General features: G+C 34.3%; 50 protein-coding genes, 6 pseudogenes, 1 riboswitch and 2 other annotated features (1 of these 59 running past the window's edge). Of the genes and pseudogenes, 35 read left to right on the top strand and 21 right to left on the bottom strand.

The annotated features are described in order from the left end of the window. The 5 genes from KFD70_RS00280 to KFD70_RS00260 form a co-directional block, all read left to right on the top strand. A protein-coding gene (locus KFD70_RS00280; protein WP_336452500.1) for an amino acid adenylation domain-containing protein crosses the window boundary here: on the top strand, positions 1-1921 show its final stretch. It extends 5234 nt beyond the left edge of the window; only the last 1921 of its 7155 coding nucleotides appear in the window; its start codon lies off the left edge, out of view; it ends in the stop codon at positions 1919-1921. Next, entirely contained in the window at positions 1918-2139 is a 222-nt protein-coding gene (locus KFD70_RS00275; RefSeq protein ID WP_336452499.1) for an MbtH family protein, read from the top strand. The genes KFD70_RS00280 and KFD70_RS00275 overlap by 4 nt, the downstream gene beginning before the upstream one ends. 2 nt (positions 2140-2141) lie before the next feature. Continuing rightward, entirely contained in the window at positions 2142-3596 is a 1455-nt protein-coding gene (locus KFD70_RS00270; RefSeq protein WP_336452498.1) for an MDR family MFS transporter, read from the top strand. A 173-nt stretch (positions 3597-3769) separates the two neighbouring features. Further along, the gene (locus KFD70_RS00265) at positions 3770-4537 is read left to right on the top strand and encodes a 4'-phosphopantetheinyl transferase family protein (RefSeq protein WP_336452497.1); all 768 of its coding nucleotides are present in this window, start codon (positions 3770-3772) and stop codon (positions 4535-4537) included. Positions 4538-4678: 141 nt separating this feature from the next. Further along, positions 4679-5227: a cold-shock protein gene (locus KFD70_RS00260; RefSeq protein ID WP_336452496.1), complete on the top strand. Its 549-nt coding sequence runs from the start codon at positions 4679-4681 to the stop codon at positions 5225-5227. Between the two features lie 33 nt (positions 5228-5260). On the opposite strand, the gene KFD70_RS00255 is transcribed toward KFD70_RS00260, so the two are convergent. Then, positions 5261-5533, bottom strand: a complete 273-nt coding sequence (locus KFD70_RS00255) for an HU family DNA-binding protein (RefSeq protein WP_336452495.1) — start codon at positions 5531-5533, stop codon at positions 5261-5263. Between the two features lie 788 nt (positions 5534-6321). Beyond that, positions 6322-6549: a helix-turn-helix domain-containing protein gene (locus KFD70_RS00250; protein WP_336452494.1), complete on the bottom strand. Its 228-nt coding sequence runs from the start codon at positions 6547-6549 to the stop codon at positions 6322-6324. Positions 6550-7120: 571 nt separating this feature from the next. Here KFD70_RS00250 and KFD70_RS00245 point away from each other — a divergent pair. Genes KFD70_RS00245 through KFD70_RS00235 form a run of 3 tightly spaced genes read left to right on the top strand, consistent with a single transcriptional unit; the run spans position 7121 to position 16630 of the window. Continuing rightward, positions 7121-8098: a SagB/ThcOx family dehydrogenase gene (locus KFD70_RS00245; RefSeq protein ID WP_336452493.1), complete on the top strand. Its 978-nt coding sequence runs from the start codon at positions 7121-7123 to the stop codon at positions 8096-8098. 32 nt (positions 8099-8130) lie between these two features. Then, positions 8131-15120 (top strand): amino acid adenylation domain-containing protein, encoded by a 6990-nt coding sequence (locus KFD70_RS00240; RefSeq protein ID WP_336452492.1) that lies wholly within the window; start codon positions 8131-8133, stop codon positions 15118-15120. A gap of 55 nt (positions 15121-15175) precedes the next feature. Further along, entirely contained in the window at positions 15176-16630 is a 1455-nt protein-coding gene (locus tag KFD70_RS00235; protein ID WP_336452491.1) for a pyridoxal phosphate-dependent decarboxylase family protein, read from the top strand. A 112-nt stretch (positions 16631-16742) separates the two neighbouring features. On the opposite strand, the gene KFD70_RS00230 is transcribed toward KFD70_RS00235, so the two are convergent. Further along, the gene (locus KFD70_RS00230; RefSeq protein WP_336452490.1) at positions 16743-17699 is read right to left on the bottom strand and encodes an alpha/beta hydrolase; all 957 of its coding nucleotides are present in this window, start codon (positions 17697-17699) and stop codon (positions 16743-16745) included. Between the two features lie 205 nt (positions 17700-17904). Here KFD70_RS00230 and KFD70_RS00225 point away from each other — a divergent pair. The 5 genes and pseudogenes from KFD70_RS00225 to KFD70_RS00205 all read left to right on the top strand — a co-directional run. After that, positions 17905-18090: pseudogene (locus KFD70_RS00225) on the top strand (hypothetical protein); the annotation flags it as partial. Between the two features lie 31 nt (positions 18091-18121). Continuing rightward, positions 18122-18310: pseudogene (locus tag KFD70_RS00220) on the top strand (recombinase family protein); the annotation flags it as partial. Continuing rightward, positions 18293-18466, top strand: coding sequence for a helix-turn-helix domain-containing protein (locus KFD70_RS00215; protein ID WP_431612851.1), 174 nt, complete (start codon positions 18293-18295; stop codon positions 18464-18466). The pseudogene KFD70_RS00220 and the gene KFD70_RS00215, both read left to right, overlap by 18 nt. A 212-nt stretch (positions 18467-18678) precedes the next feature. Next, positions 18679-19443, top strand: a complete 765-nt coding sequence (locus tag KFD70_RS00210; RefSeq protein WP_336452489.1) for a DUF3891 family protein — start codon at positions 18679-18681, stop codon at positions 19441-19443. Between the two features lie 46 nt (positions 19444-19489). Beyond that, complete coding sequence (locus KFD70_RS00205) at positions 19490-20014, top strand: DinB family protein (protein ID WP_336452488.1); 525 nt, start codon at positions 19490-19492, stop codon at positions 20012-20014. A 161-nt stretch (positions 20015-20175) separates the two neighbouring features. Here the strand turns inward: KFD70_RS00205 and KFD70_RS00200 are convergent, their stop codons facing one another. After that, positions 20176-21543, bottom strand: a complete 1368-nt coding sequence (locus KFD70_RS00200; RefSeq protein ID WP_336452487.1) for an alanine/glycine:cation symporter family protein — start codon at positions 21541-21543, stop codon at positions 20176-20178. A 106-nt stretch (positions 21544-21649) separates the two neighbouring features. Next, a riboswitch (glycine riboswitch) is annotated at positions 21650-21772 on the bottom strand. Positions 21773-22048: 276 nt separating this feature from the next. Further along, a complete protein-coding gene (locus KFD70_RS00195; protein ID WP_336452486.1) occupies positions 22049-22633 on the bottom strand; it encodes a hypothetical protein in 585 nt (194 codons plus the stop codon). Positions 22634-22826: 193 nt separating this feature from the next. Between KFD70_RS00195 and KFD70_RS00190 the strand changes: the two genes are divergently transcribed. Continuing rightward, complete coding sequence (locus KFD70_RS00190; protein ID WP_336452485.1) at positions 22827-23135, top strand: hypothetical protein; 309 nt, start codon at positions 22827-22829, stop codon at positions 23133-23135. 64 nt (positions 23136-23199) lie between these two features. Here KFD70_RS00190 and KFD70_RS00185 read toward each other — a convergent pair whose 3' ends face one another. Then, entirely contained in the window at positions 23200-23745 is a 546-nt protein-coding gene (locus KFD70_RS00185; protein ID WP_336452484.1) for a hypothetical protein, read from the bottom strand. Then, positions 23711-23992, bottom strand: coding sequence for a hypothetical protein (locus tag KFD70_RS00180; protein WP_336452483.1), 282 nt, complete (start codon positions 23990-23992; stop codon positions 23711-23713). The genes KFD70_RS00185 and KFD70_RS00180 overlap by 35 nt, the downstream gene beginning before the upstream one ends. A 140-nt stretch (positions 23993-24132) precedes the next feature. Here KFD70_RS00180 and KFD70_RS00175 point away from each other — a divergent pair, with 140 nt between their 5' ends. The 5 genes from KFD70_RS00175 to thrS all read left to right on the top strand — a co-directional run bounded on the left by KFD70_RS00175 (position 24133) and on the right by thrS (position 30115). Continuing rightward, on the top strand, positions 24133-24954 hold the full coding sequence (locus KFD70_RS00175) for a nucleotidyltransferase family protein (RefSeq protein WP_420792357.1): 822 nt from the start codon (positions 24133-24135) through the stop codon (positions 24952-24954). Between the two features lie 53 nt (positions 24955-25007). After that, entirely contained in the window at positions 25008-25892 is an 885-nt protein-coding gene (locus KFD70_RS00170; RefSeq protein ID WP_336452481.1) for a PhzF family phenazine biosynthesis protein, read from the top strand. Between the two features lie 14 nt (positions 25893-25906). After that, the gene (locus KFD70_RS00165; RefSeq protein WP_336452480.1) at positions 25907-26527 is read left to right on the top strand and encodes a DUF4937 domain-containing protein; all 621 of its coding nucleotides are present in this window, start codon (positions 25907-25909) and stop codon (positions 26525-26527) included. Positions 26528-26808: 281 nt separating this feature from the next. Next, entirely contained in the window at positions 26809-27516 is a 708-nt protein-coding gene (gene rluF, locus KFD70_RS00160; protein ID WP_336452479.1) for a 23S rRNA pseudouridine(2604) synthase RluF, read from the top strand. 131 nt (positions 27517-27647) lie between these two features. Further along, positions 27648-27876: a binding site (T-box leader), on the top strand. 36 nt (positions 27877-27912) lie between these two features. After that, positions 27913-28141, top strand: a binding site (T-box leader). A 45-nt stretch (positions 28142-28186) separates the two neighbouring features. Then, entirely contained in the window at positions 28187-30115 is a 1929-nt protein-coding gene (gene thrS / locus KFD70_RS00155; protein WP_336452478.1) for a threonine--tRNA ligase, read from the top strand. Between the two features lie 63 nt (positions 30116-30178). On the opposite strand, the gene KFD70_RS00150 is transcribed toward thrS, so the two are convergent. Beyond that, positions 30179-30307: a hypothetical protein gene (locus KFD70_RS00150; RefSeq protein WP_336452477.1), complete on the bottom strand. Its 129-nt coding sequence runs from the start codon at positions 30305-30307 to the stop codon at positions 30179-30181. 287 nt (positions 30308-30594) lie between these two features. Between KFD70_RS00150 and KFD70_RS00145 the strand changes: the two genes are divergently transcribed. Both KFD70_RS00145 and KFD70_RS00140 read left to right on the top strand, forming a co-directional pair. Beyond that, entirely contained in the window at positions 30595-31362 is a 768-nt protein-coding gene (locus tag KFD70_RS00145; RefSeq protein ID WP_336452476.1) for an ABC transporter ATP-binding protein, read from the top strand. 11 nt (positions 31363-31373) lie between these two features. Then, positions 31374-33254 carry an FtsX-like permease family protein gene (locus KFD70_RS00140; protein ID WP_336452475.1) on the top strand — a complete coding sequence of 627 codons (1881 nt, stop codon included), beginning with the start codon at positions 31374-31376 and terminating at the stop codon, positions 33252-33254. A 336-nt stretch (positions 33255-33590) separates the two neighbouring features. Here the strand turns inward: KFD70_RS00140 and fabZ are convergent, their stop codons facing one another. After that, a complete protein-coding gene (fabZ, locus tag KFD70_RS00135; RefSeq protein WP_336452474.1) occupies positions 33591-34028 on the bottom strand; it encodes a 3-hydroxyacyl-ACP dehydratase FabZ in 438 nt (145 codons plus the stop codon). Positions 34029-34170: 142 nt separating this feature from the next. On the opposite strand from fabZ, the gene KFD70_RS00130 reads away from it, so the two are divergent. Continuing rightward, a complete protein-coding gene (locus KFD70_RS00130) occupies positions 34171-35181 on the top strand; it encodes a ketoacyl-ACP synthase III (RefSeq protein WP_336452473.1) in 1011 nt (336 codons plus the stop codon). 209 nt (positions 35182-35390) lie between these two features. Beyond that, the gene (locus KFD70_RS00125) at positions 35391-36047 is read left to right on the top strand and encodes an HAD family hydrolase (protein ID WP_336452644.1); all 657 of its coding nucleotides are present in this window, start codon (positions 35391-35393) and stop codon (positions 36045-36047) included. Positions 36048-36342: 295 nt separating this feature from the next. On the opposite strand, the gene KFD70_RS00120 is transcribed toward KFD70_RS00125, so the two are convergent. From KFD70_RS00120 to KFD70_RS00105, 4 genes and pseudogenes are all read right to left on the bottom strand, one after another. Beyond that, the gene (locus KFD70_RS00120) at positions 36343-36816 is read right to left on the bottom strand and encodes a hypothetical protein (protein ID WP_336452472.1); all 474 of its coding nucleotides are present in this window, start codon (positions 36814-36816) and stop codon (positions 36343-36345) included. Then, positions 36788-37731 (bottom strand): annotated as a pseudogene (locus tag KFD70_RS00115) (site-specific integrase); the annotation flags it as partial. The pseudogene KFD70_RS00115 and the gene KFD70_RS00120, both read right to left, overlap by 29 nt. A 121-nt stretch (positions 37732-37852) precedes the next feature. After that, complete coding sequence (locus tag KFD70_RS00110; RefSeq protein WP_336452471.1) at positions 37853-39208, bottom strand: tyrosine-type recombinase/integrase; 1356 nt, start codon at positions 39206-39208, stop codon at positions 37853-37855. A 34-nt stretch (positions 39209-39242) separates the two neighbouring features. Then, positions 39243-39794, bottom strand: coding sequence for a helix-turn-helix domain-containing protein (locus KFD70_RS00105; RefSeq protein ID WP_336452470.1), 552 nt, complete (start codon positions 39792-39794; stop codon positions 39243-39245). 440 nt (positions 39795-40234) lie between these two features. On the opposite strand from KFD70_RS00105, the pseudogene KFD70_RS00100 reads away from it, so the two are divergent. Further along, positions 40235-40815 (top strand): annotated as a pseudogene (locus KFD70_RS00100) (ABC transporter permease subunit); the annotation flags it as partial. 46 nt (positions 40816-40861) lie between these two features. Here the strand turns inward: KFD70_RS00100 and KFD70_RS00095 are convergent. After that, positions 40862-42562: a pyruvate oxidase gene (locus tag KFD70_RS00095; protein ID WP_336452469.1), complete on the bottom strand. Its 1701-nt coding sequence runs from the start codon at positions 42560-42562 to the stop codon at positions 40862-40864. Between the two features lie 78 nt (positions 42563-42640). Further along, the gene (locus KFD70_RS00090) at positions 42641-43378 is read right to left on the bottom strand and encodes a ZIP family metal transporter (protein WP_336452468.1); all 738 of its coding nucleotides are present in this window, start codon (positions 43376-43378) and stop codon (positions 42641-42643) included. A 648-nt stretch (positions 43379-44026) separates the two neighbouring features. On the opposite strand from KFD70_RS00090, the gene KFD70_RS00085 reads away from it, so the two are divergent. Beyond that, positions 44027-45244 (top strand): translocation protein TolB, encoded by a 1218-nt coding sequence (locus KFD70_RS00085; protein WP_336452467.1) that lies wholly within the window; start codon positions 44027-44029, stop codon positions 45242-45244. 261 nt (positions 45245-45505) lie between these two features. Here KFD70_RS00085 and KFD70_RS00080 read toward each other — a convergent pair whose 3' ends face one another. Continuing rightward, entirely contained in the window at positions 45506-46066 is a 561-nt protein-coding gene (locus KFD70_RS00080) for a helix-turn-helix domain-containing protein (RefSeq protein WP_174102021.1), read from the bottom strand. 167 nt (positions 46067-46233) lie between these two features. Between KFD70_RS00080 and KFD70_RS00075 the strand changes: the two genes are divergently transcribed. Both KFD70_RS00075 and KFD70_RS00070 read left to right on the top strand, forming a co-directional pair. Beyond that, entirely contained in the window at positions 46234-47109 is an 876-nt protein-coding gene (locus KFD70_RS00075; RefSeq protein WP_336452466.1) for a DMT family transporter, read from the top strand. 45 nt (positions 47110-47154) lie between these two features. After that, positions 47155-47580 (top strand): GNAT family N-acetyltransferase, encoded by a 426-nt coding sequence (locus KFD70_RS00070; RefSeq protein WP_336452465.1) that lies wholly within the window; start codon positions 47155-47157, stop codon positions 47578-47580. A 215-nt stretch (positions 47581-47795) separates the two neighbouring features. Here KFD70_RS00070 and KFD70_RS00065 read toward each other — a convergent pair whose 3' ends face one another. Next, entirely contained in the window at positions 47796-48371 is a 576-nt protein-coding gene (locus tag KFD70_RS00065; RefSeq protein WP_336452464.1) for a histidine phosphatase family protein, read from the bottom strand. Between the two features lie 183 nt (positions 48372-48554). Between KFD70_RS00065 and KFD70_RS00060 the strand changes: the two genes are divergently transcribed. The 4 genes and pseudogenes from KFD70_RS00060 (at position 48555) to KFD70_RS00045 (ending at position 51937) form a co-directional block, all read left to right on the top strand. Then, entirely contained in the window at positions 48555-49064 is a 510-nt protein-coding gene (locus KFD70_RS00060; RefSeq protein WP_336452463.1) for a GNAT family N-acetyltransferase, read from the top strand. 490 nt (positions 49065-49554) lie between these two features. After that, positions 49555-49707 carry an aspartyl-phosphate phosphatase Spo0E family protein gene (locus KFD70_RS00055; protein WP_174103696.1) on the top strand — a complete coding sequence of 51 codons (153 nt, stop codon included), beginning with the start codon at positions 49555-49557 and terminating at the stop codon, positions 49705-49707. A gap of 179 nt (positions 49708-49886) precedes the next feature. After that, positions 49887-50378 (top strand): annotated as a pseudogene (locus tag KFD70_RS00050) (RNA-guided endonuclease InsQ/TnpB family protein); the annotation flags it as partial. Positions 50379-50536: 158 nt separating this feature from the next. Beyond that, positions 50537-51937, top strand: coding sequence for a protoporphyrinogen oxidase (locus KFD70_RS00045; RefSeq protein WP_336453908.1), 1401 nt, complete (start codon positions 50537-50539; stop codon positions 51935-51937). A 78-nt stretch (positions 51938-52015) separates the two neighbouring features. Here KFD70_RS00045 and KFD70_RS00040 read toward each other — a convergent pair whose 3' ends face one another. After that, complete coding sequence (locus KFD70_RS00040; RefSeq protein ID WP_336453861.1) at positions 52016-52573, bottom strand: hypothetical protein; 558 nt, start codon at positions 52571-52573, stop codon at positions 52016-52018. A gap of 711 nt (positions 52574-53284) precedes the next feature. Between KFD70_RS00040 and KFD70_RS00035 the strand changes: the two genes are divergently transcribed. Then, positions 53285-53830 carry a GNAT family N-acetyltransferase gene (locus tag KFD70_RS00035; protein WP_336453862.1) on the top strand — a complete coding sequence of 182 codons (546 nt, stop codon included), beginning with the start codon at positions 53285-53287 and terminating at the stop codon, positions 53828-53830. A 67-nt stretch (positions 53831-53897) separates the two neighbouring features. On the opposite strand, the gene KFD70_RS00030 is transcribed toward KFD70_RS00035, so the two are convergent. Both KFD70_RS00030 and cspD read right to left on the bottom strand, forming a co-directional pair. Then, positions 53898-54083 carry a cold-shock protein gene (locus KFD70_RS00030; protein ID WP_000286200.1) on the bottom strand — a complete coding sequence of 62 codons (186 nt, stop codon included), beginning with the start codon at positions 54081-54083 and terminating at the stop codon, positions 53898-53900. A gap of 89 nt (positions 54084-54172) precedes the next feature. Further along, on the bottom strand, positions 54173-54376 hold the full coding sequence (gene cspD / locus KFD70_RS00025; protein WP_017149558.1) for a cold-shock protein CspD: 204 nt from the start codon (positions 54374-54376) through the stop codon (positions 54173-54175). Between the two features lie 461 nt (positions 54377-54837). Here cspD and KFD70_RS00020 point away from each other — a divergent pair, with 461 nt between their 5' ends. Next, positions 54838-55734 (top strand): CPBP family intramembrane glutamic endopeptidase, encoded by an 897-nt coding sequence (locus KFD70_RS00020; protein WP_336453863.1) that lies wholly within the window; start codon positions 54838-54840, stop codon positions 55732-55734. 110 nt (positions 55735-55844) lie between these two features. Here the strand turns inward: KFD70_RS00020 and KFD70_RS00015 are convergent. Then, positions 55845-56143: pseudogene (locus KFD70_RS00015) on the bottom strand (arginase family protein); the annotation flags it as partial. A 298-nt stretch (positions 56144-56441) separates the two neighbouring features. On the opposite strand from KFD70_RS00015, the gene KFD70_RS00010 reads away from it, so the two are divergent. Both KFD70_RS00010 and KFD70_RS00005 read left to right on the top strand, forming a co-directional pair. Next, complete coding sequence (locus tag KFD70_RS00010) at positions 56442-57047, top strand: PRK06770 family protein (RefSeq protein ID WP_336453864.1); 606 nt, start codon at positions 56442-56444, stop codon at positions 57045-57047. Positions 57048-57209: 162 nt separating this feature from the next. Next, complete coding sequence (locus KFD70_RS00005; protein ID WP_336453865.1) at positions 57210-57632, top strand: MarR family winged helix-turn-helix transcriptional regulator; 423 nt, start codon at positions 57210-57212, stop codon at positions 57630-57632. The last annotated feature ends 39 nt before the right edge of the window (positions 57633-57671 follow it).

Raw genomic sequence — 57671 nt, 5'->3', positions numbered from 1 at the left:
ACCTAGGGAGTTTTTAAATCTGCTTGTTCAGGAGAAGGTAACAGTTTTAAATCAGACACCATCAGCGTTTTACCAACTTATGCAGGCGGATCGTGAAAATGCCCAATTAGGGCAGAAGCTTTCTTTACGATATGTCGTTTTTGGCGGAGAGGCACTGGAATTAAGTCGCCTAGAAGATTGGTATAGTCGTCATCCAGAAAACGCACCTAAGCTTATTAATATGTATGGTATTACTGAAACAACTGTACATGTAAGCTATATCGAGCTAGATCAAAATATCGTATCTTTACGAGCAAATAGCTTAATTGGATGTAGTATACCAGATCTTAAAGTATACGTATTAGATAACTACTTACAACCTGTACCACCGGGAGTAGTGGGGGAAATGTATGTGGCAGGAGCAGGACTTGCCCGTGGATATTTGGGTCGTGCGGGTTTAACTGCAGAACGATTTATAGCAGATCCATATGGGAAACCTGGCACTCGAATGTATCGTACAGGAGATTTAGCACGTTGGCGTCAAGATGGCACGTTAGATTATATGGGACGTGCAGATCATCAAATTAAAATTCGTGGTTTCCGAATTGAACTTGGTGAAATTGAAGCGGTTATAATGCAGCATCCTCATGTTGAACAAGTTGCTGTCATTGTACGTGAAGATCAGCCTGGTGATAAGCGCTTAGTCGCCTATATTGTTCCGTCAGAACATGTACACATTGATACAGCTGAAATGCGCCAATACGCGGGACTTAGCCTACCTGATTATATGGTGCCGTATGCTTTCGTTATGATAAGTGAATTACCTTTAACTCCAAATGGTAAGTTAGATCGTAAAGCATTACCAGCACCTGAATTCACGGCATCTACTATAAGCCGAGGACCAAGAACACCAAAAGAGGAAATTTTATGTGAATTATTTACAGAAGTTTTGAATTTGCCTCGAATTGGTATTGATGATGGTTTCTTTGATCTTGGCGGTCATTCCTTACTTGCTGTGCAGTTAATGAGCCGGATCAGAGAAGCGCTAGGAATTGAGTTAAGTATTGGTAGCTTATTTGCGGCACCGACAGTTGCAGGGCTTGCCGAAAGACTTGAGATGGGGACAAGCCAAAGTGCACTAGATGTAATCTTGCCATTAAGAACAAGTGGTGGTGAGCTACCTATGTTTTGTGTACATCCAGCAGGTGGGCTTAGTTGGTGTTATGCAGGATTAATGAAGTCTTTAGGAAGCGATCATCCAATTTATGGTGTACAGGCACGCGGTATTGCAAAAAGCGAAGAACTTCCAAAATCATTAGACGAAATGGCTGCTGACTATCTTGAGCACATTCGTGAAATACAGCCACATGGACCGTACAGATTGTTAGGTTGGTCTCTCGGAGGAAATGTTGTTCATGCAATGGCAACTCATTTGCAAAATCAAGGAGAAGAAGTTGAATTACTTGTCATGCTGGATTCTTATCCTGGTCATTTTTTACCAAATACAGAATCACCTACTGAGGAAGAAGCGCTTATTGCACTACTTGCATTAGGAGGATATGATCCAGATAACATGGACGGGAAACCACTTGATATGGCAAATGCTATTGATATACTTCGCAGGGATGGCAGTGCATTAGCGAGCCTGGAAGAGGAAACCATTTTGAATTTGAAAGAAACATACGTAAATTCTGTTGGTCTTTTAGGAAAGTATGTTCCAAAACAATTCCATGGAAACATTGTATTCTTTAGATCAACAATCATACCAGAATGGTTTGATCCAATTTCTCCAGATACATGGTTTAACTATATCGATGGAGAAATTGAACAATATGATATTGATTGTCGACATAAAGATTTATGTCAGCCAGGACCATTAACAGAAATCGGACAAGTATTAGCTAATAGATTGCAAGAGATGAAAGGGGTAAGTAAAGTATGACGAATCCATTTGAAAACGATAATTTTATGTATAAAGTGTTAGTAAATAAGGAAGGCCAGCACTCTGTCTGGCCAGCCTTTCTCGATGTACCAGCGGGGTGGGATGTTGTTCATGAACAAGATAGTAGACAATCTTGTCTTGCATATATCGAATTACATTGGAGTGATATGCAGCCAAAAAGTCTTCGTTCACTTGAATGCGTTTCAGTAGGGAAGTAGTAATGAATTTGAAGGTGAATCCGAAAATTGTTGTGAGTGTTGTATATGTAACTGCGATGTTTATGGCTGCTATGGATGCAACGATTGTAAATGTAGCACTGCAAACGATTAGTCATGAGCTACAAGTTCCAGCTTCAGCAATGGGGACAGTCAATGTTGGATACTTAGTAAGTCTGGCTGTATTTTTACCGATTTCTGGATGGCTCGGAGATCGATTTGGTACAAAGCGGGTATTCCTAATTGCACTTTCTGTATTTACAGCAGCTTCTGCATTATGCGGATTTGCTGATAATATTACCGCCCTAAATATATTCCGCGTTATACAAGGTGCTGGCGGAGGATTATTGACTCCCGTAGGAATGGCAATGTTATTTCGAACATTCTCACCACAAGAAAGACCGAAGATTTCTAGGTTTATTGTTTTGCCTATTGCTGTTGCGCCAGCAATAGGGCCAATTGTTAGTGGATTCTTTGTAGATTATATGTCTTGGCGCTGGGCATTTTATATTAATTTACCGTTTGGAATAGTAGCTTTATTAATTGGTACGTTATTTTTAGTAGAGCATATTGAAAAAAATGCTGGGCGGTTAGATTTACCTGGTTTTATACTTTCCGCACCAGGATTTGCAATGTTGATATATGCAATGAGTCAAGGGCCATCAAAAGGCTGGGGTTCCTTAGAAATAATAGGGACAGGATTGGGTGGACTTTCGCTTATTATTTTCTTTGTGTTTGTTGAACTTCGTGTGAAGCAGCCAATGTTAGATTTACGTTTGCTACAAGATCGTTTATTTCGGAATATGAGTCTCATTTCATTATTTTCGGCTGCTGGATTACTGGGCATGTTATTTATATTCCCACTTATGTATCAAAATGTGTTACATGCATCAGCACTGGAAACAGGGCTCACTACATTTCCAGAAGCAATTGGACTTATGATTTCTTCACAAATAGTGCCTTGGTCGTATAAAAGGCTTGGACCACGTAAGCTAATCTCTCTTGGATTGTTGTGCTCAGCAATCATATTTGTTGTATTAAGCTTCGTGAATCAGGAGACAAACCCTTGGGTGATTCGAATGTTACTATTCGGCATAGGATTTTTCTTAGGTCATTCTGTAGGAGCTGTGCAATTTTCAGCTTTTAACAATATTCATCCATCTTCAATGGGGAGAGCGACAACCATTTTTAATGTGCAAAATCGTTTAGGTTCTGCCATCGGTGTTGCGATTCTTGCGAGTCTTCTAGCTGCTTTTGGAAATCATAATGTCAGTGAAGCTGGAAATGAGAGTGCTAGTATTGTAGCGTATCAAATCGCTCTAATTGGTGCAGCTATATTTCTATGCATTGCATTATTGTTTGCATTACGTATTCGTGATGCGGATGCAATAGCTACATCAAAGAAAAAAACGGCAGTCCAATCAAATGAATCTCATTCAAAAGCAGTCGCGGGTAAATAGCGGAGGTATAATCTGCCCAGGTGTAATGATAAAACTGGATAGAATTCTCTATTACAATAGCAATGATCAAAAGCTAAAAGGGAACTTGTTAGTGGAGATGTTTGTTGAAAGACCGGAATAGATTTCATACTTTTCTTAGTATGAGTATTGGATATGAAAAGGGGAGAATTTTTATGAAGGATTGGGAGATTGTAGATTCAGTACCAAAGCTAAGAAGCCATCATTGCCAAATATGGTGGGCTCGAATTTCAGACTTGCAACCTTGGCACTATGATTTACTAAATGACACCGAGCGTGAGAAAGCAAATTTGTTCCATCAGCCTGAGGACCGAGCAAGATTTATGATTGGATGTGCAATTAGTCGATTGGTACTGGGAAAACAACTCGCAATGTCCCCTCTTCAAGTACCCATCGATCGAACCTGTCCAGTTTGTAAGTTAGCACACGGACGCCCGCAATTACCTGTAGGTATGCCGCAATTATCTGTGTCACATTCAGGAGAACGAATTGCTGTTGCGTTTACAACGTCCGCAGCTGTCGGCATAGATGTGGAACAAATAAATTCTAATATTGATGTGCTTAAAATGGCAGTAGGAGTATTAACAGATATAGAAATTGCTCAGCTAGAAAAACTGCCGATTGAAAGTAAAGTTGAAGGGTTTTTAACATATTGGACGCGGAAAGAAGCGATACTCAAGGCGACTGGAGAAGGATTAATGATATCACCTTCTAATCTGACTGTATCAACTCCAGATTATTTACCAGAACTACTTGTTTTTCAGGATAAGCCAGAGTTTGTTGGAACTACAAATTTGATGGATTTGCGACCTGGTTCAGGCTATGTTGCTTCAATAGCTTTATTAAACAAAGATGTAACAGAAATAAGGCAGTTTGATGCAGGGACACTTTTGCAAAGTAGTAGATTTCTTACACATAAATGAGCAGTAACTGATTAGTTGATGGAAGTTTGTAACGATAATAGAATCGATACCTACCATAGTCGTTTTCATATGAGGTAACTTTAAGAATATGTTCCGTCTGAGTTAATACTAGATTATATAAATATAGAAGAGGTGTTAGTCATGTTAGTAGTGGAAAATAAAAAAAGAGAATTGGCTGATGCTGCAGCAGGAAAAGTGGTTAAAGATCTATTGTTTTCTAAAGAAACGCTATCTATCGCATCTTTAGAAAATATTGTGAAAGATACAGTCCAGTTCAATATTGTGGAACAAGAAATGCTAGATCGAAAATATATTCCCAAGGAAGCGAAAAGCTTTTTTGATAAAAATGGAGCATTTCTTTACAGAGTTTCGTCTGTTAGTTATAAGGAGAAGGTGTTATCTGAAAATCTAATTTTTGCCGATACTTCACTTTTACCAATTGAAATGGTTAAAGAATTAGAAACTGGAGACGTACCAATTGAAAAACTAATTGAGGAAATGGACATAAGAAAAAATATGTTATATCAAGGGTATCAACCTTCTGGAAACATTATTGAACTGTTTGATGGTTGCTTATTACAATCTAGTATATATCCTACGAGAAAATATCAAATCGTAAGTAACTGTAGGTGTTTATTTTATATTTGTGAAGTATATCATGCAGATAATATATACGCGGTTATGAAATAAAATAAGAAACCAGCCTAATTGGCTGGTTTCTTATTATTTTACAGCTTCTTTTAATTCTTTTCCTGCTTTAAAGGCTGGAACCTTCCCGGCTGCAATTTGAATTTCTTCACCTGTTTGAGGATTGCGACCTGTACGCGCAGCTCTTTCGCGTACCTCAAATGTTCCAAAACCAATAAGTTGTACTTTGTCACCAGTCTGTAAAGCGTTTGTAATTGCATCAAATACAGATTGAACAGCTAATGAAGCCTCTTTTTGTGAGATATCGGCTGTTTGAGCCACATTTTTAATTAATTCAGTTTTGTTCATTTTTTTCACCTCATATAAATATTTTTGTCTAGGTTTGTTTTTGTAATAAGTGATAGCATGTAGCAATATTGTTGAAAGCATTGATAGAATCACATTGTTATCTTAAGTTCGGTGAAAGAAGCGGAATCCCTGCAAAGTATTGATGAATTTATTTTTATCCCGTAAAAGCCCGATTGGTGAGGATTGATAATCAGTAGGGGATGAAGAAAACCCCCACTGATTAAAGTTTCACTTTATTGCCTCTTTAGAAAGAAGGGTTTATATAGAAAATAATAAATTTACTTTATAAAATAGAAGAAAGGAGGAATACAATTATGTTATCTTTAGTGATTATTGTCTAAAAAGAAATATGTAGTAAAAGTATGAATAATAGCAGTATTACCAAGTAATAGAGGGAAGAATACAGTAAGTAGTTATAGAGGGCGAAACAGCTAGTCTTAGAAGCCCTCTTCTCGCAAGGCAATTGTCATACGAAGATAGCCATATTTTTTGTATTTTATGTGAATCGCTTGAATTTGTTCACGCAATGTATCATCCTGTGAAAAACGTAATTTTCTTTGCGTACGTGTTGAACGCCTCTTATAGTAGCTAGAACAATTTAACTGAGCAATGACGACAAGCCAGATTACCTTGTATCGAGAACGTAGTTCTTCAATAATCTCGTACTTAGTCGTTTGAGCAAGGACACCTCCTACAGATTTGGATACTGTTTTTTTAGTACGCCACCTGTGCCTTGTAGTATTCCAATTCTTCTTCCATACTATCGAATTTCGTACGAGGATGACCTTTCAAGGGGTTTTTGAAGTCCCCCTATTACCACTACTTTTCCCCCGTGAGTCTGAAATACCGCCTGTTTCTTGATATTTCCTAACCCAATCTATTAGTTGCGTTCTACTTTTAAGTCCATATTTCTTCGCTATAGCTGATTGACTATCCTCACCATTTAAAAAACTTTCTACGGCTTGTATCTTTAATTCATCTGAATAAGTTTGAAATGTAGCCCCTTTTTTAGCCATAATAAAATCCCCTCCAAGTAGAAGTGTAACATCCATGTTTGTTCATGGTCTTTTTACACTGTCTACCTTAAGGGGATAATATCATTTTTAGGTGTCTTTTTTCTATTTTAAATACGATATGTTGACAACGCACTTGTACGTAATAGAATGTTACAGTTATACATTAACTTCTAAAGAAAAGTTGTAAACTCTTTTCTTAATTCATATGTAATAAACCTTATTTCAAAGTTTTATTGGTATAACAAATAAAACTTTCTCAATATTATTTTGTTTAATAACTATATTCATCTGCTTTCCAATCCATTACAATAATTTCACATTGAAAATACATGAATATTCTCAATGTTTTAAATGGTTTATATTTTATAGGATTACTAAGGAAAAGGATGTGAAATGCCCAATAAAAAATAGTGTTTTATGATGAAATAAAAGATTTTAAAGAAAAAAAGTTATTTTATTATCCTCAGGCGGTCTTAAAGTACATGCATTCATAGTTGCTATGGGACAAGGAATACAATCTAAAATTTTGTGGATTGGAAGTAAAATAAGTTAATCATTTATGGAGGGGAATATGAGCGAGCAAATTTATTACTGGTCTCCTATTAAGCATTGGGAGAAGTTGCATAATGAAGTTTTGATAGGAGAAACGAAATTTCCAGGTGTTCTGTCTGATTGGTTTCCTGAGCTTTATTTTTTGACTCAAAAAGGTGTGACGATTAGTGAGCTAGTAGAGCGCTTTTCGTTAGGAAATGAGGGAGAGACACAAAAAATAGTAGAACTTATGATAAAGAATCGGGTGTTAGTAAGTAACATATTACATCCAAGAGAAGTATTTTCCACACAAGAAAAAATTTTTCCGAATCCATATAGCAATCAGATTCGCTTCTCTAAAGAGGAACTAGATAAGTATATTAGTGAACAATTAAATCGAACGCACCCTGCTGCGCGGTCAACCGGAATTCAACTTGAAAAAACAAATGAGCTGCCCGCCATAATCAGGGAGCGTAGATCTTGCCGCCAATTTGATATGAACAAACCTATTGTTTTTTCTGAATTTTCTAAGTTTATTTCTACTCTTAAACAGGTTAAGGAAGAAAAAACATACTATCATTACGCAAGTGCGGGTGGACTCTATCCCATTGATATCTTTGTCTATATAAAACCAAAACGTATAGAGGGTATGAAAGCTGGTTTTTATTATTATAGTCCATCAGAGAATAGTCTTTTAATTGTAAATAATATTGACCAAGTAATCAAAAGTGATCATGAGCTAATTAACCAGGAGTTATTTAACCAGTCTGCCTTTTCGGTTTATTTAGTCTATAATGCGAACGCTTCCATTCCGAAATATGGTTCAGATGGATATTTATTTGCTTGTATTGAATCAGGTATCATCACTGCTACCTTAAATATGGTAGCTGAGACATTAAATTTAGGAGTTTGTTCCGTTGGTCATATGAAATTTGAAGAGATTCAGCACTTTTTAAGTTTGGATAACCATCAAGTATTTCTCCATGGGCTTGAAGTTGGCTTGAAAATTAACAAATAGATGAAATGAATATTAGGGGGCTAAAGATAAAAATGCACATTAAAGATCGAAGTTCGATTCATGAGAATAAAGTGGTAGAAGCATTTTGGAAGGAGCAATTATCTTCCGAGGTTCTCGATTTTTCTTTATTTAATAGCGGTTATCAATTTAATAAAGATAATCCATGCGACCATATTCAAGTCATTATGGATTCAGAGCTTAGTCAAATTATACAAAAAGTAAGTAAGTCTCAGGATATACTTTTATTTAGCTGGTTACAGGCCGCATTAAGGGTTTGCTTGGCACATTATACAGATCAAGAAAAGATTACAATTGGGGTTCCTGTAATTGAAAAAAATGATGAACAGAGGAAGAATCGTAATGATTTGCTTCCTATAGGAAGTGAAATCTATCCGCATCAATCCTTTAAGAAAGTGGTAGATCAAGTTGAACAAACGACTATATTCGGGTATGACAATCAGAGTTATCCGCTCCCTGAATTATTAGCGAAACACCATTCAACTCCTTTTCAAATCGTTTTTGGGATGGAAGGATTACATAATAAAAGTTTGATAGAAGAATGCTCAGAGAATAATTTAGCTATCTGGATACGAAGAAAATGGAATGAAATACATAATGAATTTGAATTTCAAATTTCTTTCAAGTCTCATTCTCTTTCTTCGTTGCAACAGTTTGCCAAATCTTATCTTTATGTTTTAAAGCAAGTGTTAAAAAATCCGAATCTGGCTGTGAAAGATATCTGTATTATTTCGGAAGAAGACAAAGAGTTGCTAGGAGGGTTTAATCAAGTTCAGACAGGCATAGACTTGTCTCAAACATTTCAGGATTTGTTTGAGGAGCAAGTGTTGAAAACCCCAGATCAAATTGCTGTTATTTGTAATGATCAATCTTTGACATATAGAGAATTAAATAAGAAAGCAAATCAATTGGCTTCTATTCTCCAAAGTAAAGGTGCATCGAAAGAAAGCATTATTGGAGTTATGGTAGATCGTTCATTGGAAATGATCATTGGCATGATGGGGATTTTAAAAGCAGGAGCAGCATATTTACCAATCGATCCTCACTATCCAAGTGAACGAATTGAATATATGTTACAAGATAGTCAAGCCAAATGTTTGCTGAGCAAGCGAACAGAGGTAGAATTTCCACAATTTGCTGGTGAAGTGCTGTATCTTGATGAGGAACATCTCTTCCAAGGTGAAGAAAGCAATTTAGTTCGAGAAAGTGATCCTAATGATTTGGCTTATGTTATTTACACATCAGGATCAACAGGAAATCCAAAAGGCGTAATGGTGGAACAGAAATCTCTTGTCCATTTTTTAAGCGTTATGAGAGAAAAAGTAAAAGATAATCAGTCGTTCTTGTTTCTTGCTAGTGTTTCTTTTGATATTTCTTTGTTAGAAATATGTCTTCCTTTAACTCAAGGTTCGAAAGTAGTCATAGTTACAGAGGACCAGTTTGCAACAAAAGAATTGGCTCATTTGGTTAAAGAACATAAGGTGGATTTATGGGAATCAACCCCATCAAGAATGGAAGTGATTTTGAGTGATCCAGAAGGGGCAGATTTTCTACAAGATTTAAAGTCCATTTTGTTAGCAGGGGAAGCATTTTCAATTGATTTAGTTGAAAAAATTAGAAGCATCAGTGAAGCGAAAGTTTTAAATATCTATGGTCCCACAGAAACAACCATTTGTGCAGCAGTAAAAGATTTGAGCACGGCCAAAGAAGTGACGATTGGAAAACCTAATCCCAATTATCGTTCCTATATATTGAATAAGTATGGTCAATTGAAACCTTTTGGAATACCGGGCGAGCTCTGTATTGCTGGCGTGGCAGTAGCCCGGGGGTATCTTGGTAAATCTAAACTGACAGATGAAAAATTTGTCCTGAATCCTTTTGTAGCAGGAGAAATGATGTATCATACGGGTGATTTCGTTCGTTGGTTGCCTAATGGAGAATTTGAATATCTCGGTCGAATGGATCATCAAGTGAAAATTCGGGGGTATCGGATTGAATTAAGGGAAATCGAAGCTCAGTTAAGGAAATATCCAAAGATAAGCCAAGCTATTGTTGTTGATCAGGTATATGGAAACAGGAAATTATTAGCCGCTTACTATGTATCGGATAATAAGGTCCCTTTTGAAGAGCTCAGAAAATATTTAAGCAATAAATTACCTGAGTTTATGATTCCTGAAAAAATGATTCAGGTAGAAGAGATTCCATTGAATCCAAATGGGAAAGTAGATCGAAAAAGGTTATTGGATGTAACTCAAATAGATTACGTATCTATTCCATACGTTGCCCCACGAAATGAAATTGAAGAGAAATTGGTACAAGCATGGGGAAAAGTGATGGAAATCGAGCGGATCGGTATTCATGATAACTTTTTTACTTTAAGAGGAGAATCGATTAAAGCACTACAGATTATCAATTTATTAAGAAAAGACCATTTGAAAGTAAGTACAACGGATTTTTTCAAACATCCCACGATTGCTCAACTAAGTTCTTATGTAGAGGTGGAGCATAAAGAAGAATGCTTAGATAATATGCCAACTCGTGTTAAAGATTTGTCCAAGCCATTTCCCTTAACGGAAGTTCAGACAGCCTACATGTTAGGACGGAATTCACAGTTTGAATTAAGCGGTATTTCACCTCAAACGTATTTTGAATATGAAACAAAATTGGATATCAATCGTCTTTCGCAAAGTTTTCAAAAAGTAATTCATCGTCATCCAATGTTACGAGCTGTAATCTTGCCAGAGGGAAAACAACAAATTTTACAAAACGTTCCTAATTATCAGATTGAAATAGAAAGTCTCATTGGTTTAGATGATAGGAAACAAAGTGTTCGCTTGCAAGAAGAACGTTCTCGAATGACTAACCATGTATTTCCTTTGGGGCAATGGCCTTTGTTTGAATTGAAAGCCTTTCTTTTAAAAGAAGACACTTATTTGTTATGTTTTCGATATGATGCTTTATTGATGGACGGGGCAAGCATGAACATCGTTGGACATGATTTGTTTCATTATTATTACAAACCAGATCAAAGTTTGGATTCTCTTTCTTTTGATTTTCAAGATTACATGTTTATCTATGATGAAATGGAACAAAGCAAAGAATATAAAACAGCAAAAGATTATTGGACAAGTAAGCTTCCTGACTTTCCGTTTGCTCCTTCTTTGCTGTTAAAAAAGGATCCGGTAGAGATTGCTACTCCTACATTCCAATCACTTACTAAGATTCTGGACAATGAAAAATGGACAAAGTTACGAAAGTTAGCACAAGAGAAAGAAGTAACTCCTTCCGCTCTACTTTGTACGATATATGGTGATGTGTTGGCATATTGGAGTAATCAACGTCGATTGGCAATTAATTTGACTGTATTTAATCGTTATCCTGTTCATGAAGAAGTAGAGCAGATTGTGGGAGATTTTACTTCACTCATTTTATTGGATGTTGATGTGAATCCAGAGCAATCTTTCTTTACTAGAGTAAAACAAACTCAATCTACTTTATTAGATGGCCTTGAACATCGGCATTACGATGGAGTTAACTTTATTCGAGATTTTACTCGATATCACCAAATGACGCCAAAAGCAGTTATGCCAATTGTTTTCACCTCGATGCTAGCAGGTGCGGGTGCTTTTGCTTGGGAACAGCTTGGTTCTCTTCGCCATATTCACGCTCGGACTCCACAAGTGTATTTGGATAATGTGGTAATTGAAAAAAATGGAGAGTTATTAATTAGCTGGAACTATGTAGAAGAATTGTTTGATGCTGATGTGATAGAAGCAATGTTTTCCCAATTTGTCGACTTGTTGGAACAATTGGTGAAACAAAGTGACGTAACCTATTTGCAAATGAAAGAATCGGATCAAACTTTAATTGAGCAATACAATCAGACAACAGAAAAAATACCTTCTACTACTCTGTATCAATTATTCACAGACCAAGTAAAGCGTACACCGGATGAAGTAGCAGTAGTCTTTGAGCAAGAATGGTTAACTTACTCAGAGCTTCATAAGCGCTCCAATCAAGTTGCGCACTACTTGCAAGAACAAGGGGTTGGTTTAGGGGACAAAGTTGGCCTTTTGGCACAGAGGCGAGTTGATACGATTGCTAATATGATGGGGATTTTAAAAGCAGGTGCTGCTTACGTACCCATCGATCCTGATCATCCACTAGATCGACAAACATATATCTTAGAAAATAGCGCATGCAAACTTTTATTAGAACCTAGTCTTTATGAAGAGAAACATTTGTCATTATATACAAATGAAGACCTACCTACTATTGCTAATCCGGAAGATCTTGCCTATATTATCTATACTTCAGGAAGTACTGGAAAGCCAAAAGGAGTAATCATTACTCACCAAGCGGTTGCAAATACCATTCAAGATATCAATGAAAAATACCAGGTAAATGAAGAAGATCGTATTATTGGTATCTCTTCTATGTGCTTTGACCTGTCTGTATACGATATTTTTGGAACGTTAAGCACGGGTGCAATGTTGGTAATGATTCGTGATCCGAGAGACATGCAAGAACTAATCCGTACGGTCGAACGCAGAGGAATTACAATTTGGAATACAGTACCTGCAATCATGGATTTGGCATTGGATCAAGTAGGTACTCATTTTAAAAATTCTTCTTTACGTTTAGTTTTACATAGTGGGGATTGGATTCCACTCTCTTTACCAGAAAAAATAAAACGACATTTCCCGATTGCGGAAGTAATTTCACTGGGAGGAGCAACAGAAGCATCAATTTGGTCAATTTATTATCCAGTCAAACAGGTGGCATCACATTGGAACAGTATTCCATATGGGATGCCTTTGGCAAACCAAACGTATTATGTGTTGAACTATGAAAAGAAAATGTGCCCTGTTAGTGTAATTGGTGATTTATATATTGGGGGAGTGGGTCTTGCTAAAGGATATTTAAATGATGAACAAAAAACGAACGAAGTATTTGTGTCACATCCGGAGCTTGGTCTCATTTACAAGACGGGAGACTGTGGCAGAATGCATCCCGAGGGGTATATTGAATTTTTAGGCCGCCAAGATTATCAAGTCAAAATTCAAGGATATCGTGTGGAATTAGAAGAAATTGTCCATTGTCTTCTCACTTACAAACAAGTCGAACAAGCTGTAGTAATTGATCAGGCAGATGAGAATGGGATGAAATTTTTAGTTGCATATGTGGTAACTGAGCAAAATATAAGCACAACAGAACTACGACAGCATTTGCGAGACCGCTTGCCAGAGTACATGATACCTTCTTATTTTGTTTATCTAGAACGACTACCCTTAACTCCTAATGGGAAATTAGATCGAAAAGGGCTTCCTGCTCCAGAGAAACAAAAAAATGATGTGTTTATTGCTCCAAAAACTGAAATGGAAAAAATATTGACTAGTGTATGGCAAGAGGTACTCAAAGTAGATCAAATCGGAGTAAATGATCATTTCTTTGCCTTAGGTGGAGATTCGATAAAAGCGATTCAAGTTTCTGTCAGACTGTATAGACAAGGATTTGAGTTAGAGCCAAAAAATCTATTTTCGTTTCCTATATTAGGAGACATGGTTCATTTTGTTAAAAAGCTAGACCATTTTTCAAGTTCACAAACAGACGATATAAACAAAAAGAAAGAAAATAAAGTTACATCACTAAATCAACATACACTTAACAAAATAAAAGAAAAAATGCCAGATTTAAAAATAGAACGAATTTACCCATTGGCACCTTTCCAACAAGTTATTTATGAATATGCTGTAGCTGAGCCTGATACCAATGCTTATTTCGAACAAACAATTTGGACGCTTGAGGGGCAATTAGATGTAGATCTCTTTATTCAGTGTTTTCAACAATTAGTTGATCGTCACGATTCTCTAAGAACAATCATCGTGCAAGATGAACAAGAACAACCTTGGCAAGCTGTGCTACATGATGTTCAAATAATTTCAGAGGTAAAAAGCTTGATTGAGATGGCAAAACAAGAACAACAGGAATTCATAGATCAGTGGATGAATGAAAATTTAATTCGAGGATTCAAAAATGATGAACTCATGACCCGTCTCTGTATATTTCTACTAGGGAATGACGAGTATAAGGTAGTTTGGAGTTCCCATCATCTATTGTGCGATGGTTGGAGCGTCAGCATTTTGTTAGACGAATTATTCCAACTCTATGAAACAATAAATGCGGGAACTACAGTAGAGTTACCTACGGTAAAACCTTTTCAAACATTCATAGACTGGACTTTAGCACAAGACCATGAGAAAGCACGTCATTTTTGGCGGGATTATTTATCAGGATACAATCGAAAAATCAGTATTCCTAAGAAGAAAGTACCAACTCAAAGTGAAGGGTTAAATTTCACATTTATGGATTTAACGTTAGATAGGGATTTGACTAATCAGTTACAGACATTTGTAACCAAAAACAATATAACTGTGAATTCGGCATTACTAGCTGTATGGGGAATATTGCTTGGCAAATACAACGGAATGAAAGAAGTAGTATTACCTAATCTAGTATCAGTCAGACCTCCCGAAGTAGAAGGGATTGAAAATATGTTTGGTCTGTTCACAAATGTTTTGCCTATCCGGCTAGCATGGACAGAAACACAATCTTTTGTGGACTTCTTGCAAAAAGTACAACTAGAAACATTGAAATGTAATGAGTATGCATACTATTCATTTGTTGAGATACAAAAACAAAGTGAGTTGATCAATCAGTTAACCGACCATCTTTGGGTTTTTGAAAACTATCCAACGAACCCAGAAATCTATTCTTCAAATGAGAATAGAAATTTTGCCATCACAGATTACCAAGTTGTTGATGAGCCGCATGTAAAGTATGGAATTATGTGCTTCCCTGAAGAGAAACTTACAATAAAATTTGGATATGATCAAACTGTATATGAAGCGGAGAAAATACAGGAAATATTGAATCATATCCATCAGTTAATCAACAGGATCCTTCAAAATCCAACACAGACAATCGGTGATTACAAATTATAAAAAATGAAAAGGCGAGCAAGAACTCGCCTTTTTAAATGGAATAGGAGTGAACCAAATGACCAAAAACCTGCAATTATCAGCCGAAGAGATGCGTCAGTTAGGATATCAAGCGGTTGATTTAATTGTTGACCATATGAATCATTTAAAAAGTAAACCAGTATCTGAAACGATTGATGGTGATATTTTTAGAGACAAGCTAACTGAATCAATTCCAGAAAACGGATCCAATCCGAAAGAGCTCCTTCATTTTCTTAATAGCAATGTGTTTAATCAGATTACCCATGTGGATCATCCGCATTTTATGGCTTTTGTGCCGGGTCCTAATAATTATGTAGGAGTAGTAGCAGATTTTTTAACAAGTGGGTTTAATGTATTTCCCACAGCTTGGATTGTAGGCGCAGGTGCTGAGCAAATCGAATTAACGACAATCAACTGGTTAAAATCAATGTTAGGATTTCCTGATTCGGCTGAAGGGCTATTTGTAAGTGGGGGTTCCATGGCTAATTTGACTGCGCTTACTGTAGCGAGACAGGTCACGCTTAATAACGATATAGAAAATGCGGTTGTGTATTTTTCCGACCAAACTCATTTTTCTGTGGATCGGGCACTTAAAGTATTAGGGTTCAAACATCATCAAATTTGCCGAATTGAAACAGATGAATATTTACGAATTTCAGTTAGTACTTTAAAAAAGCAAATAAAAGAAGATCGACTAAAAGGGAAAAAACCATTCTGTGTTGTTGCTAATGCAGGGACAACTAATTGTGGAGCGGTTGACTCCCTCAATGAATTGGCTGATCTGTGTAATGAAGAAGATGTATGGCTACATGCGGATGGGGCCTATGGCGCTCCAGCAATTATCAGTGAAAAAGGAAGTGTTTTACTTCAAGGAATTCATCGAGTCGATTCCTTAACACTGGACCCTCACAAATGGCTTTTTCAGCCTTATGATGTGGGCTGTGTACTCATTAGAAACAGCCAATACTTAAGTGAAACATTCCGTATGATTCCGGAGTATATTAAGGATACGGAAACTAATATAGAAGAAAAAGTTAATTTTGGAGAACGTGGAATTGAACTATCTCGTAGATTTAGGGCGTTAAAGGTATGGCTTTCTTTTAAAGTGTTTGGAGTCGCAGCTTTTCGAAAGGCAATTGATCATGGCATTATGTTGGCTGAACAAGTTGAAGAGTTTTTAAGGAAAGAAAAAGATTGGGAAGTGGTAACATCTGCCCAATTAGGAATTGTTACTTTTCGCTATACCCCTTGTGGACTAGCATCTATAGATAAAATTAATGAACTAAACAAAAAACTGGTGGAAGAAATTAATCATAGAGGATTCGCTATGCTAAGTACGACCAAATTGAAAGGAAAAGTGGTAATTCGACTTTGTTCCATCAACCCAAGGACGACAACAGAAGAAATGCTTCAAATTATGATGAAAATCAAAGCACTTGCAGAGGAAATAAACATATCGTCTAAACATCTTATTTCAATTCCGCAACTTTAATATTCTTACATAAAACGGAATGAAAACACTAAAGAAATGTACAACAACAAACACACTCTCTTTTTAATAAGAGAGTGTGTTTGTTGTTAAGATAATAGAATATGTAAAGAGATTAAGCCTCTACCTTAGCTACTCTTTCGAAACCAGTCTTTACTGCTTGTATCATTTCATTCACAGCGTAAATAGATACGTCGGCATTTGGATTTAATCCTTCGAACCAGTGATAGGCCCTAGGATATAAATGAAATTCGACATCAACACCAGCTTGCGCAAGTTTGGTTACATAGGTCAATGTTTCGCTGCGGAATGGATCTAATTGACCAACAAATGTGTAGGTGTATGGCAAATTACTATAATCCTCTGCTCGAGCAGGGGCTGCATAGGCAGGAATATTATCCGTTCCATATATTTCTCCTAAATACATTTTCCATCCAGCTTCATTTGTCTTTTGATTCCAAACAAATCCTTCTTTAATTTCATTCGTAGAAGGTGTATTATTTCGGTCATCAATCATTGGATAGAGTGGCATTTGAAAACAAATAGAAGGATATTTTCGATCGCGAGCTAATAATGTCAATGCTGCTGTTAGTCCACCGCCAGCGCTCGCTCCTGCAACACCAATTCGATTCGAATCAATGTTTAATGCCTCTGCGTTATCAGCAATCCATTTTAATGCTGCATAACAATCCTCAATTGGTGCTGGATAAGGATGCTCTGGAGCTAAACGGTAGTCTACAGACACGACCACACAGCCAGCTTCTTTTGCAAACCTCATACAAGTATCATCATTATCATCTATAGACCCTAAGATATAACCACCACCATGTATCCATAACAGGACAGGTAAGGATCCATTATTTAATTTTGGACGATAAATTCTTAATGGTAATGGATTAGCGTCAGGTCCAACAATGACTTCATCTGTTAATGAAAGGGATTCATCAACAACCGTAGGTGGTCTCATTTGCGATATTCCTTCTCTGATTGTTTGCAAGTTCTCTGGGCGTAAATCGAGATCAGGAAACATTTCTAAACCTGGTAATAAATCTGCATTTACTCGGTTCTTCATTTTAACACCTCTATTTTTAATTGTTTTTAAATATGTAAAGTGGATTCATTCTAAGTAGTTTAATTGTGATAAAATCATCACAATTAAATTGTAAAGTGGATATGTTATAATAGTCAACAGAATATTCAAAAAATAAATCTTCTTTTAGGAGAAAGTTTCATGCAAATAATTATACAAGAAGGTGATTTAAGACCAAAGTGGTTTTATGTCGCTGTATTTATTTACACTTGGTTTTCCAATTGAAGCAATTGATGATCCGTTTTATTTTCATGATACATTGCAAGGGGTACCTGTTCGAATTCATGCTCGGAAAGGATTAACATGTTTGTATTCCTTAAAAGAATTTTGGCATATAATTCAAGGAAATGCTCATGCGCAGGCATTAATATAAGAGAACAGTACAAATATTATGTTAACAGGGTATCGGTCCAAAGGCCTCTGAATTTATTTCACGTGGTGTGCTTGATATATTACAAGAAACATTTGGTTTAAAACTTATTACAACTACGGCACATGGAAAAAAGCTCTTTACTATTTTTGCAGGAATTTCTCAATTTGAAAGGGATTTAACCTCTGAACGAACAAAAGAAGTAATCATAGATGCAAAAAAGCGCGGGAAACATCCTAGAAGACCAAAAACTGATGAGGAAAAAGTGAACTATGCCTTATATCTTATAGATCAAGGAATGAATCGTACAGATGCAGCAGAAAAAGCTGGTATATCTCGTATGACACTGTATCGTAAGATACAACAAAAAGATAAATAGTAAGACATATGACTGGAACAGAGTAGAAATAATATATCATTATTTGTTATTTGGCTCCTGGTTACAGCAACGCTGGTACTGGGCCTTTTAATCAAACATTCTTCTAAATCAACAAATAACGTATTAGACGATTAAAAACGTATAATACGAAAGGGGGATAGATTTAGTAAGGGTTTTGTCCATATGAGACACCCCCTTACTAAAGATAAATTATGATTATTCGTACAAATCCAGACGAAATCATCTTAATTCGACAGCATGACCATGGTTTTTTGGCGGGAGAATTTGCAAAAAACTTTAGAAAAGATGTATTTGAAGACAAAACATATTTAAAAGGGTGTATTGATGCGATTTATGAACATGATAGAGGATGGATTGGCTTAGATAAAACGCCAATTTGGAATGACGTAAAAGGTATACCATATACGTTTATGGATTGTCCAAGTTCATTAAGGTTTGTTTTTTATACGTTAGGACTTAATGAGATTGAAAATGAAAACCCTTATGGTGCTATATTGTGTAGTAAACATTTTATATCATTTCCTCTTAATCAAGAAGATAAGGAAATGGTGAATTTCTATAAGCAGGAATTAGATCGCCAAAAGAAATTTTTGAAAACGTTAACAAAAGAGCGGCACGCCATGTTTGATAAGCATTATAAACTTTTGAAGTTTTGTGATGAGTTATCTTTATATGCTTGTATGAATGAACCTGGTGTAACGAAAAAAGAAGAAATTGATTTATTTAAAGAAGGATTTGAAGGCACTGAAATTTTTAACGCTGTTACAAATAAACCGTTAACCGCTGAGTGGATAGATAAAGAAAAGATCCGAATTACGCCGTTTCTCTTTGAATCAGAATGTAAGACACATGTAAGATATAAATCTATACAAAAAAAGAGAATAGAGGAAATTGGTATTGTTAAAGCGGATGCGGAAGCCGAATTTCAAAGACAAGAATTACATTTTGTACGGTAATATGTAGGTTTACATAAAAAATTAAGGGAAGAGAAGGGGATCTGGTATGACACATTGCATAATAAAACAATTTGATTACCATATATGGGCAAATAAAAGAATATTTGAACGACTCAAGGAGCTTCCAAAGGATGTTTATAATCAAGAAGTTCAAAGCGTATTTCCTTCCATCGCAAAGGCACTGATTCATATTTATGTGGTTGATTGTGTATGGCTAAATGTTTTAAGTGGCAAAAGTATGACTGAAGCGATACAAATAGGAGAACACCTACAAGAACAAGTAGAAACTAAAACAATGAATGAATTGGAAAATATGTTCCACAATGTAACGCAGCAATATAAAGTGTTTTTGGATAAACAAAAAGATATCAATGAAGTAGTTATACTTGATAATCCATACGCTGGAAAATTGGAAACATCTGTTTCCGAATTAGTGCAGCATGTTATCAATCATGGAATATATCATAGAGGAAATATAACAGCTATGTTGAGGCAGCTAGGTTATCCATCTACTATGACGGACTTTGTATTATATTTACATGAAAAACAAAAAGATTCATCGTGTACATAAAAGTATTTGTAAAAACAAGAAATCTAACTGAGAAAATGGAAGTTTAGTATTTAAACGCATTAAGAATAGAAGGAAGTATATGTATAAAGAAATTATATAAGAATGATACAAGCAAAGGGCACCTCATTTCTGTATGGGATACCCTTTGCTTATAAATTTGATTAACTTGCAATTTTTTTATTTGAGTTTTTTAATTTCTCTACTTGTAAAAATCGATTTGTTTCTGCTACCACAACACCACTTAATCCAATTAAACCAATTAAGTTTGGAATGGCCATAAGTCCGTTTGCGATATCAGCAAATGTCCATACGATTCCGAGTTTTAAGTTGGCGCCGATTGCAATCATTACAATGAAGATAGCTTTATAGTATTGCACAGCACCTTGTCCGAATAAATAAGCTACACATTTTTCACCATAATAAGACCATCCTAAAATAGTGGAGTAGGCAAATAATATGATTGCAATACCGAGAATCATGCTACCAGTATTACCAAATACTGATTGGAAAGCAAGTGTTGTTGCTTCAACACCAGTTTTTCCAGATTTCCAGGCACCTGTTGTAATTAATACTAAACCAGTAATTGTACAAACAATAAATGTATCGAGGAAAGTTCCTGTCATTGACACAAGCGCTTGTTTAGCTGGTGAATCTGTTTTTGCAGCAGCTGCAGCAATTGGGGCGCTTCCTAATCCAGCTTCATTGGCAAACACTCCGCGTGCCATCCCGATTTGAATAGCGGAAGCAACCGTTGCACCAATAAAACCACCAGCAGCTGCAGTGCCTTGAAATGCACCAGAAAAAATAAGTGAAAATGCTTCTGGAACTTGATCAAATTGATAAAAAATAATAATGAGACCAGAAATTACATAAAAGAAAGCTTTAAGTGGAACGAAAAATCCAGTGACTTTCCCGATTTTTTTCACCCCACCTAAAATAACAATCGCAATTAAGAAAGCCATTAATATACCAGTTAAAGCAGGGGGAAACGAAAAGTTTATTCTCATGGCCTCTGCAACGGAATTCGATTGGACCATATTTCCGATTCCAAAAGAAGCTGTTGTTCCAAAAATAGCAAATAAAATAGCGAGCCATTTTTTCCCTAAACCACGTTCTAAGTAATACATTGGCCCCCCAGAAAATTCGCCGTTTTCATTACTTACACGATACTTTACTGCGAGGATTGCTTCTGCATATTTCGTTGCCATACCAAACAAGGCAGTAATCCACATCCAAAATATTGCCCCTGGGCCACCGATTGTAACAGCTGTTGCGACACCAGCTATATTTCCCATACCAATGGTCGCGGCCATTGCTGTCATTAGCGCTTGGAAATGACTGATATCTCCTGCAGAAGATGTGTCTTCTGATTTTCGAAATGCTAGTTTGTGAGCGTATAATAGTTTACTAAACTGTAAACCTTTTAGACGCACTGTGAGAATGATTCCAGTCCAGACTAGAAGGAATAAGGTTGGTAATCCCCATACGTAGTGATTGATTTGTTCTAATACTTTACTTACTGTCTCCATCTTTATTCTCCTTTTAGAAAAAATAAAAAACCACTTCACATAAATGAAATGGTCTCTGGAGAAACAAGGAATAGAAAAATAAACCGATGCAAATCGGCGTTTTCTTTCGCTTGTCTCTGTCCTTTTACCTGAGAGATTATCCGCTAGTATAAGCGGATTTGCTCCTTCGGTGCTCTGTTTCCTCTGCACTATATGATAGGCGAGAGGGAGTCTCTCCAGAGATTCGTCCCCATGCAGTTCTACTTGTAACCAAGACCTGAGAGTTTCAAAGCTGAATCATCAACTTTTTGCCCCGTCGGTAGATCAAGTGATCTTCTCCTGAATGGTTCATCCGAATTATGTGATTAAAAGCTTAATTATATTGATATGAAATAGTTTATACATAATCAATAAACAACATTATAGGCTCCTTATAAATGAATTGCAATTATTTTTTATTGGAAAATAATTTTAAAGAAAAGATTTTTTATTTTACTACTTAAAATGAAAGGAATAAAATAATGGGTTATTTCTTTGTAATTCTTAATATTTCTTCCATTTCATTTAAAGTGGATAACGCAATTACAATATGTTGATCAGCAAGTCCTAAAGATTCCTTTGCGTTATGTATACTGTCGTCTAACGGTGTACCATCGTTATAACTTTGTATAACAGATAAAGCAGCGTTTCCCATATAATTTGAAGCAGCAATAAATTCTTTTCTAAAGCTATTCATCTTCTTTTTTAAATTAGGATCATTCATATTGTTTTCAGCTTGAAAAGCATCCATTTTGGTAGCTAGCTCTTTGTAATGATTCGCTATATTGTTCATTTTATCTAGTGATTCAACTGTATTTATATGATTTGGGTTTGAATTTAGCTCAGTCCATGCCGGGAGCCATTCTTGCTCGACAATATTATCGTATTCTGTAGTAAGAAAATCGATTTGGGATTTTAATTCTTGTTGATAGATTTTTTTATCGATAGGTTCTTTTGTAGTTTTTATTTTTGTTTCTTTCGTGTAGTTCAAGAAAACAATGATCCCAATGCTTGTGATAATCAGTATGCTAAAAAGCCAAAACCACCATTTTTTATAGAACGATTTTTTCATTTGGTATTTCCTCCTAATATACAAAACATAAGATGTACCAATCTATAATAACAAGTTACATAGTTGAAAATTGTTGTATTTTGTCGAAAAAAGGAAGGAGTTGGAGAAATAAATAATAATAGGATTATACAGTAAGAATTAGTAAAATATTAAATGATACTACTTTTAATAATATATAAGGATGGAATTTTCGATGGAGAAAAAAAGACGGAAAATATACTCTAATATTATTATGATAGGAGTTTTAGGAGGGCTATTCGCGCTAATATTCATGACGAAAGAATCAAAGATTAAAGATTTTCCAGTTCCTATGTCAGCTATTCATATTGAAGATGACAATCAAGCAGATTATCAATACATAAGTCTAATGCCTATTTCAAAAGTAAAGGGATGGGAGAACCTTGGAGAAGATGGACATACTGTAGTATTTCAAAAAGGAGATAGGAAGGTGATTGTATTACATTATCCAGGGGAAAATACGTACTATTTATTTGAAAAATAGATTCAGGTATCAGTGAAATAGGACATAAACAGGATGATTCCTTTGTTTGTGTCCTATTTATTATTTAAGATAACAATCCGAGTTCCTTTGCATGTATTGGGGAAAGACTTAATTTCTGAACAAAAAATGCATGAAGTGAGATTTGTTCTTTGATTTCAACCCATTCTTGATAACAAGAAAATAATGCTTGAATATCGTTATTAAAATATTGTTCTACTAGTATACGAATCAATTTTGTACTTCGCCAATAATCATAAAAGGCCCCTGCATATGAACCATTCTCTTCAGACCTTCCAAATTCATTTAAAGTGTAATTACTAAATTCAGCTTGATATGTGCTAATTAATTCATCTTCTACCTGCGTAATTGCGTTAAATTGTTCAGGAGGCATTATTAGTTTTCTTGGCAAATAAAAACATACACCTTCTTCAAACCACATCGATTCTTCATCAATTTCATCAAAATCACTATGGAATTCTTCAGCGTGATGTACAAATTCATGTGCAGCAATTGTTGCGATATCCAGTATATTAAGCTGCTTATAATATCGCTGCGCTTTCTCAAGTACTTTTCCTTCAGTTACAGATAAAAAAGATATTTTTCCATACATCTACCAGTGGCATAATGTGAATCAAATCACGGGAAGTATAAGCTGGCATAGGGATATTTGAATAAACTTGTGTTGCAGATTTTAAATCGTGAAATACAATCCCTTTTGGTGGTGAGAGAATTGTAACCTTTTCTTGCAATAAAGGTATGAAGCTTTGTAATTCATTTAGTAGTTTCAAACCTTCTGCTTCAATCTCCTGAATATGAGTTGAGTCAGTTACTGAGAATGCTAGTTTCAGTATCAACATACTCCTTTTATCCAGTTATTTAGTGAATATGTTACAAATGTACCATGATAAGGTGGGTTTTTTGTTTTTATTCTGATTTTTTTGATTTATAATCAATTTGTATATAACACTTTATATAGAAACGAGTTGATAGATTGTCAATGATTAAGAAAATAGGTCGTTTTTGTCCTGTAGATGATAAAGGATACATTATTAATGATTCACATATCCATAATATTCAACCAGCCTTTCTGAAAGTTATACAGGAAGTAAAGGATATATGTTTTCATTTGCTACAGGATGATCTTCATAGCATTTACATTAGAGGATCTGTTCCAAGAGGGATTGGAATAGAGGGGATTGCAGATATAGATACGATTATATTAGTTCGAAAAGCGCCCGAAGAAATAGATTTGGAATGGAGTGAAAATATAGAGCAACAATTGCTTCAAAAATTTGGTTGTATATCTGGGGTGGAATTAAGTTTTTATGCTGTTGAAGACGTGTTACATCCCAGTCGTTTTTCTTTTATAAGTTTTATGATTCAAACACATGGAGTATGTATATTCGGTGAAGATATAAGATCTCAGCTGCCTAAATATAAAGTAGGTCAAGAATTAGCTCAGGAACATCTTACACATTTACAGCTACAAATCGAACAAGCTTGTGAAGAGTTAATTCATAATAAAGGCAGTGATGATATAACCGATTGTTGTCGCTGGATTATGAAGATAGTAGTTAGAGCAGGATTAGCATTAACAATTGATAAAGAGGGGCTTTATTCTAGAGATCTATATCCAGCGTATGAGTTGTTCAGTAAGCATTTTCCAGAGCAAGAACAAAATATGAGGAAAGCACTGCAATATGCAGTGAATCCTATAGATGACATAATAGAAATTTTAGCGTTTTTAGATAATTTTGGAGGTTGGATGTTAAAAGAAGTGGATCAGTATATAAATAATAGCGAATGGAACAAAACATAATTTTATTATGTAAACAAAAGGGTTTCATTTTTTTAGTTATAGATAAGGGGAAAATGAGAGAGATGGATTTTTATATTGTTGATGTCTTTTCACAGGGGAAGTATACAGGTAATCAACTTGCAGTATTTGTAGATGCTCATCAAATTTCAAGTAAGGAAATGCAGTTAATAGCAAAGGAAATAAACTATGCTGAAACAACATTTATTCTTTCAAAAGAGCAGAAGAATGAAGGGTATGATGTACGTATTTTTACACCAAATGAAGAAATACCTTTTGCTGGGCACCCTGCATTAGGAACTGCTTTTGTACTTAGAAAAGAAATTCTTCAAAATGATACGCTTGAAAATATTCTATTACGTTTTCAAGGTGGTTCTATACAAGTTACTTTTCATGATGAAAAAAATGTAGTATGGATGCATCAAAATGAACCTAGATTTGGAGGAGAATTGGATAGAGATATGATTGCAGAGGTACTAAATATTGAGATTTCTCAAATAGATCTTCGATATCCAATTCAAGAAGTATCAACAGGTTTACCAGTTATTCTTGTGCCGTTAAAATCGTTAGCTGCTGTAAAAGAAGTTCAGATCAATAGGGAAAAATATTTTAAGCTAATCGAAAAAAGAGAAGCAAAAGGAATTATGGTATTTACCTCTGAAACGTATGAAGAAATAAATGATCTGAATGTCCGTGATTTTGCAGAGTATTATGGTATTCCGGAAGATGCAGCAACTGGTAGCTCGAATGGATGTTTAGCAGCATATGTAATAAAACATCGGTATTTTGACAAAAAGAAAATAAATTTGCGTGTTGAACAAGGATATGAGGTAAAACGAACTTCATTATTACATATTCGAGCAGAAGAAATAGAAGATGTAATTGATGTTTTTGTAGGTGGAGAAGTAACAAGCATTGCAAAAGGGATATGGAATATATAGTAAGGGGGAGCGGCATGTTATTAAAAACGATATTTTGTCAGGTAGAAAAAGAGAAAAAGGGTTTGTTTTCAGAGGCGCAAGAGAAATGGAGAGTTTTACAAAATCTAAAGGGATTTCATGGACAATTTGGAGGCTGGCACGAAGAGGAGGCCTGTGTATTTACTGTATGGGAAAACATGAATACATATCAAAAATTTATGAATGAAATGCATGATCCAATTTTTTATAATAGCAATCAAAAGGATACGTATGTATCTTGTGAAATAGAGTTATTTCAAACGTTATTTGATATAAAAGCTACTCCATTTACGAATGCACTTGCAAAAACTCCATTTGTCAGAGCAGCAGTTTGTGATGTGAAAAGAGGCAGGGAAGAGAACTTTTTACATATACAAGAGACAATTTGGAATAAAGGAATGGAAAAATCAGAAGGAATGTTAGGCGGCGTTGTGGGAAGATCTCTTAAAAACTCCAATCGTTATGTCGTCCTTTCTTTTTGGGGAAATGAAATGTCGCATCAGCGTTATGTGAAAGAGATTTTTCCTGGATTATATGAATTAGCTAATGTAACCGAGGATGTTGAAAATATAAATGGAAAGCAAGCTGCGTGTCTAAAAGAATGGTCTGTATATTAAGTATGAAAAAAGTGAATAAATGATGTTATATCTAGGGTAAATGCTTTTAGTAGCTATGGTTGTATGAATAGTTAGTTTGAAAGTAGAAGACGTACAGTGAATGTATTATTGGTATGTCGTTCAACAAGACGAATTCTTTTCTTTTAAACATGAAATTAATAGAAGACGCCATATACTCTTTCATGTTAATATATTTAAGTTATAATAGGAGGCTTACCCTTTTGTATTGTACGGTAGAAGCAGTGTGAGCTTGAAATTTTTAAAGAAAAGGATGTGCCAACTTGCGAATTAATAAATTTATTAGTGAATCTGGAAAAGCATCTAGACGCGGAGCAGATAAGTTAATTAATGAAAAAAGAGTAAAAATTAACGGTAAGGTTGCGAAAATAGGTGACCAAGTACAACCAGGTGATGACGTGCGAGTAAATGGAGAGCAGCTTCGAATTGCTAGAGACCATGTGTATATCGCTTTAAATAAACCAGTAGGTATTACATGTACAAGTGAAAAGGCAGTTAAAGGTAATATTATCGATTTAGTGAATCATCCTTTACGAATTAATCACGTTGGACGTCTTGATAAAGATTCGGACGGTTTAATTTTGTTAACGAATGATGGCGATATTATTAATGAAATTTTACGTGCTGAAAATAAACATGAAAAAGAATATATTGTTTCAGTAGATAAACCGATTACGCCTGAATTTTTAAAACAAATGGCGGCGGGGGTTAAAATTTTAGGAACAAAAACACTTCCTTGTGAAATAACACAGTTATCAAAATATGAATTCCAAATTATTTTAACACAAGGATTGAATCGCCAAATTCGTCGTATGTGTGAAGCTTTAGGTTATCAAGTTTACACATTAAAACGCACGCGAATTATGAATATCCATTTAAATAATTTACCAGTTGGACAGTGGAGAGATTTAACGAAGAAAGAGAAAAAAAGATTATTTGCAGACTTAAACTATGAACCACAAGATTGGTAAAAAAGATAGGGGAAATCAAAAAGCATGAAAATTGTTTTTGGTTTCCCTTTTTTTATTGAACAAAAACTTTTTTTGACACTTGCAAAAATAAAAGGAATAAGATATATTAAATAACAATTAATGGATTTATTATAAAAGCAAAGAAAAGGACACGAGTTATTTTAAACGGTTGTACAGAGAGGGAAGGAATGCTGAGAACTTCCCAACGCAGGGAAATAACTTACCACCTTAGAGCTGCACTGGGGAAAATCAAAGTATCTAGTGCCGTGTAAGCGACGTTACCGCAAAAGAAGCCATTGTACGATGATGTATGATGGGAATCTGGGTGGAACCACGAATATAAGCATATTCGTCCCTTTTATTAGGGATGAGTATGCTTTTTTATTTTTAATTTCATAATAAGCGAAGAAGAGGACACGAGTTATTTTAAACGGTTGTACAGAGAGGGAAGAAATGCTGAGAACTTCCCAACGCAGGGAAATAACTTACCACCTTAGAGCTGCACTGGGGAAAATCAAAGTATCTAGTGCCGTGTAAGCGGCGTTACCGCAAAAGAAGCCATTGTACGATGATGTATGATGGGAATCTGGGTGGAACCACGGGTAAAAGCACGCTCGTCCCTATTATTAGGGATGAGTGTGCTTTTTTATTATGAAATGGAGCGATAAAAATGAGAGAACAGATGATTGAAATTATTTTTCCAGATGGTAGTACTAAAGATTTTGTAAAAGGGATTACTCTAGAAGAAATTGCAGATTCAATTAGTACTAGTTTAAAAAAGAAAGCAGTAGCCGGAAAGGTAAATGACCAATTACTTGATTTACACCGAAATATTGAAGAAGATGCAGAAATTCAAATTATAACTCTTGATTCAGAGGAAGGAATAGAAGTTGCAAGACATACTGCTGCACATATATTAGCTCAAGCTGTTAAGAGAATATATGGTGATGTAAAACTTGGCGTAGGACCTATTATTGAAAATGGATTTTATTATGATATGGATCTTCCAAGTAGCATCGCTGTAGAGGACCTACCTAAAATTGAAAATGAAATGCAAAATATTATTAACGAAAACTTGGAAATAGAACGAGTTGAAATCACTAGGGATGAAGCGGAAAAACTGTTTCAAGATGTAAATGATCACTTAAAGCTGGAACTTTTAGAAGCAATTCCAGAGAATGAAGTTGTGACAATTTATAAACAAGGAGAATTTATAGATTTATGCCGCGGTTCGCATTTACCGTCAACTGGTTATTTAAAAGCATTTCGATTAACTCATGTTTCTGGTGCATATTGGCGCGGAGATAGTAATAATCAAGTACTTCAGCGTGTATACGGTGTTGCATTTTCTTCTCAAAAAGAATTAGAAAGCTATTTGCAGTTTGTAGAAGAAGCAGCAAAGAGGAATCATCGCAAGCTAGGGAATGAACTTGAATTATTTATGTTCTCGGAAGAAGCACCAGGAATGCCTTTTTATTTACCAAAAGGACAAATCGTTCGAAATGAATTAGAGTCTTTTTTAAGAGAAATACAACAAAAATACGATTATCAAGAAGTTCGTACTCCTCTCATGATGAATCAAGGGTTGTGGGAAGAATCGGGGCACTGGGATCATTATAAAGATAATATGTATTTCTCAGAAGTAGACAATAAAAGTTTCGCATTAAAGCCGATGAATTGTCCTGGACATATGTTAATATTTAAAAATAAACTACGTTCATACCGTGATTTACCAATCAGAATGTGTGAATTTGGTCAAGTACATCGCCATGAGTTTAGCGGCGCACTAAACGGACTATTAAGAGTACGTACATTCTGTCAGGATGATGCACATTTATTTGTAACATCTGAACAAATAGAAAGTGAAATAAAGTCAGTGTTAAGACAAATTGACCATGTTTATAAAACATTCGGTTTTGAATATGAAATTGAGCTTTCGACAAGACCTGAAGATTCAATGGGGGATGATGAACTATGGAATCAAGCTGAATCGTCTCTCGAGAATGTGCTGAAATCATTAAATTATAATTATAGAGTAAATGAAGGAGATGGCGCATTTTACGGACCAAAAATTGATTTCCATATTAAAGATGCTTTGCAAAGAAGCCATCAATGTGGAACAGTTCAACTTGATTTCCAAATGCCAGAGAAATTTGATTTGAATTATATTGATGAGAGAAATGAGAAAAGAAGACCAGTTGTGATTCACCGGGCTGTTTTAGGTTCTTTCGATCGATTCTTAGGAATATTAATAGAACATTTTGGAGGAGCATTCCCAACATGGTTAGCTCCAGTTCAGGTAAAGGTAATTCCTGTTTCTAATCTAGTACATGAACAATATACAAAAGAAATTGAAGAAAAATTACAGAGCGTTGGTCTTCGCGTCGAACGAGATGTTCGTAGTGAAAAACTAGGTTATAAAATCCGAGAAGCTCAGATTCAAAAGATACCATACGTTCTTGTTATAGGGGATAAAGAAATGGAGAATGGGTCAATAAATGTGCGTAAATATGGAGAAGAAAGATCTGAAGTGATTTCACTAGATAAATTCATAGAAAGCTTACAAGCGGAAATTTACAATAGAAAAGATAGAGTATAAAAAGTAAATGCTGAAGTACACCACCTTTTATAAGTGGTGTGCTTTTTTATTTCGGTAAAGAAATTATTCACAGCTGTTTTCATAAAGAAACATCATATATCCAAACCTTGCAGTTATAAGTAACATAAGGAATAAACCAGCAATCATGATTTGTCGCAGACGTTTATTCATTATATTTTCGGAACGCTTCATTGAATTAATCCTCACCATTCTTACTTATTTTACATTATGTTTGGCCTAATCTATTTAGAAGTGCTCGTCTCTAAGGGAAGGAGAGGTGGTAGGATTGTATTTTGTTATTTTTCTACCTTACAAAAATGTAAGGTGAATGTAAGATAAATCGTAGGAAGATTGTAGATAAAAGTGAGAATATTAAAAATGAAGTTCGAAAAATTAAGAAATATTAAGAATTTCCGTAGGGGAATTCTAAGAAATGTATGGGAAAGTAATGATATACAAAATGGGATGGAGTGATGGGAATGGCAACAAATGTAGTGACTGTAGAAAGTGTGGAGAAAACATATGGTAAAAGAAATGAAAGTCAGTCAAAAGCATTAAGAGGGGTATCGCTTACGATACAAGAAGGGGAGTTCGTTGGAATTATGGGGCCTTCTGGATCGGGGAAAACAACACTACTTAATGTAATTAGTACACTCGATCATGCGACAGGAGGAAGTGTGACGATAGCAGGTACAGATATTACTTCCATGAAGGGGAATGCTTTATCTGATTTTCGTTCTCAAAAACTAGGATTCATTTTCCAAGATTTTAATTTGCTTGAAAATCTCTCGATTTATGAAAATATTGCATTACCACTTTCATTACAAGGAGTTCCTTCAAGTGAGATAAGCAGGGAAGTAAATGAGGTTGCACAGAAATTAGATATTGTTGAAATTTTAACAAAGTATCCATCAGCTGTTTCTGGTGGACAAAAACAGAGAACAGCTGCAGCGCGGGCTTTAGTACATAATCCTGCTATTGTATTAGCGGATGAACCAACAGGTGCACTTGATAGCAAAAATGCAAAAAGTTTATTAGAAGCGATGCAAGATTTACATGAAAATCATGGAGTAAGTATATTAATGGTGACGCATGATGCATTTAGTGCGAGTTATTGTCAGCGGATTCTGTTTATACAAGATGGGCTACTTTATAAAGAATTGAAACGCCAAGGAACACGTGAGGATTTTTATCAAGAAATTTTAGGTGTGCTTGCTCATATGGGCTCAGCGGCTGAATCCAAGTAGGGGGTGAGAGCATGTTATTAAAATTGTCACGTCATAGTATGAAAAAAATGCTAAAGGATTATCTTGTTTTACTTGTTGGTCTTGTTATTAGTATAAGTATCTTTTATATGTTTCAAACGATGGCGATTAACAGCCAATTTACAAAAGATAATAGTATGATTAACAGTATTCGACTTGTCTTTTGGGTTGGTGCCGTCTTACTCTCTTTCATTACTGTCTTTTATATTGTATATGCCAATTCTTTTTTACTCACATTGCGCAGGAAAGAACTTGGTATGTATATGATGCTCGGTGCAAAGAAGAAAAAAGTAGCTCAGTTATTATTTATTGAAACATTTGGAATGGGGATTGTCAGCATTATCATTGGAATTATTGTAGGGATATTACTTGCAAGTGCAGCAGGGAATTTTTTAATGAATGGTTTAGAAATTTCTGCGAAAGGCTATGCACCATTTTATATGCCAGCAGTTTTTGTTACATGTGGATTCTTTTTGATCTTATTTATAATTACTGGATTTATCAATAGTATACGGTTATTACGGAAAACGGAACTTGAGTTACTTCGTGAAGATGAAACACAAGATGCAATAGAAAAGAGTAGACGCCGTGTTATTATTTTTACTGTAATGGGAGTGTTACTGTTAGGAACAGGATATTATTCTATATTGAACATAGATAAGTTACGTGAAATAGGTTTTATACTAGCAACGGGTGCTACAACGATAGGAACATATTTTATTTTTAGTTCATTGTTACCGTTGTTTGTGACACGGTTAAAAAGTAACAAAAAACGAAATGAAACCGGTTTGAATAGTTTTACATATGCTCAGCTTCGTTTTCGAATCAATAGTTTAGCGCGGGTGCTTGGAACTGTCGCGATGCTGATTGCACTTGGTGCCGGGGCGATGACAGCTGGAATGGCCTTTCAAAAAAATGTTGGTATTATGACGGATTTTTCTCGAGTTTACGATGCGACAATTCATGACCCGAATGAAAAAGATGCAGCCGCATTAAAGGAAATGAATATTGTAGAGCAACGAACTTATAAGTATAAAGTGGATGGAGAAGCAGTCTATTATTTACGAGAAGATTTAACTGCAAAACCGCCGCTCATTTCTGATCATCAAGATACAAAAAATGTAAAAGAGCCTGTGCGTAAACGTGTAAAAGAACCTTTAACGGAACCTCTATACACATCTATGGAAGCACCTGAGGGAGCAAGTAAAATTCCACATGTGCCAAGTGATTGGAGTGACGCAATTATAAGAGAAGTCCAAGTGACACATAATCAATTCAACGGGAAGCCTGTTCGAATTGCAGATGAGGAACATTATCAAAAAGTTCAAGGAACAGAGCATAGTGTGACGCTCGTACAAGTAGACGATTTACAAAAATATAAACCGTTGTTAGTAGAAATTGATCAACGACAAAAAGAGTTAGTAGAAAAAGCAACAGGTGGAAAAATAGAATTATATACGAAAATGACAACTTACCAATTTATGAATAGTTTCATGAGCGGTACGATGTTTATGGGATTCTTCCTTGGAATTGCCTTTTTAGCAATGATGGCAAGCTCTCTTATGTTTAAAATTTTAACAGGAGCTTCTCGTGATGTACGTCGGTATGAAATGCTTCGAAAAATTGGAGTACGCCGTAGTATGTTGTCACGCAGTATTTATAAGGAAATTTCATATCTCTTTATCTTTCCAGCTATCATTGGTATTTCACATATTTTAGTAGGACTTAACTTATTCCGTCTCTTCTTAGTTGATCCGTTTGTAAAAGTATGGATGCCAATTGGAATCTTTCTTTTTATTTATGTTGTCTATTACTGGATTACGGTTCAATTGTATAAGAATATGGTTATGCCAAAGGAACAAATAATAAAGTAGATGTTATTACTTTAAAGACAAATAGTATTTAATTCTAAGCAATAATAAATGAACGTGTATTTCTTTTATTAAAAGTGAGTTATAAGCAGGTGTTCTTTTATTTTACAAAGATAAACATAAAATGTTATACATTATATTAAAACAAAAGAGAAGGATAGGTATTAGCACATGTATGTACTTTTACCTATCCTTTTTGTACTACAAATGACCACATTTACTACAACAAAATATACAGGGTTTACTGCGATATATTATGAATTTTATTTGAGCTGTTTGATATCTCGTTTCTTAAAAAATATGTTTTTGCTCCATTAATTTAAAGATTATAATAAACCATTAGGATTCCTTATTGTTGTAAAGAGCAAACGTAACTTCCGCTTCACAAACAACCTCTCCATCTACCGTGGCAACAGCATTTGCTTTTGCAATTAAACCACGAACCCTTGTCATTTCTACTTCTAAACGCAACTGATCTCCAGGGTGAACTTGTTTCTTGAAACGACAACGATCAATGCCAGCAAATAATCCAATTTTCCCTCGATTTTCATCTTTCATTAACATAATAACTGCACTTACTTGTGCCAACGCTTCTACAATTAGAACACCTGGCATTACTGGATATTCTGGAAAGTGACTATTAAAGAACCCTTCATTAGCAGTAACATTTTTAATTCCAACTGCGCGTTTTCCCTCCTCTATTTCAAGAATACGATCAACTAATAAAAACGGATAACGATGTGGAATAATTTCTTTAATTTGTTGAGTATTGAACATAAATCCCTCTCCTTTTTTATATTTTCACAAGTGGATATTCAATTACCAGTATTTTCATTTTAAATTATTGACAAAACTTATTACCTGGTACTAATATTAGATTATAATACTGGATATAATTATAGTAAAGGGGGAGAAACAAATGATATCAAAAGCAAGAATTACAGCTATTGGTACCTATGTACCTGAAAAGAAATTAACGAATTTTGAACTTGAGCAAATGGTTGAAACAAATAATGATTGGATTATTCAAAGGACAGGAATTCATGAACGTAGAATAACTCGTCCTGATGAATTTACCAGTGATTTATGTGTATCTGCTGTAAAAGATTTAATGCACAGATATAATAAAAAAGTCGAAGATGTAGATTTGATTATTGTGGCAACTAGCACACCAGATTTCCCATTCCCATCTGTTTCCAGCATAATACAGGATCAATTACATATAACCCAAACAGGTGCTATAGACTTAAGTGCAGCGTGTGCAGGATTTGTTTATGCATTACATACAGCAAACGGTTTAATTTCTTCTGGACTCCACAAAAAGGTATTAGTTATTGGAGCAGACACAATCTCAAAAATTACGGATTATACCGATAGAAGCACATGTATTCTATTTGGTGATGGTGCTGGTGCAGTATTAGTTGAAAGGGATGAACAATCAAACGGTTTCATTGGATTTCATTTAGGAAGTGATGGAAGAGGAGCACAACATGTATATCGTTCTGGACTATCCAAAAAGGTCAATGATATTGAGTTAATCGATACTCAATGTCTTGTACAAAATGGTAGAGAAGTTTTTCGATGGGTTGTAAGAAATATTCCAGATAGCATACGAAAGATTTTAGAAAAAACACAAACGAGTTTAGATCAAGTTGATTGGTTTATACCCCATAGTGCTAACTTAAGATTGATAGAACCAATTTGCGAAAAATTAGAATACCCATTGGAAAAGACACTTTATAGCTTAGTCAATTATGGAAATACCTCTGCTGCTACAATTCCTTTAGCTCTTGACCTTGGAATCCGTGAGGGAAAAGTCAAAAATGGAGACCGAGTTCTTATGTACGGTTTTGGAAGTGGTTTGGTTCACGCAGGACAACTTTTAGAAATAAATTTTGACCAACTAATTAATGCTCCAACTCCGTTGTGATAAATTTTTGCACAATGATTAACAAAGAAATGAATTTGATTTTAAAAACTGGTTGCGAATTGACAAATCAGTTTTTCTTGTCTTCAATTAACGAGCGCGATAGTTGAAGATGACGTTTTTTGGTAAACTAAAAGTTTGAAGGTGCAAACTAGGGCATTATTTATATAATGCGAGAAAGGTTGTGAAGTTATTTGAAAGGTTATAAAGCAATGCTATTTGATTTAGATGATACCTTACTTAATAGGGATAAAGCAGTAGATAAAATGTTTTTAATGATTTTAGAAAAGTGTTATGAGGATGTTGAATTTTCAGAAAAAAATGAAATGTTACAAAAATTCAAAGGGTACGATAAAAGAAGCTATGGCTATAGTGATAAAACAAAAGTTTTGGAATCATTTTTCGATGAATTTCCACCAAAATATAGATTGCCACGCAATTACATTCAAGATTTTTGGAATAATAATTTCCCTAATTGTTTTTCTATAAACCAAAATACTATTAATATCTTAAATACTATAAAGATGCAAGTTAAAGTTGCAATTATAACAAATGGTACAACTCAGAGACAAAAAGCTAAAATAATTAACACTAATTTAAATAGTTGTTTTGATATAATAATTATTTCTGAAGAAGTGGGATTTAGTAAACCTGATAAACGCATATTTGAATTAGCATTAAATAAGCTTAATGTGCCACCCGAAGCTACATTATTCGTTGGAGATGACATAGAAAAGGATATTAGTGGTTGTCAAAATGCAAATATAAAGGGCATATGGTTCAATCCTCATATGATCAAGAATGATACCGAAATAAAACCATATGCCGAAATCAATTCTTTTAATAGATTATTAAGTTGTTTAATATAGTAAACATAATCAGAAATTGTTTTACTTTATAATATTTTTATAATGAGTAAAAACAATAATAATGATTATCGACAAGAAGAAAAGATAGAACTTAATAATATTGAAAAGATGTTTAATGACTAAATCGTTGTTGGACTAACGAGTACTTTAGTTTAAGATTACGTTATTGGGAAATTAAAACCCTGATTCTTCTGCTTAACGTAGAAAAATCAAGGTTTTTAATTCCCAAAAATGTCTTAGTATACGAAATTCCCGAAATGTGGGTACCCTAATCACTATTGATATAAAGTGTTTTTTACTTAAATTTTTCAAAGTGTCGAGTTACCCATGTTTTGTTATTTTCGGCAATGTATTGTTCTGCCTGGATTAAACGTTGCACAAGTTCTTTTTTAGATAACTTCATATACTTCACTTTTACATTCTTTAGATTACGTTCTGTGCTGATCCGTCGATGATCAATAGTGTTAACTTCAATGTAGCTCTTTTGAATAGACTTGTTGGCATGTAATTTTTGCTTGTACGTTATACTATGTTGTTTATAATAGTCATTCAATTCTTGATTAGTGGTAATTGTATTAGGGTGAATCCCTTTTCCTTCTACATCAATTTCTTTAGATTTCTCTGATATAGTTTTGAGTGTAACAGGGAGGTTCTCATGTACCAATATATCAATTGCTCTTTTTCCTAACTTGACCGAACGATTTTTTCGAATTTGGTGAACATCTTTGAGCCAATCTCGTTTACTTGTCGAATCGAATGTTTGGTTCATACTTTTGTTCCTCCTGATATTGTTCAATGAGTTCGATTTCTTTCAATTCATTTCTTGCATATTTTCTCATAGTTCTTGCTTTTTTTACTTCTATATCTAATCCCAATGAACCATATCGTTTCTCCATATCTTTAGATAGTTCAATGACTTCTTGTAATTCATTCTTTTTTTCGGGTTGAGGGATTTTCGCTCGACATCCTAGACATTGCATTTTTATAGGACATACAGCATCTTCGACACAAGTCCCTCCCAATACATTGTTAAACACTCCTACTTTCTCCTTGTATTCCTCAAGTTGTTTTTGAAGTTCCTCTGGACTACGAAGGATAGCTTCATCTACACATCTACATCAACATAATCAGCAATAATATCATGCAAATCAGAAACAGATTGAGCAATTTGACTGGATGTAGGTTCAGAATAATACCCTGTTACCTTTATATCTCGTTGGTGTAATAGCTTTGCGACAATATCAATCGGCATTTTTTGGCGCTGCACAGCTTCTGTAGCAAACGCATGACGTAGTAAGTGTGTTTTTACAACAACTGGATTTCCTTCTTGTGTTTCAAATCGTAATCCGTGAAGTAAGAAACGAATGCATGAGTTAATGGCATTTTCCTTCAATGCTTTATAGTTGTATTGAAAAAAGTATGGTTTTGGTTCTGGAAAAAGGTGATTTCTATGATAACGATATTTCACACTTGGAATCTTATTATTGTTGTAATGTTCTCGAAGCATCATGCCGACAGTTTGTATGAGTTTCGCAGTTTGATTACTAATATAAAAAGGTTCTGGTGTATCTCGTCCTTTAGGAACAGCATAAAAAGAAACACGTTTTTGTTCGTTTACTTTAATTTTTCGTATACATTGTTTTGTATTACTGAGTTGTAATAACTCATTTAATCTTGCACCTAATTTATCTAAGAGAAAGACACCACTTGTATCTTGCAAATGAAGAATTTTTTTATCAACTTTATCTAATAATTCCGTATAAAACGGAGAGGTGGGAGCCACCTTTGCAGTTGTTTTCATTTTTTCACTCCAATCCATTCAATAAATCTTGTATATTTTCATCTAATTCCATTTCTTTTTCTGTTTCCAACAATGTAAGCTTCGGCTTTCTTGAACGTTTAGTTTTTTGATGTTCTTTGTATTCTTTTTCTCGATTTGCCATATTTTCTAACATTTGATCATGTGATTCTCGATGTTTTTCTTCATCGAAATAATGCTCATATACCTTGATGGTGTCCTCTTGTTTCCATTTCATATATTTGATAAGTTCATTTTTACGTTGAGAAATTTCTGCGCCTGTTTTAGAAATATTATAAATCTCACGCATTCTTGTTGTAACAAACCAGTGTCTTGTTTTGTGGGGATTTAATTTTATATCCATCATTTTAATCGCTTTGTTCCAATGATAATACCACGCTTCATAAGTCAAAGGTGTTCCTTGTTCTGTAAGGAACATGGGTGCTTCATCGGATAAAGAATCAAAATTTTGTTGGAAAGAATCAAAGTTTTTGCGTTCTTGATTGATATAACGCTCAAGGAGTTTTACTGTATCTTTACTAAAACGAAGAAACTTCACTCTACGACCATAACTCCCTTTATTAAACGTTCTCACTTCTTGAAAAGAGTTTCGAGAACGGTAGTCCCCAATTGTTAATTCTATGACTTCTGACGCTCTTGCTCCTGTTTCAAATAACATACGAGCAATGACTGTTTCCCGTAATGACCAATTCGCCTTTTTTCCTGCTTGGTATACTTGATGAGGAAGGTATGGGTCATCAATAATTTCAGGCTTCCATTCTTCATTAATGAGTTTAAAATAAGAATCTGTTAATCTTCGATGTGGGATAGGGTCTTCTGTTCCTGCTTCTTGTGGCATACGAGGTTTATCTTTTCTCACACCATCATCATTACTTCTTTTATGTTCGTTTAAAATGGCTTGATAATCAATTAATGGATTGGAGTAATCATATTGTTTGAGACGGATAAGAGATTTATAGAATGATTTTAGGGCGGATAGAAAACGATTTACAGTATTTAGACTTTTCTTTGTTCGATTCACAATTTGAAAAGAATCTTTCTCTCTTATCTTACATGCCATTTCATTCATTAAATAATCTTCAACAGCAATTCTTATTGCTTCTGAAGGGTCATTCCACATTACAGATTTCCCTTGATAACTACTGTGCTTCTCCAACCAATAAAAGAACGATAAAAGACATTGTAAATAAGACAACGCTGAACTTTCTGATATTCTTCCACTACAATCTTGATAAAAGTTTGTTAAAGGTAAGAATGGCTCATTATTACTATCAAATACCAACAGCTTGTACCGACTCTCAACACCTTTTGGACGGTACATATAATAAAATCCCTGTCTCATTATACAAACCACCTTTCGGCAATTTTATATATAATTAATCTTCTAACCAGTTATAAAGTGGAATCTTGGGTTGATATGTGTTTTCTTCTTTACTTTGCATTGTATTGTAATCTTGTTGCGTAAGCTCTGATAAACGTTTGCTTTGTTTTTTAGGTAATTTAACAGGAAGAGAAGTTGGAGTCCAATTTTTACGAATCGCTTTTCTAATAAACCCATCAGGATTTTTAACCTTTGTAGCAGATTGCTGCATAATGAGCAGTATTTCTAAAGTGCGTTTAATTCCAACAACGGAAAGGATAGAATGAATTTCGTTCGTAGGTGAAGTTAGTGTAACTGCTTCATATGCTAATTTTACTAACATATCTTCTTCATTTATAAATGAGTTTGTGTGGGGTTCTTGGTGAGATCTTTCTTTTGTAAGAATGTTCTGTGTAATATGCGGTAAATCACTTTCTAGGATTCGCCAACCTTCTTTATCGCTATTGCGATATGAATTAGGTAGCTTTCCAGAACGTATCCACCGTTTAATCGTCTCTTCATGTTTACCTAAGAGAGATGATACTTCTTTTACTGTGTATATTTTCATAAATACACCTCATATAATTTTTTTATTTCCGGAATATTCTATTTTAATTAGACGAAAAATGAATGCTGTAGTAAATCTATTTTTTGTTGTGGTAGTACATGAGGTCATGTAAAAGGTCTTTTAAAGCAAAAAAGTACACCACTCTCTAACAAGTGATGTACTAATAATTATATGATGTGTAACATTTTATAAAAATATTGACGTTATAACTATCATGGTTAAAAACACTTATTTAGTTTTACAGATTAACGTTCATTTATTATGGTGGTGAAAATATTTTGAAAAACTTCCTTTCAAATCTACAAAATACATTTTGAACTTTTTAAATATTTCGTAAAATTAAACTAAGGATTAGGGAAGGAGAAATGTTATGTTGTTTCGAGTTGGAAAGTGGTGGGGGATTACTTTTTTGCAACTATTTGCTGCAATGGTATGTATTCTTTGAAAATGGTACTATTCCAGCTCCTTTCACAATACGAGTTCTGTTTCAAATTAGTATTCTCACATGTTTGGCTGTTCCGACTGTTATGCTGTATACAGCGCAAGAGGTGCAGCGTGTAAAACGAGAAGAGTTTATGATGGCAGCAACTGTTCTTGGGGGAGTAAATGGCATCGATTATGTCGCCATGTTTGGCCTCATCTTGTACCATCTTTTTTCTTACTTGTTGCCCAGCAATTTGTTAGTATGTTGCTGCTTCTTATGCACCTTGGTTTACTTCAATTGTTCTTTGGAGGAACGATATCATATAGCGGAGATGTAGATAGTGTAACGAAGGAGTGGACAGGGTTAATTGGAAAAAATTTTCGTCATTTGACCACGCATACTTGGATCGTTCTTATACCGATGTTTTTCTATAGCCTGACGATTTTGACAGGAAATCTTATTAGTAATAGTCTGCAAGGGTCGATTGGAATAGGAAATCTGAGAAGAAAGAAAGTGGAAAAGAAAGAAGAAAAAGTTGAAAAGCAGATGAAAAGTGAAAGAGAAGATTTTTCCTTCTATCAAGAAGTATCTAAATAAAAAAGATAGATGAGAACAATCTGTTTTCATCTATCTTTTTTTGATTTTACAAAGGTGGTAAATCAATTTTTCCTTCTTCAAATAACTCTTTTAACATATGTTTCGTATAACCTGCTGCCTGCCCAAATGTAATTTTGGCAGGCATAGGTGCTTCATTTACATCTACTACAACATCAATAATGCAAGCCTTATCTTGCTTAACTGCATTTTCAAAAGCAGGAAGTAATTCATCGATATGTTCAACACGGTAACCAACTCCACCGCATATTTCTGCATATTTTGCAAAGTTAGGGTTTGTTAAGTCTGTACCAAACTCAACATTTCCCATTACTTCTTGTTCAAACTTAATCATGGCGATTTTATGGTTATTTAATACAACAACGATAATTGGTAATTTATATTTAACAGCAGTAACAAAATCATTCATCGTCATCCCAAATCCACCATCACCACAAATTGCAAAGACTTGTTTATCTGGATAAGCAAGTTGTCCAGCAATTGCGCCAGGTAGACCACATCCGAGTGTAGCTAGCCAACTAGAGATGATAAATTGTTGATTCGTCATCCGAAAATGACGGGCAGCCCATACTGTGACATTCCCAACGTCTACTGATAAAATGGCATCATCATGAGCAACATGTTGCAGAGCATGCATAACTCTTTGTGGTTTAATTGGAATAGAAGAGTCTTCTTCTTGGTTATGTAATTTTTCTTCCCATTTTTTCATCAGTTCTTGATGATGTTCTAGGAATGAATGATCCTCATGTTTTTCTACATTTGCTAAAAACCACTTCAATGTTTTATTTGCATCACCAGCTAGGCCGATATCTGTCGCATAACGCTTTCCGATTTGTGCAGGGTCCGTATCAATGTGAAGCGTTTTTGCTTTTTCGGGTAAAAAACCAGTGAACGGATAAGAAGTACCAACCATGATTAATGTATCTGCATGCTTCATTGCTTCGTAAGACGGTTTTGTCCCAATTAATCCTAATCCACCGAGACAAAGAGGGTGTTCATCGGGAATAATCCCTTTTGCTGGAAGTGTTAAAACGATTGGAGCACCAATATGTTCTGCAAATGCAAGTAAAGATTCCTTCGCATGTTTTGCTCCTTTTCCAGCTAAAATAACAGGTTTTTTCGCTTCATTTAGCGCTCGTTTTGCCAGCTTTAGATCCTCTTCTTGCGGAAAGAGTTCGGGTAATGTAAAAGAAGAGCTTGTTATACGTGCACCGGCCTCCACTTCAAACTTCGGAATATCATCTGGTATAGTAAGAACGGATACACCTTTCTTTGTATACGCCATACGAATGGCTTGGTTTACAACCGCAGGGAGTTGTTCAGCTGACATAATTCGTTGATTATACACAGCCACATCATCAAACATTCTTTCTAAGTTTATTTCTTGGAAGAATCCAGTTCCGAGTAAATCTGATTCCACTTGTCCTGTAATTGCGAGAACGGGTGCTTGATCTAGTTTCGCGTCATATAATCCATTTAATAAGTGAATCGCCCCAGGTCCAGCAATCGCCATACAAACACCGAGTTTACCAGTTAATTTTGCATAGGAAGCGGCCGCTAAAGCACCAGCTTCTTCATGGCGAACTTGAATGAATTTAATTTTGTCTTGTTTTTTTCGAAGCGGTTCAATAATAGAATTGATTGAATCCCCAGGCATACCGTAAATGTGATCAACACCCCATTCGATAAGCAAATCAACAAGGGCTTCACCTGCTGTTTTACGAAACATAATAGATCCTCCTTGTGCATTGAGATACTCTTATGTTTTGGATAAATAGGAAAAATATACAAAAAATGAGGCCCTATTTTAATGATGGTCAGTGAAAAGAGTAAAAACGGTTATGAGTAAAAAACCACTAATAGACCAAGAAAGGAAGGGGAAAGGAGAAAGGTGTTTTTTCGCTTTCCATAACATCTCATGTATTGTCACATATCCTAAAGAACCGATTGCACTCCCCATTATGAGTCCTTGCAAGTGAATTGCTTTCCCGTTCATCATAATTCCAAAGAGTGTACCAGTGCCGAGGATAATTGATAATAGCAAAATCGTTAATAGAAATGAAATATATTTATGTTGTGTAAAGAGAAAAGGAATGATTAAAGCTAATCCTTCTGGAATATGGTGTATAACAATCGCAAATAAGAAAGGAATAGCAGTTTCGTTATGACTTGTAAAGGCAGCTCCTAATGCAAATCCGCTCGGCATATTGTGAATAAAAATAGCGAAGGAAAGAAATAAAAAAGTTTGCCATGCTTGCTGGTCTTTTTTATGTATGATAGGGTGATGGCAATGATTATCTAGTAAACTCATAATTAATATACCAAGAGTAATTCCAAGTATAGGACCAATAACTTCATAGCTTGAAAAAGTTTCTGGAATGATTTCTAATGATAATAATCCAAATAAAATGCCGCCACATAGCGCGTATAAACGGTGCATTTTTTCCTCAATAAGTTGGCGCGTAGCAAGTCCAACAGCACCACCTAATAATAACCCACCAAATGAAAAAAACGTAACGATCATCGGGATCCATAACCGTTCCATATTACCACACTCCATTTTTATAACCTTTATTTCCAGCTTACTATGATAAGAAAGGGATTAGTCCAATTTGTTAGAAGGTAAGTTGAAGGAGCAAGGAGCTTTTATATTGTTGGTGTATATCTATTTTCGGAATAGAAATTTATGTAGCATAAAGTATATCGGTAAAAAGATGATTAAAAAAATTATAAAATCCAATGTGAATAATGAGAAGTCAAATTTATCAATAAACAGGTTATAGTTAAGATCGATAAGGAAATATATTAGGTCGGAAAGCATACTTGCTATCAAAATAGAACTGAAAATTATTATGAAGTGCTTCATCGGGATCACTCCTATAAAATAATAGCTCTTACTTAAAAAAGTATATGCTAGTCAAGGTTTAAAATTCGAATTACATATAATGAATAGATGAAAACTTTTGCTTCATTAGGATAAGCCAGAGGTTGTAATAGAAGAAATAAGAAAGTGTTGGTCACATTCTTATTAAACAAACTATTATGTAGCTAGCAATAAGGATAACATCTTGATGAAGGGAATCACTAGTAGATAAAATGATTTATTTTTTGGTGAGTACCCTTGATACAGTTATGTTTAAGGATAGAATCTTAGCCATTAATAAGGACATCCTATTACAAGGAGGAATGATTAATGGCAATTAGGATTTTATTATTAATGATATTGATTATTTTTAAAATTCCAATAGGTGCTTCTGCTGAAATTCCACTTAAAGCTGCTTTTATACGAAATCATCAGCTATGGATGAAAGAAGGCAATCAAGAAATACAACTTACAACAGGTTTGAATGTTTACTCTCCAAAGTGGTCAAAAGATGGTCGGTTTATTGCCTATTTAGTTGGTGACAAGGTTGGCGAAAAAACATATTTGTATATATATGATTCAAAGAAAAAGGAAAATTATCAGCCGTATGAAACAATTGAAACAAGAAATTTTAAATGGTCACCTATAGCAAATCAACTAGCTTACAATGCTGGTGGGGTCCTAAACGTTACAAAAACAAAGAATGGACAGCCAAAAGGTTTTGAAAATGTTTCTCTAGGTGTTAGTGATTTTGAATGGTTTCTCAATGGAAAAGAGTTTATCGTTTCATCACAATCTAATTTGCTTCCTACTGGATGGGAACCAGTTCGTCTTTTTAAAGTGCCAGTAGATGCCAAACTTAATTCTAATAAAATAAAGCTTTTTTATACCATTCAAACAAATACAACGAACTTATTTGCTATTGATGCCGAACATTTTAAGTGGAGTGTTGATGGGAAATGGGTTAGCTTTTTAGCAACACCCACTGCTTCTTGGTCCAATGATAGCAATACACTATGTGTACTTTCATCAGCAGGAGACCACTTTCAAGTTATAGGAAAAATGCTCTGGTATGAGAAATGGATAAAATGGGTTCCTACAAAAAATCAACTAGCTTTCATATCTGGAGAAGGAAGATTTTTCGTTGAAAATAAAAATACAACTGTTACTGACATTCCTACCTTGAACAAACGAAAGGAATACACACCTAAAGGATATGTTGATCTTGATTTGGAATGGCTCTCTCTAGATAAAGTGATTGTTGCTCGTGCAAAAGAAAACAAGGAGTGGAAAGAGGGACCAGTTCCAACTATGTTTACAGTGTTATACGTAATTAATATAAAATCAGGAGAACAAAAGCAAATTACTTTTCCAAAGAAGAAGGAATTAGATAATGCACCTCAAGTGGTTGGATCAAATATTACTTGGTATCGAAAGACTGAAAAGGAAAAGCAGGGGGATGTATGGGTGAAAGATGGAATAAATGGTTTAGAATATCGGTGGTTAAAAAATATTGACTCTGCACCGATTTTTTTGAATAAAAAGTAAATGAAACATCCATAATTCCTATATTTTCTTATTCATCTAAAGGGTACGATTGTACAATAACACTTAGATTTAAACGACTTTTTTTAGTGCAGTGAAAAATTAAATAACTGTATTGTCACGTTATCAAAAAAGATTCCTTTTAAATTCAAGGAATCTTTTTTGTTTTTGTAATGAAATGTTATGTATTTGTTTAAAAAAAGATATTATTATTTGTTATATCTTTTTTACATATTGAAAATAAGAATAGAGATCTTTAGTTGTTTAAGCTAAAGATGGCGTTAATACAAATAAAATATGATTTGTTTCACCACTTTTGTTTGAAAATCGGTGTTTCACATTTGGCGGAATACGCACTACATCACCTTCGTCTAAAAAATATTCAGTTCCTTCTAGTTCAACATACGCTTGTCCTTTCATGACAACAGCGATTTCTTCTTTATCTTCGTGTGAATAATGGCTTTCCGTAGTGATTGCATGTGCATTTAAGTCCATCATTAAGAGTTCAATACGTGCTTTCATGAAATCTGGTGTTAACACATCATAGACAATATGATCGTTATTTTCACGATATACTTTCTTACGGTCTTTTTTTCTCGAAATGAGTGAATCCGTATCAATATCATTAATGAAAAGTGTAAACAATGGTACATTTAATGCTTTGGCGATTAATTCTAGTACACTTAATGAAGGATTCGCTTGTCCTCTTTCAATTTGGCTAATAAGCGAAGTACTGATTCCTGCATAATCGGCAAACTCACGAATTGTCATATTGTTTTTCTTACGATAGCTTAATACGGTTTGGCCAAGGCGATGGTTGATCATGATAAAAACTCCTTTCCATCATAATGTATGTTTTAATCCTTTTGTGCTGACATACTGAACATAAGCAATTCGTACTGTATTTCATTACAGAATCGTTTTATACTTACTCTTGTACATTATAATGTATATATTTTATTATTATAAACGAAGTATCGGAGGATATAAAATTGAAATCACCAATTCTTTCTTACGCAATTTTATTTTTTGGTGTATTTGCTTTGTCAACTTCAGCAATCTTTGTAAAGTTAGCAGATGCACCGGCGGCAATCGTAGCATTTTATCGATTATTTTTTGCAACAATTATGCTTGTACCATTTTTATTAATCAGTAAAAAGAATCGAAATGAATTATATTCGTTGTCAAAAAAACAATGGGGACTCGGATTATTATCGGGTATATTTCTAGCAGCACATTATGTTTTGTGGTTTGAATCACTACATTACACTTCTGTAGCAAGTTCAACGGTTATCGTTACATTACAGCCACTGTTTTCGATGATTGGAGGCTATTTTCTATTTAAAGAAAGATTCAGTAAAGGTGCTGTAGTAGGTTGTCTTATAGCGATTGTTGGAAGTATAGTTATTGGGTGGCAAGATTTTCAAATTAGTGGTCAGGCTTTATTTGGCGACATATTAGCTTTTATTGCTGCTGGCATCATAACTGCTTATTTCTTCGTAGGTCAACATGTTCGTAAAAAGCTATCTCTTGTTCCATATTCAGTTATTAGTTATGGGAGTAGTAGTTTGTTTTTAGGGATATTTGCCTACAGTCAAAAAACATCCTTCTTCAATTATTCTGCGCAAACATGGTGGTCATTTATTGGATTAGCACTGATTGCAACGATTTTAGGGCAAACCATTTTCAATTGGTTGTTGAAATGGCTAAGTACTTCAGTGATTTCAATGAGTATATTAGGAGAGACAATTGGAACGTGTATCCTTGCATATTACATTTTTGATGAAGTCATTTCTTTACAACAAGGTATAGGTATTGTACTCATCTTAATGGGTCTGGCTATATTTCTGCTACAACCAAAGAAATAATGAATTATAGAATTCAATAAACAAGACGCTGAAGAGATTATTAATTTGTTCTATGAGACAGTTCATTCAGTGAATGCAAAAGATTATTCAAAAATCCAATTAGATGTGTGGGCGCCTAAAGAAGCGAAATGCAATAAGATTGAAATTTGGAGAGAGTCTTTCATTCAAAATATCACGTATGTGGCCAAAATAAATGATACGATTGTGGGCTTTAGTGATATGACACATAAAGGCTATCTCGATCGACTTTATGTTCATAAAAATTATCAAGGAAAAGGAATAGCTTCGGCTTTAATTAATAAAATTGAAGCTGAAGCTAGAAAGTTAAAGTTACAAGAAATCAATACGAATGCAAGTATTACTGCTAAACCTTTTTTTCAGCGACGTGGTTACAGTATAGTTGGTGTACAAGATATAGAACGTAAAGGTGTTACTCTGACGAATTATCATATGAGAAAAGTAGTAGACTAAAACTGGTAACAACACAAGTAAGTAATGAGGTAGCTCGTTCTCTATATAAAAAACTAAATTAGATTAATATCCTGGAACCATTCCGTTCAAGTAAAGATGGTGTTTCCTATGTGATAAGGTGGAGAGATTTAAGCACTATATAATTTGTAATCAACTAAAAAACCAAAAAGAAGACCTTAGTAAGAGGTCTTCTTTTTGGTTGGAATTGTAAGCAGTTAATCTAAGTGTACCGTGCAATTATATAATTCTGAATCCCATCCGTTCTCTAGCTTTCTAATTTTAGTAATGGATGTATTTTTGGGAGAATCATTCATACTCAAATGCGGTACTAGTTCTTTAAGAAGATGCTTAATAAATGCGCCATGACTAACGATTAAGATATTTTTGTTAGGGTATTTATATGTAATTTCTTCAATAAAAGGTATAGCTCTGGCTATGACACTATCGGTACTTTCGATTCCTAAATCGAGCTCTCTCCAATCCTTTCCCCATTTTGAAATTCGTTCTTCTTCAGTTGTTCCCTCAATTTGACCACCACCTGCTTCACGAAGTCTAGGATCAAAATGGATTTCTATATTTTTAATGTTTTTTCCTATTGTTTCGGCAGTTTGCTTTGCTCTTAGTAAATCACTAGAGTAAATTAAATCCCAATTTTCTGTAGCTAAACGTTCTGCTAGTTTATAAGCATCATTGAATCCGTCTTGATCAAGTGGGATATTAGAATTTCCTTGCGCTCTATCTTCTTTATTCCAATGTGTGCTGCCATGGCGAATGATGCCTAGTGTTGTCATTTTGTATCCCCCTAATAAATAATAGATTCATCTCAACAATTATATAACAATTCAGGAAAAAAATGTTGTCATTCTATGGGATTAATTATGTAGACATGAGACAAAAAACAACTTCAAGTAGGAATTTTGCGCCGTAGTAAGGAATCTTTAAGGTGTATGAGTTGGGAAATGGGGGGGATTATGATGGAAGTTACAATTCGAGCAGTAGAAATACAAGATGCTAGAGCGATTCATCGTATATGCATACAAAATGAAGTGTTACCTTATATGGTTTTCTTACCTAGTATGCGGGTAGATGCAATGGAAAATAGAATTAGAAATTTAGCACCGAATCAATTTGAATTTGTGGCGGAGTATGATGGAAAAGTTATTGGATTTGTTGGTTTAACGCAAGGACAAGGACGAAGAGCACATTCGGGAGATTTATTCATTGGTGTAGATAGTGAATTTCATAATAAAGGGATTGGAAAAGCTCTGCTGATGAAAATGTTGGATCTTGCAGACAATTGGTTAATGCTAGAGAGGATAGAACTTGGTGTTTTGGAAATAAATCCTGGGGCAAAAGCATTATATGAAAAATTTGGATTTAGAGAAGAAGGGATAAAAAGGGGAAGTTTAAAAGCTCACGGTAAGTTTATTGATGAAATTATGATGAGTCGCTTTCGGCCAAATGGTTCAATTGTACATAATTAAAAGTTGGATGATTTTAAGAAAAGTGTAGAATTTATAGTGTAGTTACGGAATCTATAAAGAAGTTGTATAATAAAAAACAAAAAGTATGATATAAAATTGTCATGCTTTTTTGTTATGGTGAGATTGTTAAGGTAAGACCGTTTATATAATTTAATAATAATTGTAAAAAGAATATTGTATTTTAAAAAGGAATTCTGGGCATAAAGATTCAACAATAGAGAATTTCCACTGCATTATCAGTTATTAGCAAGGAAGCTATACGGATGTTTTCGTATCATCTTATAAAGAGACTTAGGAAATGATCCTTCTAAGTCTCTTTTTTTCTTTGATATAGCATGTTTAGTAATTCATATATCCTATATGAATTAGGGCATATTCACCCATTTGTGCTTAAAGGTGCCCGATTGACTTAAAATTGGTTCTTTTACTTATTATGTAAATACTTTATACTAAAGTACATACATTTTAAATTGGAGCGATTAAATACGGTATGGAGATGAGAAAATTAGAGCAAATCATTGAAGTGAAAAAAGAAGAATTATTTACACTAGTATCGAATTATGGATTTCAACATGAAAAGGTGCTTACAGTTAGCCAAGAACTAGACAAATTAATTAACTATATAATGTTATTGAAAGCATAAGTAGAAATAGTATGTACATTTTACGAACTTTGTCAGCTGTTAGCCGAGAAAGCTAATTTTTGGTTATAATAATAAGGGAATGAATTATAACCGTAAAAAATGGCACGATTTCATCAATACATGCATGGCAAATGAGATAGGTACAATTGTGATTACGTATAAAGATAGATTGGGGCCTATCTTTAAGTCGTAAATATGAATATTTAAAAAAGAGAGGTGAAAAATCTGCCACTAAAAAGAATATCAATAGACAAATCCTAGTGATACAAAAACTTCATAATCACCTTGCGAACATCCGCGAGGAATATATTAGATATGTTGTAAATACTTTAGTGAAAGTCAAACCGAAGTATATAACAATTGAAGATTTGCATGTTAAAGGGATGATGAAAAATCGTCATTTGTCACGTGCAGTATTTGTGCAGAAATTCTATCGCTTTAGAGAATGGTTGACGTATAAATGCAATGAATATGGTATCGAATTAAGAATGGTACATCGTTTTTATCCTAGTTCGAAAACATGTTCTTGTTGTGGATATAAAAAAGTTGACTTACGTTTATCTGATAGAATTTTTAAATGTGATAACTGCGATGTTGAAATGGATAGAGACTTTAACGCAAGTCTAAATTTGAAATATGCAACAGAATATACGATCATCACATCTCGATAACGTATATATGTAGGGTGGGCTACATCCGAATTTACGCTTGTGGAGTGCTATATCAAATTGTGGTAGCGAGTAAGTGGCGAAGCGAGGCACATAGAAGCAAGAATGATCTAACGTAGATGATTATGTTTGTCTATGTTTTTAGTAGCAGCGCAGCGAGTATGAAAACAGTTGTTGTCATAGGTGGAGGAATTACAGGTCTTTCTACTATGTATTATTTAGAAAGATTAAAAAAGGATTACAATATAGATTTGGAATTAATCCTTGTAGAAAAAAATGAATATTTAGGCGGAAAAATTCACAGTGTGAAAGAAAAAGATTTTATTATGGAAACAGGGGCCGATTCGATTGTTGCTCGAAACGAAAATGTTATGCTGTTTGTAAAAGAATTACAATTAGAAGAGGAATTAGTATACAATGAAACGGGCATTTCTTATATTTACGCAAATGATACGTTACATCCGATTCCTGCTGACACAGTATTTGGTATACCGATGAGTGTAGAATCGTTATTTCGTAGTACGTTAGTTTCAAAGAAGGGGAAAATCATTGCGCTAAAAGACTTCATTACAAAGAACAAAGATTTTACGAAAGATACATCACTCGCTGTATTTTTAGAAAGCTTTTTAGGAAAAGAGTTAGTTGAGAAGCAGATTTCGCCCGTTCTTTCAGGAGTGTATTCTGGTAAATTGAATGAGCTTACCATGGCGTCTACACTACCTTATTTACTTGATTATAAAAATACATATGGCAGTATTATAAAAGGCTTTGAAGTAAATAAAAAACAATTTCAAGCTGTTGGGAATAAGAAGTTTTTATCATTTAAAAAAGGCCTTTCTACGATTATTAATCGTTTAGAAGAGGAATTGACGGAGACAGACATACGAAAAGGAGTAACAACGACGAATGTCAAAAAAGTAGACGACGGATATGAAGTTTCTTTTTCAAATCAAGAAACAATAAAAGCAGACTACGTTGTTTTAGCTGCTCCACATGATATTGCACAAACATTATTAAGTTCTAATGAATTGGATGATGATTTCAATAAGTTGAAAAATTCTTCCCTGATTAGCGTTTATTTAGGATTTGAAATACCTGATGAGCAATTACCAGCGGATGGAACGGGTTTCATTGTTTCGGAAAATAGTGATTTATTTTGTGATGCATGCACGTGGACGAGTAGGAAATGGAAGCATACATCAGGTAAGCAAAATTTATTGGTAAGGATGTTTTATAAAAGTTCAAATCCTGCTTATGAAAAAATGAAACATAAAAGTAAGGAAGAATTAGTTCAAGTTGCCTTATCTGATATTGAGAAAAGTCTTGGGATTCAAGGGGAACCGCAAGTTGTTGAAGTTACGGATTGGAAAGATTTAATGCCAAATTATCATTTGGAACATAACTATGCGGTTCAATCTTTAAATGAGAAATTATTAGCTATTTTTCCAAATGTATATGTAGCTGGGGCATCATATTATGGTGTGGGTATTGGAGCTTGTATAGGAAATGGAAAGAAAACGGCAGAGAAGATTGTAAAAGCATTGAATAATCATTTTGAATAAAGGAATTTTTATATTTTTGACGAAATCCCTCTCTAGTATAAGAGAGGGATTTCGTCTATTTTTACTAAAAGTTCTTTACTATTTAACGTTGATTACAGTTTTTGCACGTATCGTTTTATTTTCTGTAATTGTTAATGTGACGTCCCCGGATTCTTTAAATGAATAAGGAGAGAGCACATAAATCTCTTTTATTTTATATTTTTCTTTTAACTCTTTTGTGGATGTATTTTTTATTAGAGAAATATTTGGTTTCCAAGTTTCTTTTTTACCAGAAGGGTAGTTAATTGTAATTTGAGAATTTTTTAGATTTAATGTTTTCCAAGAAGTAAAATAAAGTTCAGCTTCTTTTTCTTTTTTGATTAATTGTTCTGAGGAGTAGCCAAATTCACCGATATCACCTGAAACGATATATTGCGTGTTGTTTATTTTAATATCTAGCATGGAAGGTTGGTAAGTAGCTGCGTGATAAAACCCATAAGAAAGTGATAATGCTGAGGCGATTACAAGTCCAATTATAAATGTCTTGAAGCTGTTTCCTTTGAAACTTGTCATCATCGCTGAGTTGGGTGTGAATTTTTGTGCGAATAAAAAAACAAACAAAATGAACAAGAGAGCAATGCCTATAAAAATATACATTTTCTTCAATCACCTCCGTTAATATCACTCTGATCTTCTTGTTGAATAACAATTTACATTATTAACATTAATATCTAATTATTTGTTTTGTGAATGTAAAAAATATATTCATAAAACAAATTTTTATCCCGCACTAACGGGCAGTAATACTCCCACCTCAAAATTCGGCGGAAGCAAAGAAGTTAGGTGGGAGATAAACTGCCCGTAAAGGCCCGATTGGTTCAACTAATAATCAGTGGGGGATGAAGAAAACCCCCACTGATTAAAGTTTCACTTTATTAAGATAGAGGGAGTTGCTTCTACCTTTAAATGAAGAAGTATTAATTCTTATTTTTATTTGTTAAGTTCATTTCCCATGTTCCATGTTCCGAATGCTAACAGGAGTCCGATTATTGTAACCATAATGATTGCAGTTATCGTTAAATCAGTAAACATAAGATTTGTGTTTCTTATCCAGTAAGTATTAAAAATATGTGATTCAATGGTATGTGATTCATAAAACTACTTAATAAAATAAAAAGAATATAATTTAGATTATTAATTCTGTTAGCTTGAAAATGAAGTGATTATTGTATATATGCATAATAAATTAAGAAAAACACCTGGAAATCTTGTTTCATCGATTTTGAAAACAGGATTCTATATCAGAAAAACCTTTCAATAAGAGAAGGTTTTTCTGGTATAATAAATCAGTAGAAAGGGAGGGTTTTCATGGCATTTCCTGTTTTAGAAACAGAGCGGTTACATTTAGTTGAAATTGATCAATCGTATTGTCAAAAAATATATGAAATTTTTTCGCTTGAAGAAGTCACGCGTTATTATGGAATGAATTTCTTTACAGAATTTGGTCAGGCTTCACGTATGATTGAATCTTTTTCAAAAAACTTTTTTGAAAAACGTGCAATTCGATGGGGAATTGTATTAAAAGAAACAGGTACGTTAATTGGCACAATTGGATTAAATAATTTACAACTTTGGAGTAAACGATCGGAAATTGGATATGATTTACATCCTTCCTATTGGAGAAAAGGATACGCATCAGAAGCTGCTCGGAAAATTATTACTTATAGTTTTCAGGAATTAGGTTTATTTAGAATTGGAGCAATTACATACCCTGAAAATGTCACCTCGTGCAAGATGCTATCCAAAATAGGGTTTCAGAAAGAAGGAATCTTGCGCGGATATATTCAGCAAGGTGGAAAACAGCACGATGCTTGTATCTATTCTATAATACGAACAGATATAGGGAAGAACTAGGATATATAAATATGAAGAGGAATAATAAAAATCCCTCTCATCAAAAGATAAGAGGGATATGAAACCATTAACCTAATTTAGGTAATAAACGTTCTCCGCTTTTCATGTTACTTTTACATAAAGGGCATTTTGGCTCTTCTTCAAATGAAAAGTTCTTTCTCATCCATCCTAAACAATCCTCTGATTCACATTCCCAAACAGGGGTTTGTTCTGGTGGTACTTCTGCTACATCGTTCTTTCGATTGCGATACATGTGACCACTCCTTTTATGTAAAAATTTTTAAATTATATATTAAAAAGGTTGTTAACCGTGCGATGGTAACAACCTTTTTATTGTTTAAATTATAGCTTTACAACGTTTTTAGCTTGAGGTCCGCGGTTGCCTTCTTCAACTTCGAAGCTAACTTCTTGACCTTCGTCAAGAGATTTGAAACCTTCGCCAGTGATAGCAGAGAAGTGAACGAATACGTCGTTACCGTCTTCAACTTCGATGAAACCGAAACCTTTTTCGCTGTTAAACCATTTTACTTTACCTGTTAATGTCATGGTAAGTGCCTCCTAAAAATAAGAAAAATAAATTACAATATGATCCGTCTTATTTCAACGAAAATAAAAATTCACATATTATCAAAAACCGATTAGGAACACTTATTATCCTTAATAGATGCTTGATAATATGTAAAGTGAAACTTTTTGTAAATTTGACCTTAAGACTTATCTTACAACAAATGGAGAGAAATAGCAAGTGTTGGAAACAAATGGTTTTTTGTGCTGACTTATATTTCAATAACGTTACTGTAACAAGAGGTGATTGTATAGCATGTATCTAACAAAATGAAAGAATAAGGTCCTTTTTATGAATGTATTATTTCTAATTTAAACATCCCCTAGGTAATTATAAGTAGCAGTCCTTGTTGTATTTAAAAATTATGGGGAATAATAGATTTAATGTAGAATAGGGAATATCTGTAATAGGTGAAAACTAAAAAAGAAAGGGAGGAGTAATTTTGAACAATAGCCGATTCAAAACAATTGAAGCAGCAAAGGAAGGGCGTAAGAAAGTACATCCAATTTTAGCAGTAATATTATCGGTTGTATTTTTAACTCTTGGTGAATTGTTTATTTTATTTATGTTGTTCTTGCCAAAAGCAGAAACGACATTTATGAAAGCACATTATAACAATTTAAATATGTTACTAACGTTTGGCGGAGCAATTTTATTTGTATTTTTATGGGTTCGTTTTGTAGAGAAGCGGTCATTTTCATCAATTGGTTTTTGGAAAGATAATGCTTTGAAAAAATATGTACGCGGAGCATTTATTGGATTTATATTTATAACAATACCAGTTGTCATTTTAATTTTAATCGGTTCTGTTACTTTACAGCTGCAACAGATTTCAAGTACAGTCATATTGGGAATATTAAGTTCTTTAATTGCATTTTTAGTACAAGGTGCTACAGAAGAAATTGTTGTACGCGGTTGGTTATTTCCAGTTATTTCAGTTAGAAGCCGGATATGGGTCGGAGTTGTTGTTACCTCATTTTTATTTGGATTTCTCCATCTACTTAATCCAAGTATTACAATTCTTTCGATATCAAATATCATATTAGTTGGTGTATTTGCGGCATTTTATGTGTTAAAAGAGAATAGTCTTTTGGGGATATGTGCTTGGCATTCTATCTGGAATTGGGCTCAATATAATGTGTACGGTTTTGCAGTAAGTGGAATGACAATATATTCGACTCCTTTATTTAAATCAACAACAAGTGGGCCGGAGGCGCTACATGGAGGAGCATTTGGAATTGAAGGAAGTGTGATTACTACATTTTTACTTACTATTGCTTCGATAGTACTATGGAGACCACTATGGGGAAAAAGAGCAAGACAGCTTAATATTGGATAATAATAGGGAGATGGATAATGATACTCCTTTGTTTAGAAAAAATCATTCATAATGTAAAAAATAACGAGTACATTGTATCAATCAATGTACTCGTTATTTTTTGTGGATTATCACGTATGACTATAATCTTTAGAGGTTTGATAGATGGCTTCTAAGATTTGTTCATTTGCTGTTTCATTTTTTATAATAGCTTCTTGATACTCTGATAAAAAATATTTCAGTTGGTGAGGGTGAATGAAATTTCACCACAAATATCAATGCCGTGAACGGATTTTTTGTTTTTTATAGAACGAACATATTGTAATAATGTTGATAAATTCATATGTCCTTGATCCCAATTTGTAATAGCGTCACGAGGTTCTAATACATCTTTATCAATACTCACATAGACTGTGCTTGTTTCTATATGCAATTGATTTTAAGATGTATAGTTTGAATAAAGCTAATCACATTTTGCGAAAAGAGATAAAATGTGAGGAAATTCCTATCTGAATGTTAGAAAATTATAATCTTTTTACAGAATAATCTTGCAATATAAAACTGAATCGAAATACAATAAAAGGAAACATAGGAAAGAAACTAATAAAATAATACTTTTGAGGGAGAATTTTTATGAAAAAAGCATCTTCAATGAATCTTTTATAACGAGTTATAAAAAAATAACTAGAAAGAAAATGAGTGATGGAATGTTGGGGGACATGTGTTCAATGAAAACACTATTAAAAATATTAGGGATAATTGCTGGAATGGCAGTAATGGGTGTAGCACTTACTTACGGTATCTTATATTATCTTAATACTAGTAAACCAGCTGCCAAAAAAGCACCAACTGCAGCTCCAGCAGTGGAAGTGTTAGCTGATAGTAAAGTGAAAGCAGAGAACGCAAAACTGTTAGAGAATGGGAATTACTCTTTGCCAAATAGTGATTTTAATAAAAATTTTAAGTGGACTGATGAAAAAGTGCAAATTGCATTACATGAAATGGCACATCAAAAAGTAAAAGTAGATCAAAAATGGGGTTATATTTTTATAACACAAGAACGAATTGAAAGTTTAATAGAGATTGTTAAGAGTGGTAATTTGAATCAAAAAAGCGCATATATAGATATTTTAGAAAGATGGAAACAGGGGAAATATGAAAAAGTTGACGCTGATCATAATACGATTTGGAAATTACAAAGCGGTAATCTTGGCGAAGGGAAAGGTGTAATGTCGCAAGATGAGCAGAAAGATTTGGTTAATAAAGTCTTCATGCAAAAAGAGACATTCTCAGGAAGTACGTTAATAGCGAGTGGGGAACAAGCGAAAAAATAACTTGTAAAATATACATAATTGTATTGAAAAGATTAGATTGTCGTAGACCTTGTCTTGGTGGAGGTATGGGGAAAATCCACCAAGACAAGGTTATTTTATTTGACATATGAAATATATGGGAATAGGATTTATATATGAAATAAAAATGAAAGGCTTTTTCGAATGGAAATGAAAAAAAGAGAATTATACGGAAGTATTCGAGATGTCTATCATCAATTGCAAAGAAATTTGGATAAGGCGATAGCAGAGCATAGTATAAGCTATGTCCAATTTGGTGTGATACAAGTGCTTGCGAAGTCCGGAAAGATATCGATGTCTAAGCTGATTGAAAATATGGGGTGTGTTCCAAGTAATATGACTACGATGATTCAGCGGATGAAGAGAGACGGGTATGTTGCAACGGAAAAGAATCCAAATGATCAACGTGAAACACTTGTCTTTCTAACTGAAAAGGGAGAAGAAATTAGAGAGAAAGTCGATGTGAAGTATGCAGGGTTTTTACAAGAAAATTGTAGCTGTTTTACTGCTGAAGAAGAACAAAAGCTGCAAGAACTATTGTTAAAATGGAAGCATCATTTAGTTTAAGTGCGATATATAAGAAAAAGTGTAACACTCTGTTACATT

Source organism: Bacillus pfraonensis, from assembly GCF_050768835.1.
Taxonomy (GTDB): Bacteria; Bacillota; Bacilli; order Bacillales; family Bacillaceae_G; genus Bacillus_A; species Bacillus_A pfraonensis.
Note: the sequence above shows the minus strand (reverse complement) of the source record. Positions and strands in the feature narration are given on the sequence as shown.

Bases quoted from the DNA above. Each gene is read 5' to 3' on its own strand.
- KFD70_RS00130 (WP_336452473.1), top strand. From the start codon at position 34,171: ATGATATCAAAAGCAAGAATTACAGCTATTGGTACCTATGTACCTGAA.
- KFD70_RS00090 (WP_336452468.1), bottom strand. From the start codon at position 43,378: ATGGAACGGTTATGGATCCCGATGATCGTTACGTTTTTTTCATTTGGT.
- KFD70_RS00140 (WP_336452475.1), top strand. From the start codon at position 31,374: ATGTTATTAAAATTGTCACGTCATAGTATGAAAAAAATGCTAAAGGAT.
- KFD70_RS00065 (WP_336452464.1), bottom strand. From the start codon at position 48,371: ATGACAACACTAGGCATCATTCGCCATGGCAGCACACATTGGAATAAA.
- cspD (WP_017149558.1), bottom strand. From the start codon at position 54,376: ATGACATTAACAGGTAAAGTAAAATGGTTTAACAGCGAAAAAGGTTTC.
- KFD70_RS00205 (WP_336452488.1), top strand. From the start codon at position 19,490: ATGACACATTGCATAATAAAACAATTTGATTACCATATATGGGCAAAT.
- KFD70_RS00200 (WP_336452487.1), bottom strand. From the start codon at position 21,543: ATGGAGACAGTAAGTAAAGTATTAGAACAAATCAATCACTACGTATGG.
- KFD70_RS00170 (WP_336452481.1), top strand. From the start codon at position 25,008: ATGAGAGAGATGGATTTTTATATTGTTGATGTCTTTTCACAGGGGAAG.
- KFD70_RS00030 (WP_000286200.1), bottom strand. From the start codon at position 54,083: ATGTATCGCAATCGAAAGAACGATGTAGCAGAAGTACCACCAGAACAA.
- KFD70_RS00095 (WP_336452469.1), bottom strand. From the start codon at position 42,562: ATGTTTCGTAAAACAGCAGGTGAAGCCCTTGTTGATTTGCTTATCGAA.
- KFD70_RS00260 (WP_336452496.1), top strand. From the start codon at position 4,679: ATGTTAGTAGTGGAAAATAAAAAAAGAGAATTGGCTGATGCTGCAGCA.
- KFD70_RS00165 (WP_336452480.1), top strand. From the start codon at position 25,907: ATGTTATTAAAAACGATATTTTGTCAGGTAGAAAAAGAGAAAAAGGGT.
- KFD70_RS00235 (WP_336452491.1), top strand. From the start codon at position 15,176: ATGACCAAAAACCTGCAATTATCAGCCGAAGAGATGCGTCAGTTAGGA.
- KFD70_RS00210 (WP_336452489.1), top strand. From the start codon at position 18,679: ATGATTATTCGTACAAATCCAGACGAAATCATCTTAATTCGACAGCAT.
- KFD70_RS00245 (WP_336452493.1), top strand. From the start codon at position 7,121: ATGAGCGAGCAAATTTATTACTGGTCTCCTATTAAGCATTGGGAGAAG.
- KFD70_RS00045 (WP_336453908.1), top strand. From the start codon at position 50,537: ATGAAAACAGTTGTTGTCATAGGTGGAGGAATTACAGGTCTTTCTACT.
- KFD70_RS00145 (WP_336452476.1), top strand. From the start codon at position 30,595: ATGGCAACAAATGTAGTGACTGTAGAAAGTGTGGAGAAAACATATGGT.
- KFD70_RS00255 (WP_336452495.1), bottom strand. From the start codon at position 5,533: ATGAACAAAACTGAATTAATTAAAAATGTGGCTCAAACAGCCGATATC.
- KFD70_RS00035 (WP_336453862.1), top strand. From the start codon at position 53,285: ATGGCATTTCCTGTTTTAGAAACAGAGCGGTTACATTTAGTTGAAATT.
- fabZ (WP_336452474.1), bottom strand. From the start codon at position 34,028: ATGTTCAATACTCAACAAATTAAAGAAATTATTCCACATCGTTATCCG.
- KFD70_RS00250 (WP_336452494.1), bottom strand. From the start codon at position 6,549: ATGGCTAAAAAAGGGGCTACATTTCAAACTTATTCAGATGAATTAAAG.
- KFD70_RS00175 (WP_420792357.1), top strand. From the start codon at position 24,133: ATGATTAAGAAAATAGGTCGTTTTTGTCCTGTAGATGATAAAGGATAC.
- KFD70_RS00240 (WP_336452492.1), top strand. From the start codon at position 8,131: ATGCACATTAAAGATCGAAGTTCGATTCATGAGAATAAAGTGGTAGAA.
- KFD70_RS00275 (WP_336452499.1), top strand. From the start codon at position 1,918: ATGACGAATCCATTTGAAAACGATAATTTTATGTATAAAGTGTTAGTA.
- KFD70_RS00190 (WP_336452485.1), top strand. From the start codon at position 22,827: ATGGAGAAAAAAAGACGGAAAATATACTCTAATATTATTATGATAGGA.
- KFD70_RS00080 (WP_174102021.1), bottom strand. From the start codon at position 46,066: ATGATCAACCATCGCCTTGGCCAAACCGTATTAAGCTATCGTAAGAAA.
- KFD70_RS00005 (WP_336453865.1), top strand. From the start codon at position 57,210: ATGGAAATGAAAAAAAGAGAATTATACGGAAGTATTCGAGATGTCTAT.
- KFD70_RS00040 (WP_336453861.1), bottom strand. From the start codon at position 52,573: ATGTATATTTTTATAGGCATTGCTCTCTTGTTCATTTTGTTTGTTTTT.
- KFD70_RS00195 (WP_336452486.1), bottom strand. From the start codon at position 22,633: ATGAAAAAATCGTTCTATAAAAAATGGTGGTTTTGGCTTTTTAGCATA.
- KFD70_RS00105 (WP_336452470.1), bottom strand. From the start codon at position 39,794: ATGAAAATATACACAGTAAAAGAAGTATCATCTCTCTTAGGTAAACAT.
- KFD70_RS00265 (WP_336452497.1), top strand. From the start codon at position 3,770: ATGAAGGATTGGGAGATTGTAGATTCAGTACCAAAGCTAAGAAGCCAT.
- KFD70_RS00110 (WP_336452471.1), bottom strand. From the start codon at position 39,208: ATGAGACAGGGATTTTATTATATGTACCGTCCAAAAGGTGTTGAGAGT.
- KFD70_RS00185 (WP_336452484.1), bottom strand. From the start codon at position 23,745: ATGTATGGAAAAATATCTTTTTTATCTGTAACTGAAGGAAAAGTACTT.
- KFD70_RS00125 (WP_336452644.1), top strand. From the start codon at position 35,391: ATGCTATTTGATTTAGATGATACCTTACTTAATAGGGATAAAGCAGTA.
- KFD70_RS00060 (WP_336452463.1), top strand. From the start codon at position 48,555: ATGGAAGTTACAATTCGAGCAGTAGAAATACAAGATGCTAGAGCGATT.
- KFD70_RS00010 (WP_336453864.1), top strand. From the start codon at position 56,442: ATGAAAACACTATTAAAAATATTAGGGATAATTGCTGGAATGGCAGTA.
- KFD70_RS00230 (WP_336452490.1), bottom strand. From the start codon at position 17,699: ATGAAGAACCGAGTAAATGCAGATTTATTACCAGGTTTAGAAATGTTT.
- thrS (WP_336452478.1), top strand. From the start codon at position 28,187: ATGAGAGAACAGATGATTGAAATTATTTTTCCAGATGGTAGTACTAAA.
- KFD70_RS00270 (WP_336452498.1), top strand. From the start codon at position 2,142: ATGAATTTGAAGGTGAATCCGAAAATTGTTGTGAGTGTTGTATATGTA.
- KFD70_RS00120 (WP_336452472.1), bottom strand. From the start codon at position 36,816: ATGAACCAAACATTCGATTCGACAAGTAAACGAGATTGGCTCAAAGAT.
- KFD70_RS00085 (WP_336452467.1), top strand. From the start codon at position 44,027: ATGGCAATTAGGATTTTATTATTAATGATATTGATTATTTTTAAAATT.
- KFD70_RS00180 (WP_336452483.1), bottom strand. From the start codon at position 23,992: ATGTTGATACTGAAACTAGCATTCTCAGTAACTGACTCAACTCATATT.
- KFD70_RS00150 (WP_336452477.1), bottom strand. From the start codon at position 30,307: ATGAAGCGTTCCGAAAATATAATGAATAAACGTCTGCGACAAATCATG.
- KFD70_RS00055 (WP_174103696.1), top strand. From the start codon at position 49,555: ATGGAGATGAGAAAATTAGAGCAAATCATTGAAGTGAAAAAAGAAGAA.